Here is a 55,969-nt window from a genome sequence, read left to right on the forward strand (position 1 = left end):
CTCGCACGCCTCGCGCAGCAGCGCGTCCGACGTCGCATAGCTGATCCGCATCGCCGGCGAGAGGCCGAACGCCGCGCCCTGCACCGCCGCGACCTTCGCATCGTCGAGCAGATAGCCGACGAACGCCTCGTCGCTGTCGATCAGCCGACCCTTCGGCGTCGTCTTGCCGATCAGTTCGGCGAACGAGGGATAGACGTAGAACGCGCCTTCGGGACGCGGGCAGTGCATGCCGCCGATCCGATTGAGCATCGACACGACGAGGTCGCGGCGCCCCTGGAATGCGGCGGCGCGCTCCTTCAGGAAATCCTGCGGACCATTGAGCGCGGCGACCGCCGCCGCCTGCGCGATCGAACAGGGATTGCTGGTCGATTGCGACTGCAGCTTGGCCATCGCCTTGATGAGCCACGACGCGCCCGCCGCATAGCCGATGCGCCATCCGGTCATCGCATAGGCCTTGGAACAGCCGTTGACGGTCAGCGTCCGCTCGTACAGCTCCGGGCAGACCTCGGCGATCGTCGCGAAGCGGAAGTCGTCGTAGACGATGTGTTCGTACATATCGTCGGCGAAGACCCAGACGTGCGGATGGCGCGCCAGCACCGCGCCCAGCGCCTTCAGCTCGTCCACCGTATAGGCGGCACCGGTCGGGTTCGAGGGCGAATTGAGGATCACCCATTTGGTACGCGGCGTGATCGCCGCGTCCAGCGCCTCGGGCGACAGCTTGTAATCCTGTTCGGGGCCGGCGACCGCGAACACCGGCGTGCCGCCCGCGAACTGCACGACGTCGGGATAGCTCACCCAGTAAGGCGCGGGGATGACGACCTCGTCGCCCGGGTCCACCGTCGCGACGATCGCGTTGAACAACGTGTGCTTGCCGCCGACGTTCACGCTCACCTGGTCGGTGGTGTAGGCGAGGTGGTTGTCGCGCGCGAACTTGGCGACGATCGCCTGCTTCAGCTCGATCGTGCCGTCGACGTTGGTGTATTTGGTCTTGCCGTCGCGGATCGCCTGGATCGCCGCCTCCTTGACGAAGTCGGGCGTGTCGAAATCCGGTTCGCCCGCGCCCAGCCCGATGACGTCGACACCCGCGCGCTTCAGCTCCAGCACGCGGCTGGTGATGGCGAGCGTCGGGGACGGGCTGATACGGCCGAGGGCGGCGGAGGGCTTCATGGGTCGGGCCTTATCGCGAAGGGAAACGCGGGGGGCCTATAGCGACAGGTCCGGGCGTTTCGCAATCGCAACCACCGCCGGCATCAGCCCTCTGAGTGCATTTCCGACAAAAAATTGCCCCGCAAGGTCTTCCGGCGACAGATTCGCTTCGATCGCCTGCCCCGCATCGATCAATTGCGCCCGCAGCACGCCCGGCAACAGCCCGGCCACCAGCGCCGGCGTGACCAGCGGCGCATCCGGCCCGCGCGCCACGAACAGGGTGGTGAAGCTGCCCTCGGTCAGACGGCCGTCCGGGCGCACGAACACCACCTCGTCGGTTCCCGCCGCGATCCGCGCCGCATCGTAGAATGCGCGGTCGCTCGTCTTGTGGCGCAAGCGGAAATCGTCCGCCTCCACCGGCAGGGGCACGACCGCTACCCGCAGCGGCCGGTCGAACGCCGGCGGCGCGGGCGACACCTCGATCGCCAGCGCGCCGCTCTGCGCCAGCAGCAGGCGCACGCGCGCCGGGCCGCGCAGCCGGAAGGTCGCCGCCTGCAACTCGTTGCGCGCACCATGCCGGTCGAAGCGGAAGCCCAGGGCGGCCGCGCTCGCCCGCATCCGTTCCAGATGCCGGTCGAGCAGCGGCATGCCCTGTTCGGGATCGAACGCCATCGTCTCGATCAGGTCGAGTGGCCGCTGTCCGGCGGTGACGAAGGCGCCCTTGGCGAGCACCTCGGCCCATTCCTCGTCCGCGCGGCTGTCGGCGACGATTCCCGATCCCAGCCCCAGTTGGGCGGTGGCGGCGCCGGCCGCGACGGTCAGCGTCCGGATCGCGACGTTGAACGCCATGTCGCCATTTGCGTCGATCCGCCCGATCGCGCCGGTGTAGACGCCGCGCCCGGTACTCTCCACCGTGCCGATCACCTCCATCGCGCGCTGCTTGGGCGCGCCGGTGATCGAACCGCAGGGGAACAGCGCGCCGACCACGTCGATCGCGTCGCGGTCCGGCGCCAGCGTCGCGGTGACGGTGGAGGTCATCTGGTGCACCGTCGGATAGGTTTCGACGGTGAACAGCGTCGGCACCGCGACGCTGCCCGCCGCCGCCACCCGCGACAGATCGTTGCGCATCAGGTCGACGATCATCAGGTTTTCGGCGCGCTGCTTGGCGTCGCCGGCAAGGTCGGCGATCCGCCGCGCGTCCTCGTCCGGCGTGTCGCCGCGCGTCGCCGTGCCCTTCATCGGCCGGCACGTCAGCGTGCCGCCGTCGAGCGCGACGAACAGCTCGGGCGACAGCGACAGCAGGTGCCGCTCCCCCGTGGCCACCAGCGCGCCGTGCCCCGCCGCCGATCCCCGCCGCAGCTTCGCATAGAGCGCCGCCGGATCGCCCGCGATCGCGACATCCGCGCGCAACGTCAGGTTCGCCTGATAGATGTCGCCCGCACGCACCATCTCCAGCACCCGCTCCAGCGCCGCGTCATAGGCGCGGCGATCGATCCGCGGCTCCGGCACCGCCGCCCAGGCGCCCGCCGGATCGGGCAGCGCGTCCGCCACCTCCGCCGCCGTCAGCGCCCGGTAGCCCGCGAACAGCCCGAACCACAGCAGCGGCCCTTCGACGTCGCGCGACGGCAGCCCGCGCGGCATCAGCGCCGCCCCCGCCTCGTAGGTCAGGTACCCCGCCGCGTGCAGTCCGCGCGCGCGCGCCGCGCGCAGCCGCTCCAGCGCGGGGACGACCGCGTCCAGCCGGTCGGCGGCGACGATCTCGACCGGATCGGCGTAGAGCCGCGCGCCGTCGCCGTCGGGACGGGCGTCGTCGAGCAGGATGAAGGGCGCGGTCAGCATCGCTTACCAAATGCACGGGGGCACCCCGCCCGCGCAAGCGGCGATTGCCGCGTTCCGCCGCCACGCCTATCTGCCGCGGCATGACCGATCGTTCCCGCCCCGCCGCGCCCCTCAACGCCGTGATCGTCCAGGTGACGCCCTTCCAGCAGAATTGCACCCTGATCTGGTGCACCGCGACGATGAAGGCGGCGGTCGTCGATCCGGGCGGCGACCTGCCCCGCATCAAGGCGGCGATCGCGCAGGCGGGCATCACCGTGGAAAAGATCCTGCTCACCCACGGCCATATCGACCATGCCGGCGAGGCGAAGACGCTCGCCACCGATCTCGGCGTGCCGATCGAGGGCCCGCACGAGGCGGACCGGTTCTGGCTCGCGCGGCTCGACGACGACGGCCGCAACTATGGCATGACCGGCGTCGTCTTCGAACCCGATCGCTGGCTGGTCGAGGGGGATACGGTCACCGTCGGGAACCTGACGCTCGACGTCTACGAGACCCCCGGCCACACGCTCGGCCACGTCATCTTCCACCACGCACCCTCGAAGTTCGCGCAGGTCGGCGACGTCCTGTTCCAGGGCTCGGTCGGGCGCAGCGACATGCCGGGCGGCAACCACAAGCAGCTGATCGAGACGATCGTCACCAAGCTGTGGCCGCTGGGCGACGACACCGCCTTCATCCCCGGCCACGGCAACCCCAGCACCTTCGCCCACGAACGCAGCCAAAACATGTTCGTCAGCGACCGCGCGCTGGCGGACTAAGCGGGCCAGCGCGACGGGAAAGGAGGACGCCATGGCGAGACTGACCGGCAAGATCTGCGTCGTCACCGGGGCCGCGCGCGGCATCGGGCGCGCGATTGCGGAGCGGTTCCATGCCGAAGGCGCCGCCGTCGTCGTCACCGACATCGATGCACCCGCGGGAACGGCCACCGCCGCTGCGATCGGCTGCCGGTTCGAACCGCTCGACGTCGGCGAGGAGGCCGACTGGGCACGACTCGCGCGGGTCGTTCCCGTCGCCGACGTCGTCGTCAACAACGCCGGCGTCACCGGGTTCGAGGGGGGCATGACGCCGCACGACCCCGAACACGCCAGCCTTGCGGACTGGCGCGCGGTGCACCGCGTCAATCTGGACGGGACGTTCCTCGGCTGCCGCTATGCGATCGGCGCGATGAAGGCGGCGGGGACGGGATCGATCGTCAACATCTCGTCGCGCTCCGGCCTGGTCGGTATTCCCGGCGCCGCGGCCTATGCCTCGTCGAAGGCGGCGATCCGCAACCACAGCAAGAGCGTCGCGCTCTATTGCGCGCAACAGGGCTGGCGGATCCGCTGCAATTCGATCCATCCCGCCGCGATCCTGACCCCGATCTGGGAACCGATGCTGGGCGACGGGCCCGGCCGCGACGCCCGGATGCAGGCCCTGGTCGCGGACACGCCGCTGAAGCGATTCGGCACGCCGGACGAGGTGGCGGCGATCGCCGTGCTGCTCGCATCGGACGAGGCGACCTACGTGACGGGCACGGAGCTGAGCATCGACGGCGGCCTGCTCGCCGGATCGGCGGCCTCCCCCGGCTGACGGGGCATGCGCCGCGAGTCGGGACCCGCGGTCAGGCGGTCGGGACGGCCTCCACCGGGATCGCGCGCACCGGCGGGGACGATGCGCCGGTCCAGGCAAGCGCCAGTCCCCAGATCGACAGCGCCAGCAGCACCGCCCAGGTCAGCAATGCGCCCCCGGCGCGCCACGGGTTCGCGGTCGGCCGGTCCATGCCGATCGCGTGCACGATCCGGGATACGACGAACAGCCCGCCCGCGCCCCAGAGCCGGTCCGGGTCGCCGCCCGCCGCCTCGATCAGCGCCATCAGGATCAGCACGAACGGCGCATATTCGACGAAGTTCGCCTGCGCCCGCGTCCGCGCGACGAGCGCGGGATCGCCGCCGTCGCCGAGCAGGATCTGGTCCTTCAGCCGGACCCGGACGATGCGATAGGCGAGGATCAGGTTGCCGAGCCCGGCCGCGGCGGCGATGGTCAGCGTGACGGGCAACATCATCGGTCCGGCCCCTCCCTGTCGAGCCCGCGCCGTGATGCGCGCATGCGCCGAAGCTTGCAACCACGCGGGAATTCGCTATAGGCCCGCGCTTCGCGATGCGCCGGGTTGTCGGTGGCGTCCAGCGGCCGGCGCCTCGCCGATCGTCGGAACGTCCTGCCGGGTGCATCGGATTTTCCGTAAGCCGATTCCAGAACAAGGTGCCGAAATGGCCGTCCCCAAGCGAAAGACCTCTCCCTCCAAGCGCGGCATGCGTCGCGGTCACGATTCGCTGACCGTCGCGTCGTTCCAGGAGTGCCCGAACTGTGGCGAGCTGAAGCGTCCGCACAACCTGTGCACCGCATGCGGCCATTACAACGGCCGCGAGATCGTCTCGGTCGAGGGTTAAGTCCCTCCCTTTCATTCGGATAAGCGCTGAACCATGCCCGACAACTCCTGGATCGCCGTCGATGCGATGGGCGGCGACGAAGGGTTGGCGGTCATGCTCGCCGGCGTGGCTGCGGCCCGGCGGCGGTATGAGGGCATGCGCTTCTTCCTCGTGGGTGACGAGGCCGCGGTTCGCGAAGAGCTGAAGACCCACCCCAACCTCAGCCAGCACAGCGAGATCGTCCACGCGCCGGAGACGGTCGGGTCGAGCGACAAGCCGGGCCAGGCGATTCGCCGCGCCAAGACGACGTCGATGGGCATCGCGATCGACCTGGTCAAACAGGGTCGCGCCGGTGCCGCGGTGTCGTCGGGCAATACCGGCGCGCTGATGGCGATGGCGAAGGTCGCGCTGCGCACGCTGCCCGGCATCGACCGGCCGGCGCTCGCCGCGCCGCTGCCGACGCTCGGCGACAACGACGTCGTGATGCTCGACCTCGGCGCCAATACGGAAGTCGACGCGCGCAACCTCGTCCAGTTCGCGGTGATGGGCGCCGCCTATGCGCGCACGATCATGGACCTCGACAGCCCCCGCGTCGCGCTGCTCAACATCGGCAGCGAGGACCAGAAGGGCACCGACGAGATCCGCGACGCCGCGGCGGTGCTGAAGGGTCAGACGCACCTGCCGCTCACCTTCACCGGCTTCGTCGAGGGCAACCAGCTCGCGCGCGGCAACCACGACGTCATCGTCTGCGACGGCTTCGCCGGCAACATCGCGCTCAAGACCGCCGAGGGCACCGCGCGCTTCGTCGCCGACCTGCTCAAGCGCGCGTTCAGCAGTTCGGTACGATCGAAGGTCGGCTTCCTGATCTCGCGCCCCGCGACCGAATTGCTGCGCGACCATCTCGATCCCAACAACCACAACGGCGCGGTCTTCCTCGGCCTCAACGGTATCGTGGTGAAGAGCCACGGCAGCGCCAACGAGCGCGGCGTCGCCACCGCGATCGGCAATGCCGCCAAGATGGTGCGCGCCGACCTGACCCGCCGCATCGCCGACGACCTGGGCAATTTCGAGAAGAGGGCGGCATGATCCGGTCGGTCATCCTCGGCACCGGTTCGGCGCTGCCCGAGCGGCGCGTCGCCAACGCCGAGCTGGAGGAACGGCTCGACACCACCGATGCGTGGATCGTCGAGCGGACCGGCATCCGCTTCCGCCACATCGCCGCACCGCACGAGACGACATCGACGCTGGCCGCCGATGCCTGTCGCAGCGCGCTGGCCGCCGCCGGCATCCCCGCGCAGGACATCGACCTGATCGTCCTCGCCACCGCGACCCCGGACCAGACCTTTCCCGCGACCGCGACCAAGGTGCAGGCGATGCTGGGGATCGACGATTGCGTCGCCTTCGACGTCGCGGCGGTATGTTCGGGCTTCCTCTATGCGGTGCAGGTCGCCGACGCGATGCTGCGCACCGGGCTCCACCGCCGCGCGCTGGTGATCGGCGCGGAGACGTTCACCCGCCTGCTCGACTGGGAGGACCGCACCACCGCGGTGCTGTTCGGCGACGGCGCCGGCGCGATCGTGCTCGAGGCGCAGGACAGCGACGCGGCGACCGGGCGCGGCATCCTCGCCACCAAGCTGCATGCCGACGGCCGGCACAACGACCTGCTCTACGTCGACGGCGGCCCGTCGACCACCGGCACCGTCGGCAAGCTGCGGATGAAGGGGCGCGAGGTCTTCCGCCACGCCGTCGTTAATCTCGCCGCAGTGATGCAGGAAACGCTCGTCATCGCGGGCCTGACGCCGGGCGACGTCGACTGGGTGGTCCCGCACCAGGCCAATGCCCGCATCCTCGACGCCACCAGCCGCAAGCTCGGCCTGTCGCCGGACAAGGTCGTCGTCACCGTCGATCGCCATGCCAACACCTCGGCGGCCTCGGTCCCCCTCGCGCTCGACACCGCCGTGCGCGACGGAAGAATTCATCGCGACCAGATCGTCGTCCTCGAAGCGATGGGCGGCGGCTTTACCTGGGGTGCGGCCGTCGTCCGGTTTTGATACGGTCGGATCCGGGCGAAAGACGCTGCCGGCAAAAAATAGTCACTTTCGGACATGAATTCTCTGGTGTAGCATCGTCCTGTCGTTTGGTGATGAGGTGGGGTGAGCGTGTTGATGACTACTGCTGGCACGTTGACGCGCGCCGATCTTTCGGAAGCGCTGCATCGACAGATCGGGCTTTCCCGCACGGACTCGGCGAAGGTCGTCGAACAGATCCTGACCGAAATGTGCGAAGCCTTGTCGCGTGGCGAAAACGTCAAGATTTCCGGCTTCGGTACCTTCGTGCTGCGTGACAAGGGCGAACGGATCGGCCGCAATCCGAAGACGGGGGTGGAGGTTCCGATCGCGCCGCGCCGCGTGCTGACCTTCCGCGCCAGCCAGATGATGCGCGAACGCATCGTCACCGCCAGCTGACCGGGATGGTGACGGGCACGCCCAAGGCGGTCGGCGCATTCCGCACGATCGGCGAGGTTTCCGAGGAAACCGGCGTCGCCCAGCATATCCTGCGCTATTGGGAAACGCGCTTTCCCCAGCTGCGGCCCGTCACGCGCGCCGGCAACCGCCGCTATTACCGGCCCGACGATATCGCGCTGGTGCGCCGGATCGACGGATTGCTCAACCGGGAGGGCTATACCGTCCGCGGCGTGCAGCAACTCCTCGCCGAACCGACGCGTCGGGCGCGGACGGACGAGGCCGCGGACCTGATGCCGGCGCTCCGCGCGATCCGCGACCGCCTTGCGCATGCATTGGTGCAGGACGAACGGCTCGCCTGACGAGCGCGTCGGTCCGGGCAGCGGATCGCATCGCGGCAGCGGACGACGGCAGCGCTCGGCCCGCGATGGCCCGGCATTCGGTGCCGTCATGTCGCGACGCCGGCGACAGACGCTCCGTCACCCGGATCGGGCCCTCGGGTCGCAGGCCGACGCGCCCCCGGTCCACAGCCCAACCAGCCACCGCCGCCGGATCGGGGCCTCGGGTCGGAGGTCGGCGCCCTGATGGGCTGTCAAGCGGCGCTGTTTTGACCTCGACCCGCTCCCGGGTCCGCCGATCGACGTGCCCCATCCGCCGGGTGCCGTCGCTAAGACCCGTTCGGCCACGCCGCGATGGCGAGGCAACTTGCGCGCGACGGCGCGCAGAAGCGATCGATGCCCCGACGATCGACGGGGTTCCAGTCCCCGCGCGCCGGGGTTGCGGCACTTACGCCACCACGACTGCCGATCGGCGTGAGCCTTCACCCGACGGCGCCGCGTCCGTCTGAATAGGGCGGCGGCACGTATGGACGAGTGCGGCAGCTCGACCGAATCGCCGACCGGGGTTCGGCCGAACGGCGATCCACCCGCCTGTTACGTCGGCGCGCATCGCCTCGCACAGCATCCCAAGGTCGCGCACGGGACGGTGTCGCGTCCGCCCGAATAGGGCAGCACCCCATATAAGCGAGCGCGGCAGAGCGACCGGATCGACGGCCGGGGTTCGGCCGAACGGCGATCCGTCCGCCTGTCACGTCGGCACGCATCGCCTCCACAGCATCCCGAGGTTGCGCACCGGACGGTGTCGCGTCCGTCTGAATATCGCGGCACCACATATGGACGAGCGCAGTAGTTCGACCGAATCGCCAGCCGGGGTCCGGCCGAACGACGATCCGCCAGCCTGTCACGTCGGCACGCATCGCCTCGCACAGCACCCCAGGTCGCGCACGGGACGGTGTCACGTCCGCCCGAATAGGGCGGCACCCCATATAAGCGAGCGCGGCAGAGCGACCGAATCGCCGGCCGGGGTTCGGCCGAACGACGATCCGCCCGCCTGTTACGTCGGCGCGCATCACCCCGCGCAAGCATCCCCAGGCCGCGCCCCCGGTCGGCCCGGCGAAGTGACGGCCCGCTGCGGCCGATCACCGGGTGCCCGATGTGCCCCCTCCGGCGCGCAATCCCTCGCGCAGCAGTCCCGCGGCGATATCCGCAACGTCGTCGACGCCGCGGTCCTCGCTCCAGACGCCATAGCGCAGCCCCAGGAACACGTTCATCCCCATCACCGCCCAGGCGTGGACGTCGGTGACGTCGCCGCGCACCTCGCCGCGCGCCGCCGCCGCCTTCAGCCGCTGCTCGATCCGTTCGGCGGTCGAGGCGTAATGCGCGCGAAAGCTCGCCGCGTCGACGAATTCGGCCTCGTCGATGATGCGATAGATCTCCTTGTGCTCGCGCACAAAGCCGATGAACTGCGCGAGGCCCGCGCGCTCCGCGGCGATGCCGTCCTGCGCCGCGCGCAGCGCCGGCGCGACATGGTCGCGGACCTGTGCGGACAGATCGGTGACCAGCGCCCGGAACACCGCGTCCTTCGAATCGAAATAGGTGTAGAAGCTGCCGAGCGCGACACCGGCGCGTCGCGTGATCGCGCTGATCGACGCCTCGTGGAACCCCCGCTCGCCGAATTCCAGCGCCGCGGCGTCGAGCAGCGCGCGCAGCGTCTTGCGCCCCCGCGCGGTGCGGGGCGTCTTGTCCCCCGCCCCACCGGCTGCGGCTTCCCCAGCGCTCGCCATCTACCGCAGCCCCCCTGTCATTTCCCAAGTTGAATCCTGGTTCAGGTTTCACTATAGGCTTCGTCGACAGCGTACAAGCCGGGACTACCGGACGCGGCGCTGCACAGGAGGGGTTTGTTTATGAAGGCGCGCACGTCCACGTTCCTGATGCTCGGCGCGGCGGCGGCGGCATTGCTCGCCGGTCCGGCCGCGGCGCAGACTGCCACCGGCGCCCAGACCGGCGCGGCGGCGGCGGAAACCACGCCCGACACCAGCGACGCACCCGCGCAGGGCGACGGCGACATCGTCGTCACCGCGCGCCGGCGTGCGGAAACGCTGCTCAGCGTGCCGATCGCGGTGACCGCATTCAGCGCGGACCGGCTCGACAAGGTCGGCGCAGTCGACCTGACCGACATCCAGAACTTCACGCCCAACACCACGCTGAAGACCGCGCGCGGCAGCAATTCGACGCTCGCCGCCTTCATCCGCGGCGTCGGCCAGCAGGATCCCGTGCCGGGGTTCGAGGCCGGCATCGGCATCTACCTCGACGACGTCTATCTCAACCGGCCGCAGGCGGCGGTGCTCGACATCTACGACGTCGACCGGATCGAGGTGCTGCGCGGCCCGCAGGGCACGCTGTACGGCCGCAACACGATCGGCGGCGCGGTGAAATACGTCACCAAGCGCCTGCCCGACACGCCGGAGGTCCGGATCAAGGCCAATTACGGATCCTACGACCAGGCCGACGGTATCGTCGCGCTGTCGGCACCGGTCGGCGACCTCCTCAAGATCGGCGTGGCGGGCGCACGGCTCAGCCGCGGCGGGTTCGGGCGCAACACGAACCTCAATATCGACAATTACAACAAGGACATCTGGGCCGGGCGCGGCACGATCGAATTCGAGAGCCCGGACACGCGGCTGTTCGTCCGGATCACCGGCGATTACACGCACGACAAGAGCAACCCGCGCAACGGCCACCGCCTGATCCCCGGCATCGCGTCGGGCGCGCCGGTGCTCGACGACGTGTTCGACACCCGCGCCGGGCTCAACTTTCCGCGGCAGGACATCAAGGGCGGCGGCCTGTCGATGACCGCCAATGCCAAGCTGACCGACGCCCTGACGTTTCGCAGCATCAGCGCGTGGCGCAAGGACGACAGCTTCACCCCGATCGACTTCGACGCGCTGCCCGCGGTCGACGTCGACGTGCCCGCGATCTATCGCAACGAACAGACCAGCCAGGAATTCCAGCTGCTCTACAGCTCGGACAGGCTGAACGGCCTGATCGGTTACTATTATCTCGGCGCGAAGGCTTCGACCGGGTTCGGGGTGCTGCTGTCGACCACGCTGCCGGGGTTCGATGCCTATACCGCGGGCGACGTGCGGACCGAGACGTCGTCGGTATACGGCGATTTCACCTTCGACTTCACGCCGCAGTTCAGCCTGTCGCTGGGCGGCCGCTATACGTGGGACGAGCGCAAGTCCTACGTCTTCAAGGCCAATTACATCGGCCTGACGCAGGAGTTCGGCGGTACGCCGGTGCCGTTCGGCGCGCCCGCGACCAATTTCCGCGGCACCGCCAATTTCAAGCGCTTCACCCCGCGCGCCTCGCTCAGCTTCAAGCCGGCGCAGGACCACCTGCTCTACGTGTCCTATTCGGAAGGGTTCAAGGGCGGCGGCTTCGATCCGCGCGGGTCGGGCACCTCGGCGCCGGCTGCCATCCCGGGGCGGCCGACAAACCAGGAAATCTACAATTACCTGTCGTTCGATCCCGAAACGGTGACCAGCTACGAAGCGGGCTACAAGGGGTCTGCACTCGACCGGCGGCTGACCTGGGCGCTGGCGGGCTTCTACGCCGATTACAAGGACGTGCAGGTGCCCGGATCGGTCGGCTGCCTCCAGAACGGTGTGCAGAGCTTCTGCGGCATCACCACCAACGCGGCCAAGGCGCGGATCAAGGGCGTCGAGCTGGAGACCAATGCGGTGCTGGCGCGCGATTTCGCCGGCGTCGGATCGTCGGTCGGGATCACCGGCGCGGTCGGCTATATCGATGCGCGCTACCGCAGCTTCATCGGCCCGACCGGGACCGACGTCGCCAACGTCCGCGTGTTCCAGAACACGCCGCACTGGACCGCATCGGGGACGCTGACCGGCAACCTGCCCGTCGGCGAAGGGCTGGTCACCGCCAATTCGACGCTGTCCTATCGCAGCCTGACGCACCAGTTCGAGACGGCGAGCCCGTTCCTCGACCAGCCCGGCTATGCGCTGCTCGACGCCGGCCTCACCTATGCCTTCGGCGAGGGGAAGCGCTATGCGATCGGCGTGTACGGCAAGAACCTGACCGACCGGCACTACAAGACGTCGGGCTATCAATATATCGCCAGCACGATCGCCGGCGTGCCGATCCGAAACGCCGCGGGCGGCTACACGCCGACGCTGGGCAAGGAAGGCATCGCCACCGCCTTCTACGGCAACCCGCGCCAGGTGTTCGCGAGCATTTCCGCGAAGTTCTGATCCGTCGCCCCGCCCTCGTCATGCCGATGACGGGGGCGGGCTTGCGCATCGTTCGGCACCCGACGAAGGAGCGCGCATGACCCCCGCCACCCCCCGCTATCGTGCGCTCGTGTTGGCGATGCTGCTGCTCGTCTACACGTTCAACTTCCTCGACCGGCAGATCCTCGGCATCCTGGTCGCGCCGATCAAGGCCGAGCTTCAGCTCAGCGACACGCAGCTGGGCGCGCTCGGCGGCATCGCCTTCGCCCTGCTCTATTCGACGCTGGCGATCCCGCTCGCGCTGGTCGCGGACCGGACCAGCCGCAGCTGGGTCATCACGATCAGCCTCGGCGTGTGGAGCGCGTTCACCGCCCTGTGCGGGCTCGCCACCGGTTTCTGGCAATTCTTCGTCTTTCGCCTGGGCGTCGGCGTCGGCGAGGCGGGCGGCGTCGCGCCGAGCTATGCGATGATCGCCGACTATTTCCCGCCGCACCAGCGGGCACGGGCGCTGTCGATCTATTCGCTCGGCATTCCGGTCGGGCTTGCCGCCGGCGCGCTGCTCGGCGGCCTGCTGGCGAGCGCGGTCAACTGGCGCTGGGCGTTCGTCGCGGTCGGGCTCGCCGGTATCGTCATCGCGCCGGTCTTTCGCCTGATCGTGAAGGAACCGCCGCGGGGTGCGTTCGACCCGCCCGCAGCGACCCCGGCGGAGCGCGTATCGGTGTGGGCCGTCTTCGCGCTGCTCGCCGCCAAGCCCAGTTTCTGGCTGATGGCGTTCGCCGCCGCGTTCAGCTCGCTGTGCGGCTATGGCCTCGCCTTCTGGGTGCCCTCGGTCCTGATCCGGTCGTTCGGCTTCACGCTGCTGACCGCGTCGCAATATATCGGCTCGCTGCTGCTGATCGGCGGGACGATCGGCGTGTTCGCCGGCGGCTGGCTTGCCGACCGGCTCGGCAAGAGCGACCGCGGCATCTATGCCCGGCTGCCCGCCATCGCCTGGATCGTCACCGTGCCGCTGTTCGCCGCGGGCCTGACCAGCGGATCGCCGACGCTGTCGTGGTTCCTGTTCCTGATCCCCAACGGGCTCAACATCCTGTGGCTGGGGCCGGTGACGACCGCGGTCCAGCATCTGGTGCCGCCGCCGATGCGCGCAACGGCGTCGGCGAGCTTCCTGTTCATCAACAACCTGATCGGGCTGGGGCTGGGATCGCTGGTGATGGGGCGGCTGTCCGACGCGATGACCGCGGTGCATGGCACCGACGCGCTGCGCTACGCGACGCTCTACGCGCTCGGCTTCTACCTGATCGCCGCGGTGCTGATGCTGCTCGCGGTGAGGCCGCTCAGGCGCGACTGGGTGGGGTGAGGGTCTGGCCTCGAAGCGCCTACCGCTCGCGCGCCGCGGCGAGCTTCACCTCGGCGTAACGATCGGTGCCATAGCCAGCCCCCCGTCATTCCCGCGCAGGCGGGAATCCATAACTACCGCGCTGGCGATGGAGCCGACAGGTCGGCCAGTATGGATCCCCGCCTTCGCGGGGATGACGAAGCAGGAAAGGTCCGGCGACCCAGCGCAGCCTGGGACAGGACAGGCGGCGGGACCTTTGCCTTCCTTTTTCTCAGGCTACGATCACCCTCGTCCTACCGCTCGCGCGTCGCGGCGAACCGCACCTTGGCGTAGCGGTCGGCGATATAGCCGACCTCCCACGCGCTCTTGGCGAGGAACACCGGATTGCCGTCGCGGTCCTTGGCCATCGCCGACCGGTTGAGGTCCATGAACTGCTTGAGGTCGGCGGGGTCCACCGCCGACACCCAGCGCGCGGTATCGAACGGCGCCGGTTCCAGCGCGGCGGCGACCTTGTATTCGGCGTCGAGCCGGCTCAGCAACACCTCGAGCTGGAGCTGGCCGACGACGCCGATGATCCAGTTCGAGCCGATCTCCGGATAGAAGACCTGCGTCACGCCCTCCTCGGCCATGTCGTCGAGCGCCTTGCGCAGCTGCTTGGTCTTGGTCGGATCCTTCAGCTGGACGCGACGCAGGATCTCGGGCGCGAAATTGGGCAGGCCGGTGAAACGCACGTCGGCCCGTTCGGACAGGGTGTCGCCGACGCGCAGCGTGCCGTGGTTGGGGATGCCGATGATGTCGCCCGGGAACGCCTCGTCGGCGACCTCGCGCGTCTGGGCGAAGAACAGGATCGGCGAATGCACCGCAATCGGCTTGCCGCTGCCCGACGGGGTCAGCTTCATGCCGCGCTTGAACGTGCCCGAACACAGCCGCATGAACGCGATCCGGTCGCGGTGGTTGGGATCCATGTTCGCCTGCACCTTGAAGACGAAGCCCGTCACCTCGTCCATGTCGGGGGACACCGGCGCGGGCTCGGCCGGTTGCGGACGCGGCGGCGGCGCATAATCGGCGAGCGCGCCGATCAGTTCGGCGACGCCGAAATCCTTCAGCGCGGACCCGAAATAGACCGGGGTCAGATCGCCGTTGCGATAGGCCTCCGCATCGAAGGCGGCGTATCCCGCCTGCGCCAGCTCGATCTCCTCCGACCAGCGATCGGACAGCGCCGGCGCCTCCTCCGTCTTGCCGAGGAAGGCGCGGCTGTCGCCCTCGGGCCGGCTGATGCGATTGGTGACGAGGTCGAGCACGCCCTCGAACTCGCCGCCCATGCCGACCGGCCAGCTCATCGGGCAGACGTCGAGCGCCAGCATGTCGGCAATCTCGTCGAGCAATTCGAAGATCGGGCGCCCTTCGCGATCGACCTTGTTGACGAAGGTGATGATCGGCACCGAGCGCAGCCGGCACACCTCGAACAGCTTGCGCGTCTGCGGCTCGATGCCCTTGGCGGCGTCGATCACCATCACCGCCGAATCGACCGCGGTCAGCGTGCGATAGGTGTCCTCGCTGAAATCCTCGTGCCCCGGCGTGTCGAGCAAGTTGAAGGTGATGCCGTCGCGCTCGAACGTCATCACCGAACTGGTGACGGAGATGCCGCGCTGCTGCTCGATCTTCATCCAGTCCGACCGAGCGCGCCGGTTGGCGCCCCGCGCCTTCACTTCGCCGGCGAGGTGGATCGCGCCGCCGAAATACAGCAGCTTTTCGGTCAGCGTCGTCTTGCCGGCGTCCGGGTGGGAAATGATCGCGAAGGTGCGGCGGGGGGAGGTCACTGGCGCGGGTCTCGGGATGGCGCGCGACTCGGACGAGCGGCGCGGAAGTTGGCGAAGTTAGCGACACGTCGCGGCGAAAAACGCCCTCCGCCCGCGGCTCCGGGACGGAGCGGCGCAAGGCGGGATGTGGCGGTCATGGCGGCGCTTTGCCAGAAGTGGGGCGTGTAGGACAGCGGAGTTTGCACCACCCCTGCAAAGCCGCGCGCCGGCGTCGCCGCAACGCCCGCGCGAGCGGCGCGGTGGGCCGGCCTATCGCTCCAGCGTCACGCGCATGACGATCCGCGTCTCGCCGTGCGCGGGCACCTCGAACACGCCGGGCTTGTCGCGATAGTCGCCCGTATAGCCTTCCGGATCGGCGATGCCGTGCCAGGGCTCGACGCAGACATAGGCCGCGCCGGGCTTGGTCCAGACGCCGAGCATCGGCGTATCGGGAAAGGCGATGCGCAGCCGCGGCCCCGCCTGCGCGCCATAGGTGACCGCGTCGGAGCGGACCCGATCCCACACCAGCGCATCGTCCGCGAACAGATCGTCGCGCAATGCGAGGACGCGTCCGGTCAGCGGCGACGGCTTGCGCGCCGCCGCGATCCTCCCGTCCGCCGCGATCGTGCGCAGCATGTCTGGTTCGTCGGCGGCGAAGACGATGCGGTGCGCGGCCCGGTCCTCGCCATAGGGCAGCGGCCAGGCGAAGGCGGGGTGGAACCCGAAGCTGGCGGGCAGCGGCGCGTCGGCGGGATTGATGATCGCCGCCCCGACCGTCAGCGTGGCGCCGTCGAGCGTATAGGTGAGCTCCAGCCGGAACGCGAAGGGATAGCTTGCGCGCGTCGCCGCCGAATCGGTCAGCGCGAAGGTAACGCTGGCATCGCTCGTCGCCGCAATCGCGAACGTCGATCGCCGCGCGAACCCGTGTTTCTGCATCGGATAGGCGTGGCCGTCGACGTGGATCGTTTCCTCGAACGGCATGCCCACGACGGGGAACAGGATCGGCGCATGGCCGGTCCAGAAGGCCGGATCGGCATCGGTCATCAGTTCGCGCCCGCCGGCGTCGCGGAGATGGGTGAGTTCGGCGCCGATCGGATTGATCGCCGCGGTCAGCGCGTCGGAACGGATGGTGACGAGGTCGGTCATGCGGTCGTCCTGGCAATACGGGGTCTGCGCCGCCCTTTACCCCGCCCCCCGGATTTGGCGAAGGGGGCGCGCGACGGCACCGGGATCAGCGCAGGCCCGTGGCGGGATCGGCGGCGTCGACACCCGCCGCCGCCGCGTCGCGCGCATCCGCCGGCGTCGGCGGCACCCACCCTTCGGCCGCCGAGGCATCGGTGACCAGCACCGGCGTCCCCTTCGCGGTGACCGCGAACAGGCGCCGGGCGAATTCGGTCGGTACGCGGATGCAGCCGTGCGAGGCGGGGAAACCGGGGTTCATGCCGGCATGGATCGCGACGCCATCCCACGTCAGCCGCTGCATGAACGGCATCGGCGCGCTGTCGTAGAGGTTGCTCCTGTGCTTCTCCGACTTCTGCAGGATCGGAAAGACGCCCAGCGGCGTGTCCTTGCCGTCCTTGCCCGTCGATACCGTCGATGCCGCGATCAGCAGGTCCCCGCGATAGACATAGGCCTTCTGGTCGGGGATCGAGATGACGATGCTGACCGGTTCGAGCGTCGCATTGTCGTTCCACAGGAAGCGGTTCGGCGCGAGGGCGGCGACCTCGGGTGCCAGCGCATCGGTCGCGGCATGCGCGCTCGCAGGGGCGATGGCGAGGATCGCGGCGGCGGCCGTGGCGAGCCAGTGATTCATGTCGTATCGTCCTTGTCCGTCCCGTCCCCCTCTCGCCCGAATGAACGCACGACTCCGCCGATCGTGCCGGTCCCGATTCGGGACCGATCGGGCCCGCGCCGCGCCCAACCGTGCAACCGAAACGCCGACCGGGGCACACGGCAGCAGAAAATTAAGTCCAAAGCTGCTATATGCCATGCACGGGGCAACGACCGGGGCTTTTGAAATTTCGATGCAAATTGAGCACGATGGCGCACATGACCGACGCGCGCTGCTGAAGAACGGACTGGTGCTGGCGGCGACGCTGGCGGTGCCGAGCACCGTATCCGCAGCCACCCGTCGTCTGACCCAGCGCGATCTGCGCCCGGTGACCGAGCCGCCATTGCCCGCACCGCGACCGGTGGCGTTCGCGCGCCCGGTCACCTCGCCGCGCGTCGTCCGCCCGGACCTGATGCGCCAGGCGATGGCCGCGCTCGACCAGCACGGCCGCCGCGTGGCGCAGCGCGACCGGATCGCGATCGCCGACATGTCCGCGCCCTCGTCCGAGGCACGCTTCCACCTCGTCAACCTGATCTCGGGCAAGAGCCGGTCGTTCCTGGTCGCGCATGGCAGCGGCTCCGATCCCGCCCACACCGGTTTCCTGAAGCGCTTTTCCAACGAGCCCAATTCCAACGCCTCGTCGCAGGGCACGTTCGTCACCGCCGATTATTACGTCGGCAAGCACGGCCATTCGCAGCGGCTCGTCGGGCTCGACCCGACCAACGACAATGCTCTGTCGCGCGCGATCGTCGTCCATTCCGCCTGGTATGCGAACAAGGACATGCTGCGCACGCACGGCATGCTCGGCCGCAGCCAGGGCTGTTTCGCGGTCGGCGAGGGCGACCTCGACGACGTCTTCGCGCTGCTCGGCCCGGGCCGGATGATCTTTTCCGCGAAGGTCTGACCGCGCGTCGGCGTCGATCGGTCGTCAGGCCGGTCGCCGCATCCGGAACAGCGCGTCGGGACCGATCTCGAAATAATCCGCGGGGCCGCCGCCGCGCAGCACCGGCGCCGCGCGCGCCGTCTGATAGACGCCGTCGTCGAGCATCGCGGTGTCGATATGGATGCCGATCGCCTCACCGATCACCAGATACTGGTCGAGTTCGGTCCCCGCATGATCCTTCAGCCGGACCAGCTGGGTGAGCCGGCATTCGAACGCCGCCGGGCTTCCCGCCACGCGCTCGGGCGCGACCAGCCGCGACGGCAGCGTCGCAAGGCCCGCCAGCGCGAATTCGTCGACCTGCGGCGGTACGGTGGCCGAGGTCGCGTTCATCGCCTCCGCCAGATCGCGCGTCGCGAGGTTCCAGACGAATTCGCCCGTCGCCTCGACATTGGCGACGCTGTCCTTCCGGCCCACGCTGGAAAAGGCGATCAGCGGCGGCGTGTAGTTGATGAGGTTGAAGAAGCTGTAGGGCGCGATGTTGCGCACTCCCGCGGCCGACACGGTGCTGATCCAGCCGATCGGCCGGGGCGCGACGATCGCGTTGACGGGATCGTGCGGCAGGCGGTGGCCGGCGCGCGGTTCGTAGAAATGCCATTCGGTCATGCCGGCATAACTGCTATATCGCCCCGATGGACCCAATCGCGCCCGGTACGTCGATCCTCCGCCACGCGCTGGCGACGCGGCTGTGGCATTGGGTCAACGCGGTCGCGATGTTCGTGCTGCTCGGCAGTGGCCTCGGCATCTCCAATGCGCATCCACGGCTGTACTGGGGTCGCTACGGCGCCAATTTCGACCATGCCTGGGCGCAATTGCCGCGCTTTCCGGCGTGGATCACGATCCCGGCGAGCTACAATCTCGCGATCTCGCGCCGCTGGCACCTGTTCTTCGCACTGGTGCTGGCGTTCGGCCTGCTCGCCTTCATGATCGCCAGCCTCGTCAACCGGCATTTCGCCCGCACGCTGCGGCTGACCCGCGCCGACGTCAGCGCCGCGCACCTGGCGAAGGACGTGCGCGACCACCTCGATTTCCGCTTCCACGATCCCGCCGACCCGGCGGCGTACAACAGCCTGCAGAAATGGAGCTATATCCTCGTCCTGTTCGTCGCGCTGCCGGCGATGATCCTGACCGGCCTCGCGCTGTCGCCGGGGATGGATGCGGCGTGGCCGTGGCTGCTCGACCTGTTCGGCGGGCGCCAGTCGGCGCGCTCGATCCACTTCGTCGCCGCCGCGCTGCTCGGCGGGTTCGTCGTGGTGCACCTGACGCTCGTCATCCTGGCGGGGGCTGGCAACGGCGTCCGGTCGATGCTGACTGGCCGATGGAAGGTCCCCGAGGCATGATCGTCGCGCGCCGCACCCTGATCGCCGGCGCCGGCGGGCTGCTGCTCGCCGGATGCGACCGCGTCGCCGCGAACCCGCAGGCGCGCCGCATCCTGTTCGCGGGCGAGGACATGCACCGCGGCCTGCAACGCGCGCTGTTGGACCGGGGGGCGCTCGCCCCCGAATTCCGCCCCGACCAGATGTCGCCGATCTTCCGCGCCAACGGCACGCGCGATCCGGGCACCCCCGCCTATGCGGCGATGGTCGCCGACGGCTTCGCGGGCTACCGGCTGCGCGTCGGCGGGCTGGTCGACCGGCCACTGTCGCTCAGCCTCGCGCAGCTCGCGTCGATGCCGGCGCGCAGCCAGATCACCCGCCACGATTGCGTCGAGGGATGGAGCGCGATCGGCCAGTGGCAGGGCCCGATGCTGGGCAACGTGCTGAAGGCGGCGGGAATGCGCAGCACCGCACGCTACGTCGTCTTCACCTGCGCCGACCTGTACAACGGTCAGCCCTATTACGAATCGATCGACACGGTCGACGCCTTCCACCCGCAGACGATCCTGGCGCTCAAGATGAACGGTGCGCGCCTCAACGTGGCCCATGGCGCGCCCGTGCGCCTGCGCGTCGAGCGCCAGCTGGGCTACAAGCACGCCAAATACGTGACCGGCATCGACGCGGTCGCCAGCCTCGCCGGGATCGGCAAGGGCAAGGGCGGCTATTGGGAGGACAATGTCGATTACGATTGGTATGCGGGCATATAGGACATTAAGGGCGTCGCATGGCGCTGATCGACATGTTCCTCAGCCGCGCCGTCAAGCGTGGCCAACTGACCCTCCACCGACCCGGCAAGCCGCCCGCCACCTTCGGCATCCCCGATCCCGACTATGGCCACGTCACCATCCGCTTCGCCGACCGCGGCGTCGCCGGCCGCATCATCCGCAATCCCGCGCTCGCCGCGGGTGAGATGTACATGGACGGCCGGCTGACCGTCGACGGCGACGACATCATGGCGCTCGTCCGGCTGATGAAGCGCAACAGCCCGTGGGAACGCGGCCAGAATGCGTTGAAGCCCTCCGCCTTCGTCACCGGGCTCGGCGCGGTGAAGCACCGGCTCGACCGCATCAATATGGAGCGCCGCTCGAAGCAGAACGTCGCGCATCACTACGACCTGTCGGCGCGGCTCTACGACCTGTTCCTCGACGCGGACAAGCAATATAGCTGCGCCTATTACACCAGCCCCGACAACGACCTGGAACGGGCGCAGACCGACAAGCTGGCGCATATCGCCGCCAAGCTGGCGCTGCGGCCGGGGATGCGGGTGCTCGACATCGGCTGCGGCTGGGGCGGCATGGCGCTGTTCCTCAACAGGCATTTCGGGGTCGAGGTACTCGGCGTCACCCTGTCCGAGGAACAGCTGAAGATCGCGCGCGAACGCGCCGCCGCGGCGGGCGTCGCGGACAAGGTGCGGTTCGAGCTGATCGACTATCGCCGCGTCGAGGGCCAGTTCGATCGCATCGTCTCGGTCGGGATGTTCGAACATGTCGGGCCGCCGCAATACCGCACCTTCTTCCGCAAGTGCCGCGACCTCCTGACCCCCGACGGGGTGATGCTGCTGCACACGATCGGCCGGCTCGGGCCGCCCAGCGTCACCGACGACTGGACGACCAAGTACATCTTCCCCGGCGGCTACAATCCCGCGCTGTCGGAGGTGATGCAGGCGTTCGAGGGGCTGAAGCTGTTCCTGACCGACGTCGAGGTGCTGCGGTTGCACTACGCCTATACGCTGCACGAATGGTACGCGCGCACCGTCGCGGCGCGCGACGCGATCGTCGCGCTGTACGACGAGCGCTTCTATCGCATGTGGACCTTCTACCTCGCCGGCGCGGCCAACGCCTTCGAGAACGGCGGGCTGGTCAACTTCCAGATCCAGTTCAGCCGCAGCCGTACCGAGCTGCCGATCACCCGCGACTATATGATCGAGGGCGAACGGCGGCTGCGCGGCTGACCTAGCGTCCTTTGGGCGCCGCCGGACCCGCCACCGCGGCGCGGGCGGCGGCGCGCTCCTCGAGGCTCACCACGCCGTCGTGGTTGGTGTCGTAGCGCGAGGCGAGCGCGCGGAAGAGGCCCTGCATCTCGGCGGGCGTCACCTTGCCGTCGTGGTTGGCGTCGGCGGTCATGAACCAGGCACCGCTGATCTGCTTCGCCTTGCCCGGCGGCATCTTGGTCTTGCCGACGTCCATCCGCGCGACGCGCGCGTCGATCTCCGCCCGGGTCAGCACGCCGTCATGGTTGGCGTCGGTCTTGTCGAACTCCGCCCGGATCTTGGGATCGATCGCCTGCGCGGCGGCCGGTGCGGCGCTGAGCAGCAGCAGGAAGGGCAAGGCGGCGGGCAACGGACGGAACATGACGTCTCCGGGGAAATGGTCTCGACGGTCGACTAGCCGCCGGCCGCTAAACCCCCGGTGAACGCAGACGTTGCGTGGCGGGCGATCGCGGCTTAGGGGCGCGGCCAGTCGCCTTGCGTGAAGGAACCTGCCCGTGACCGATCAGATCAACCGTGTCGTCCTCGCCTATTCGGGCGGACTGGATACGAGCGTGATCCTGAAGTGGCTCCAGCAGACCTACCAGTGCGAGGTGGTGACCTTCACCGCCGACCTCGGCCAGGGCGAGGAGCTGGAACCCGCCCGCCAGAAGGCGCAGATGGCCGGCGTCAAGCCGGAACACATCTTCATCGACGACCTGCGCGAGGAATTCGTGGCGGACTACGTCTTCCCGATGATGCGCTCCAACGCACTCTACGAAGGGCTGTACCTGCTCGGCACGTCGATCGCGCGGCCGCTGATCGCCAAGCGCCAGATCGAGATCGCGCGGATGGTCGGTGCCGACGCGGTCAGCCACGGCGCGACCGGCAAGGGCAACGACCAGGTCCGCTTCGAACTGGGCTATTACGCGCTGGCGCCCGACATCAAGGTGATCGCGCCGTGGCGCGAATGGGACCTGACCAGCCGCACCCGCCTGATCGAATTCGCCGAGCAGCACCAGATCCCGGTCGCCAAGGACAAGCGCGGCGAATCGCCCTTCTCGACCGACGCGAACCTCCTCCACACCTCGTCGGAGGGCAAGGTGCTGGAGGATCCGTGGCAGGAGGTGCCCGATTACGTCTATTCGCGCACGGTGAACCCGGAGGACGCGCCCGACGCGCCGGAATATATCACGATCGACTTCGAACGCGGCGACGGCGTCGCGCTGAACGGCGAGGCGACCTCGCCCGCGACGCTGCTGACCAAGCTGAACGAGCTGGGCCGGCGCCACGGCATCGGCCGCCTCGACCTGGTCGAGAACCGCTTCGTGGGCATGAAGAGCCGCGGCATGTACGAAACCCCGGGCGGCACCATCTATCACCTCGCGCATCGCGGCATCGAGCAGATCACGCTCGACCGCGGCGCCGCGCACCTCAAGGACGAGCTGGCGCCGCGCTATGCCGAGCTGATCTACAACGGCTTCTGGTTCTCGCCCGAGCGCGAGATGCTGCAGGCGGCGATCGACCACAGCCAGGCGAAGGTCAGCGGCACGGTGCGGCTGAAGCTGTACAAGGGCGGCGTCTATATCGTCGGCCGCAAGTCGCCCAATTCGCTCTATTCGGAAAAGGTCGTGACGTTCGAGGACGACCAGGGCGCGTACGACCAGCGCGACGCGGCCGGGTTCATCAAGCTGAACGCGCTGCGCCTGCGCCTGCTGGGCCGCCGCGACGCGTAAGGCTTTCGCCCGTCCTCGTCATCGCCGCGAAGGCGGGGATCCTGACGCGCCACCGTTGCGCTCTATCGCTGACGATGGAGCTTATGGATTCCCGCCGGCGCGGGAATGACGGTGGGCGCGGAGGGCGCCCCTGCCGCTCGCGCCTGGTCACCCGATCCGTCGCCCTGATCGACGCGCGGCTCGCTTCATCGCGCCCGTGCGGGAACTTTGTGCGACAATGCTTGTCGTTGCCACCCCCTAGCCCCTAAGGCGACGCGATGCAGGGGCACAGGCTGCACTGGTGGCAAACGCGGGCGTTCGTCGTGGCGATGGTGATCGCGGCGGTGATCCCGCTGCTGTGGCCCACCATCCCGCCGCTGGTCGACCTGCCCGGCCACATGGGCCGCTATCGCGTCCAGCTCGACGGCGCGTCCTATCCGTGGCTCGCCGAATGGTACGATTTCAAATGGTCGATGATCGGCAACCTCGGCATCGACCTCGCAGTCGAGCCGCTGGCGCCGCTGTTCGGGCTGGAGCTGGCGGTCAAGCTGGTGGTGATGGCGATCCCCGCGCTGACCGTGTCGGGGCTGTTGTGGATCGCGCGCGAGGTGCACGGGCGCATCCCCGCCACCGCGCTGTTCGCGCTGCCGCTCGCCTATGGCTATCCCTTTCAGTTCGGCTTCGTGAACTTCGCGCTGTCGATGGCGCTGGCGCTCAACCTGTTCGCGCTGTGGCTGCGGATGGGGCGGCTGGGCCGGATGCGGCTGCGCGCGGCGCTGTTCGTGCCGCTGTCATGCATCCTGTGGGTCTGCCACACCTTCGGCTGGGGCGTGCTCGGCATCCTCGCCTTTTCCGCGGAGATGATCCGCCAGCACGACCTGCGCAAGGACGGCCATGGCGGCCATTGGCTCGAAAGCTGGGTGCGCGCCGGCATCGGCTGCCTGCCGCTGGCGCTGCCGTTCGCGATGATGGTGCTGTGGCGGTCGGGCGACCACGTCACCGGCAAGACGATGGACTGGTTCAACTGGCGGGCCAAGGTCGGCTGGGTCATCATGGTGCTGCGCGACCGCTGGATGGCGTTCGACCTCGCCTCCGCGACCGTGTTGTTCGTGATCCTGCTGAAGGGCGTGCGTGACGACCGGGTCGAATATTCGCGCAACCTGCTGCTGTCGGCGCTGTTCCTGTCGGCGATCTTCGTCCTGTTGCCGCGCATCGTGTTCGGATCGGCCTATGCCGACATGCGCCTCGCCCCGTTCGCGCTCGCCATCGCGCTGATCGCGCTGCGGCCGAAGCGCGGGCTGTCGTTCCGCGGCGCATCGACGCTCGCCGCGCTCGGCCTCGCCTTCTTCGGGGTACGGCTGGCGGGGACGACGGTCAGCTACTGGCTGTACGATCGCGATTACGACCGGACGCTCGCCGCGCTCGACCACGTGCCGGAGGGCGCGCGGCTGCTGACCATGGTCGGCCGCACGTGCCGTGACGACTGGACCTCCACCCGGCTCGAACATGCCGCCGGGCTCGCGCTGGAGCGGCGCATCGCCTATGCCAACGACCAATGGTCGATGCCCGGCGGCCAGCTGCTGACGGTGCGCTATCTGCCCGCGGGCCGCTTCGCGCACGATCCCTCGCAGCTCGTCACCGACCGGCGCTGTCGCGGCGAATGGTGGCGGCCGCTCAAGGTATCGCTGGCGTTCCTGCCGCGGCAGGCGTTCGACTATGTCTGGCTCATCAATCCGCCCCCGGTCGAGGCGGCATTCCTGTCGGGCCTGACGCCGATCTGGCGCAGCGGTCGCGACGTGCTCTACCGCATCGACGACCGCACGCCCGCGGAGGTGGTGCTCGATCCCGCGCTGCTGCCGCCGCGCCGGCCGATGGTCATGCCGCAGGGCCTGCCTCGCCCTTCCTGAACGGCGCCAGTTCGTCGAGGCAGGCGTGCTCGTGTTCCACCGCCGCGCGCTCGCGGACGAGGAAGTCGGCGATCGCCCGGCGAAAGCCGGCATCCGGAATGTAATGCGCCGACCAGGTCGACACCGGCACATAGCCGCGCGCGAGCTTGTGTTCGCCCTGCGCGCCCGCCTCCACGGTCTTGAGCCCGCGTGCGATCGCCGCGTCGATCGCCTGATAATAGCATAGTTCGAAATGGAGGAACGGCACCTCCTCCGTACAGCCCCAATAGCGGCCGTACAGCGTGTCCGCGCCGATCAGGTTGAGCGCGCCGGCGATCGGCACGCCGTCGCGGAGCGCCAGGATCAGCAGCACGCGATCCCCCAGCGCCGCCCCCAGCATCGGAAAGAACCCACGCTTCAGATAGGGTTGCCCCCATTTGCGGCTGCCGGTGTCCTGATAGAAGGTCCAGAATGCGTCCCAGTGTTCGGGCAGGATCCCGGCGCCGGTCAGATGCCGGATCGTCAGCCCCTCCACCGCCGCGGCGCGCTCCTTGCGGATCGCCTTGCGTTTGCGACTGGCGAGCGCCGACAGGAAATCGTCGAAACAGCCATAGCCGTTGTTGGTCCAGTGGAATTGCGTGCCCTCGCGGATCAGCCACCCCGCCTGCTCGAACAGCGGCAGCTGATCGGGCGCGACGAAGGTCGCGTGCGCCGACGACAGGCCGTGCCGGTCGGTCACCGCCTCCAGCGCGGCGATCAGCGGCGCCGCCGCCTCCGGGTCGCGCAGCAGCAGGCGCGGTCCGGGCACCGGGCTGAACGGCGCGGCGATCTGGAGCTTGGGATAATAGGCACCCCCCGCCCGCTCCCATGCGTCCGCCCAGCCATGGTCGAAGACATATTCGCCCTGGCTGTGGCTCTTGGCATAGGCCGGCGCGATGCCCGCCGGCCGGCCGTCGGCGCCATCGACGACGATCGGGATCGGCTGCCACCCCGAACGCCCGCCGGTGCTGCCCGATTCCTCGAGCGCGGCGAGAAAGGCGTGGCCGACGAAGGGATTGGCGTCGCCGGCGCACGCGTCCCAGTCGGCGGCGGAGATCGCGCGGACGCCATCGACGAGGCGGGCGGCGACCTGGGTCATGCGGCGGGGGTCCGGAGCGTCATCGCCCGCGATATAGGATGCCGGCGGCGGCTTGCGGAGGGGGGCTACGCCTCCTTGCGCAAGCCGTGCGCGCGATCAGTTCAGTTCGATGATCGCATCCACCTCGACCGCGGCGCCGAGCGGCAGTACCGGCACGCCGACCGCGCTGCGCGCGTGCTTGCCCGCGTCGCCGAACAGCGCGACCATCAGCTCCGAGGCGCCGTTGGCGACCTTGGGCTGGTCGGTGAAGTCGCCGTGCGAATTGACGAACACGCCCAGCTTGACGATCCGCTTCACCCGCGACAGGTCGCCGCCGAGATATTTCTTCACCTGCGCGACGATCATCAGGCCGCACAGCTTCGCCGCGTCCTGCCCGTCCTCCAGCGACACGCCGTCGCCGAGCCGGCCGGTGACCAGCGCACCGTCGCGGAACGGCAGCTGCCCCGACAGGTGCAGCATGCCGCCTGCCTCGACGACGGGAACATAGGCGGCGACCGGCGCCGCGGCCTCCGGCAACGTCAGGCCGAGGTCTTCGAGCTTGCGGTCGATATGCGTGGTCATGCGGGGTCCTTCATCGATGGGTTCGTGGCCGTGTAGGGGATCGGCGCGGCGGCGAAAACCGTCTCGTCAGCCGGCGGGCACGCCCGCATCGAAGCGCGCCGCGATCCAGTCCGCCGCCTCGCGCCAGTCATCGATCCGCGCGTGCGCGTGCTCGGCCGGCACGACGCTGGGGGCCAGGGTCGGCTCGGACACCATGTGCAGCCGGTGCACGCCGGGCGCATGCCGCGCGACCGATTCGTGATGCACGGCGAGGTCGTCGACGAACACCGTCACCGGATCGCCGTGCTCCGCGACCAGCCGGGCAACGGGATCGCCCTTGCCGCCCTGGTTGCATTCGACGCGATGCGCGATGCCGAACGCCGCCAGCTGATCGATCCGCGCGCTCCTGCACGCGTCGGTGATGTTGGTGAGGATGACGATGTCGGCGCGTTCGGCGAGCCGCGCCAGCGCTTCGGCGGCGTGCGGCACCAGCGTCTGGCGGTGCATTTCCGCGGGGAAGAACCCGCCCAGCATCGCCCACATCTCCTCGCGCGTCGGGGCCGCACCGGTGTCGCGGCGGCGCATCGAATTGACGAAATCGGCGCCATCGGGCGTAAAATCGATGTCATGCGTCTCGCCCAGCCACACGCCGAAATGCCTGACCATGTGGAGCAGCACTTCGTCGCAATCGGAAATCAGCAGCGGCTTCATCGGGCCTCCAGGGCTTCGTGGGCGGCGACCAGTGCCTGCGGCGGCACATGCAGCGCGGCGGCGCAGGCGATAAGGTCGGGTTCGTGGGATTCGAGATAGCCGATAACGGCGGCGAGCACCGATGGCTCCCCCGCCCGCGCGCGCAGGTCGTCGGGGTCGAGGCCGGTGACGGCGATCAGCCGGCTGGCGCGCTCCGGTTCATCGATCGTCCATATCAAAGCCTGCAATCCCAATACTTCCGCATCGGGGATGTTTGTATCGCGCGCGCGCATTGCCTATCTTCCCGGTTTGCAAAGGGTGATGAAGCACGTGGCGAAACGGGTGCTCGTTGTCGAGGACAACGAACTCAATCTGAAACTGTTCTGCGACCTGCTCCGCGCGCACGATTTCGTCGCCGAACCGGTCCGCGACGGACGCGAGGCGGTGGCGCGGGCGCGCGCCTTCGCCCCCGACCTGATCGTCATGGACATCCAGATGCCGCACGTCACCGGCTATGAACTGATCCTCGAGCTGATGGCGGACGAACAGCTGCGCGCGATTCCGGTGATGGCGGTGACCGCCTATGCCGGGCGCGACGACGAGGAGCGGATCCGGGCCGCCGGTGCGCGATCCTATGTGTCGAAACCGATCAGCCTCGCGCGGTTCATGGATGCGGTGAACGCCCTGGTCTGACTCCCGCGCGGGCGGGGCCTAATCCTCCAGCATCGCGGTCGCCCGCTCGGTCGCCGCGCGCGTGTCGCCCGCCAGCTTCTTGACCTCCGCGGCGACCACCGCGAACCCCGCGCCGCTCTCGCCCGCGCGGGCCGCCTCGATCGCGGCGTTGAGTGCGAGCAGATTGGTCTGTTGCGCGATCTGGCGGATCGACGCGACGATCGCGCCGAGCTCGGTCATCGTCCCCTCCAGCGTCCCCGTCCGCTCCTCCAGCGCCTCCTGGTAGCGGCGGCTGTCGTCGAGCAGCGCCTGCGCCTCGCGTTCCAGCTGGACCTGGCGCGTGATGTCGCTCGCCACCTTAAGCACGCGCTGCGGCACGCCCGCCGCGTCGAAGATCGGGTTGTACGTCGCCTGCCACCAGATCGGCTGCCCCTGCTTGTCGCAGCGCCGGTGTTCGCCGCCGACGAAATCGCCGGCGCGCAGCGTCGCCCAGAAGCGGTCGTAGGCGGGCGAGCGGGCGACATCGTCGGGGCAAAACAGCCGGTGGTGCCGTCCGATCACCTCGTCCAGCCGATAGCCGACGCGTGCCAGGAACAGCGCGTTCGCCCAGGTGAGGTGACCGCGCATGTCGAACTCCGCGATCGCCTCCGACCGGCAGACCGCGGCCCAGGCCGCCATGCAATAGCCTGCGCTGGGGGTCTTGGGGTCCGCGGGGCCGGATCCGGCGGAGGCGGCGGGGTGGTCGAATGTCACGCTGGATCGCCCGTGGTGCCGGCCCGTGGCGCGGCGATGACAGAGGGAGGGTGCGGCGGCGTCGCGCGATTCGCCCCGGAAAACCAAGGGCGGCACCCTCGCGAAGAGAATGCCGCCCTTGACCCGTAGTGACGCGATACAGGGCAGCCGAAGGATCCGGCCGCCAACCGCCGCTATGGCGGATGAAGATGAACGCAATGTGTCCGGCGCGCCGCCGTCGCCGTAGCGGAATGCGCCACGGGCGGACACGCCGAGAGCCGCCGGAACGCGCAGCGCGCCGGCGGCTCTCGGGGACGATCGTCAGGGCACCGGCGGCCGGGCAGCCGCCCGCGCGCTTACTTGATCTTGGTTTCCTTGAACTCGACATGCTTGCGCACGACCGGATCGTACTTGCTGAAGCTCAGCTTCTCGGTCTTCGTGCGCGGGTTCTTCTTGGTGACATAGAAGAAGCCGGTGTCGGCGGTGCTGACGAGCTTGATCTTGACGGTAGTCGGCTTGGCCATGAGCCCTAATCCTGAAAACAAGGAGAGCGGCAGCACCAACGCCGCCGCTCGATCAGCCGCGGCGCATGGCTGAAGCGGCCGCCGATGTCAACCGCACGCGCCCGGACGGACGGCCTGCCTTAACCGGCCCCTTACCATTACCGGCGCATGATGCGCCCCTGAAAACAGGCCGATACGGATAGCGGGAGCGGGACGATGGGGCAGGCGATGGATCGGGATGGCGGGACGCTGGACGCGGTGCGCGCCGACCTTGCGGCACGAATCGCCGCGATCGACGTCAAGGCACCCTATACCTGCGCCCGCGACCTCAAACCCGACATCAACCAGATCCGGCTCATCGCGCACCGCAACGGGTTGAACCCCGCCGTCACCGTCGCCCATTTCGTCGATTCGGCGCTCTCGCGCGGCGAGCATGGCGCATTGGTCCATGGCTGGCTCGGCATGCTGGGCGACGCGATCGCATGCGAGCGGCAGGATCTTACCGCCTGCGACGCCTTCGCCGCCGCCTGTTCGGTACGACTGGCGGGCTGATGGATGCCGTGATGGCGGCGCTCGTGGCGGCGGCGCTGGCGCATGTCGGCGACCGGCCGGCATGGCGCGCCGCGATCCTGGCCGATCGCCAGCGCCGGCCGGGCGTCGTGATCGCGATGGCCGCGCTCGCACTGCTCCTGGCGGCGGCGATCGCCGCGCTGGCGGGGGCGTGGCTCACGCCGCGGCTGACGCCGGAGGCGAAGCGGCTGTTCCTCGCGCTCGCGCTGGCACTCCAGGGTGGCGGCGCGCTGTGGCCGGTGCGCGCGCCCGCGCGGCTCGATCGCTGGCGGAGCGGCGCCTGGGCCACCGCCTTTGCCGGAACGCTGCTGCTGGTCTGGTCCGACGGGATGCAACTGATCGTCGCGGCGCTGGCCGCGCGCAGCGACCTGCCATGGCTCGCGGCGGTCGGCGCGACGCTCGGCGCGCTCGCGGTGATCGTGCCGGCCGCGCTGCTCGGAGAGCGGGACTGGCTCGCCCTGCCGCTTGCCGCCGCGCGGCGGATCACCGGCGCGGCCTTCCTGCTCGTCGCGGCGTGGCTCGCGCTGGGGGCGCTGGGACTGATCTAGACGCAAGACCGCGCAGATACGCAAAACGGACGTGACGCCGGGAGCGTTTCGGGTATCGGATCGTTGCCGCAACGACCCGTTTCCTTCAGGAGCTTGCCATGGCCGACGTCAATCCGGCACTCGACGTGCCCACCGATCTTCGCAACACGCGCAGCGTCGCCGACGCGCTCAACGCCTCGCTCGCCGATTGCTACGCGCTCTACCTCAAGACCAAGAACTTCCACTGGCACGTATCCGGTCCGCATTTCCGCGACTATCACCTGCTGCTCGACGATCAGGCGGCGCAGATCCTCGGCGTCACCGACGCGATCGCCGAGCGCGTGCGCAAGACCGGCAACACGACGCTGCGCTCGATCGGCGATATCGGCCGCCGCCAGACGATCGCGGACAACGACCAGGATTTCGTCGATGCCGCGGCGATGCTCGCCGAGCTGCGCGACGACAATCTGCGGCTGGTCGAAAGCTTCCGCGTCGTGAAGGACGCGGCCGAGGAGGCCAGGGACAACGCCACCAGCGGCATCGTCGACGAATGGACCGACCAGGCCGAAGAGCGCGCCTGGTTCCTGTTCGAGGCCAGCCGCAAGGGGTGATACGGCGAGCGCGGCGGGGCGCGTGTCGTATCACTGTACGATCATAGCGTCCCGCCGCCGAAGTCTATCGTGACCGCGGGCCCAGAGTGACGAGCCACCAGTCTGGCGGTGCGCGAAAGCGCAAAGGCACGACGCTGCAACCAAGTCCTGCACTCACGATTACGCGCAGCGGTCCTTCGCGAATGACTCCGCACCGGTAGCGCGCGCCGTATCGGGAAACGTCGACCGGCGGGCCGACGAACGGCAAGTTGAGCTGACCGCAATGCGTATGGCCGGCAAGCATCACGCTTGCACGGCCGTCGATTTTGGGAGCGCTGTCTGGCGAATGGCCGAGGACGATCCGCGCCCCGTCAAGCTGCGACAATTGTGTCAGCGTCTGTGGCAACTTGTCGTGACGCGTCGGCTCGTCGTCCACCCCGCCGATGGCCAGCGGTCCGCGAGCGATCGCGGCGTTGCGCAACACGGTCACATGCGCGGCGGTCAACGCCGCATCGACCGCCGCGACGTCGGTCCAATGGTCGTGGTTCCCCGGTACCGCCACGACACCAAGCGGCGCGCGCAGTCCCTTCAGCGCGCGTAGCCCCGGTGCGGCCCGCGCGTCGCGCCGCTCGTGACCGGCAACGAAATCACCCGCCAGCAGCACCAGATCGGGATGGCGCGCATTCACCTGCGCGACGATCCGGGCCAGCCGGGTTTCGTCCATCGCGGCATTGCCGATGTGGATGTCGCTCAACAGCGCGACGGTCACCGGCGCCGCGCCGAAGGGCCAGTCGGGCAGCGCGACCCGTGCCGTCCGCACCAGCGGGTCGGCGACCGCCTCGCGATAGCCGAACGCGAGCAGCGCCGCGATTGCGATCGCGCCCGCAAGCGCCACGATTCCGATTCCGCTCCGCCGTCGCATCATCGCGCTGTCCTAATGGGAGCGGATCGGCTGCGCCACGCGTTCCGACACCCATGCACGCTTTCGCCGCGCTTCTCGGTTCGCTCATCTACACGCGCGGCCGCAACGCGAAGCTGAAGCTGATCGTCGACTATCTGCACGCGACGCCCGATCCCGACCGCGGCTGGGCGATGGCGGCGCTGACCGGGGACCTCGACCTGCCCGGGGTCAAGCCGGCGCAGATCCGCGCGCTGATCGAGGCGCGGGTCGATCCCGTGCTGTTCCGGATGAGCCGCGACTATGTCGGCGATACCGCGGAGACGGTCGCGCTGCTGTGGCCGGCACCGGTGCCGGCGCCCGGCGGCGCGCCGCTGTCGATCGCCGCCGCGGTCGACGCGCTGCGCGACCTGTCGCGCGCCGACGCGCCGGCGGCACTCGCCGCGATGCTCGACCGGCTCGACGCCGAGGAACGGTTCGCGCTGCTCAAGATGGCCACCGGGGGCTTGCGCATCGGCGTGTCCGCGCGGCTCGCCAAGACCGCGCTGGCACAGGCGTTCGGGCTGGACGTGGATGCGGTGGAGGAGGTCTGGCACGGCCTCGCGCCACCCTATGCGACCTTGTTCGCCTGGGCACAGGGCAGCGGGCCGCAGCCGACCCCCGCGGACGTGCCGGTGTTCCGCCCGTTCATGCTCGCGCACGGGCTGGAGGACGCGCGCGTCGACCTCGCCGACTATGCCGCCGAATGGAAATGGGACGGCATCCGCGTCCAGATCGTCCATGTCGCCGGCCAGACCCGCCTCTACAGCCGCACCGGCGACGACGTCACGGCGAGCTTCCCCGACGTCGCGGCAGCCTTCGCCGTGTCCGGTACCGTCGACGGCGAACTGCTGGTGAAGGGCGAGGTGCAGGGTGGCACGCTGGACGAGGGGGGCGGCGCGGCGAGCTTCAACGCGCTCCAGCAGCGGCTCGGCCGCAAGACGGTGTCGGCGAAGATGCTGGCCGCCTATCCCGCCTTCGTCCGCCTGTACGACCTGTTGATCGACGGCGACGAGGATCTGCGCGCCTTGCCCTGGACGCAGCGGCGCGCCCGGCTGGAGGCGTTCGTCCCCCGCCTCGATCCCGATCGTTTCGACCTCAGCCAGGTCATCGATGCGGCGGACTTTACCGCGCTGGAGGCGATCCGCGCCGGGGCCCGCGATGCGGCGATCGAGGGCGTGATGCTCAAGCGTCGCGATTCGCCCTATGTCGGCGGTCGTCGCGCCGGCCTGTGGTACAAGTGGAAACGCGACCCGCTCACCGCCGATTGCGTGATGATGTACGCGCAGCGCGGCAGCGGCCGGCGATCGTCCTATTACAGCGACTATACGTTCGGCTGCTGGACCGAGGACGGCGAATTGCTGCCCGTCGGCAAGGCCTATTCGGGGATCACCGACGAGGAATTGCGCATGCTCGACGGCTTCGTCCGGCGCAACACGCTCAATCGCTTCGGTCCGGTGCGCGAGGTCGACAAGACGATGGTGCTGGAGATCGCGTTCGATTCGATCCACGCCTCCACCCGCCACAAATCGGGGATCGCGATGCGCTTCCCCCGCATCGCCCGGATCAGGACCGACAAGCCCGCCGCGGAAGCCGACCGCGTCGATACGCTGAAGCGGCTGGTGACCTGATCGGCCTCGGCGTCCCGCAAGCCGCCTGTGGCTTGGACGACGATCCGCATGGTCGGGCCCACATGCCATCCCTCACCCGATGAGGGCCGGGCGCCGGCGGAGGTAACGCTACACCGCCGTCGTTGGATAGGGGCTTTGGCTCGGACCGATCACACCCCAGGCGCGCATCGGGCGCAGCGTCGCGGGCGCCGGGCGGCGGCCGTCAGCGCGCGCGGCCGACCTCCTCGCCGATCCTGATCTCGAACAGCGTCGGCCAGTATTTTCCCGTCACGAACAGTCGGTCGCCCGCGGCGTCATAGGCGATGCCGTTCGCCACCGCGTCGGGATCGGCGTTGCCGACCTCGGCGACGATCGGGCGCAGGTCGACGATGCCGTCGACCTTGCCGGTCGCGGGATCGATGCGCGCGATGAAGCCGGTCATCCAGACGTTGGCGAGGATGCGCCCACGAACATATTCCAGCTCGTTCAGCTGCTTGAGCGGCTTGCCGTTCATCGTCACCGCGATCCGGCCGCGCTCCGCGAACGTCGCCGGGTCCATCCGTCGCAACGTCGCGGTGCCGTCGGACAGGATCAGCGCGCGTCCGTCGCCGGTCATCCCCCAGCCCTCGCCCGCGTAGCGAAGCGGCGCGCCGGTGCGTTTCAGCGCCGGCAGCGTCCAGCGGAAACCGATCCCGGTCTTCCACGTCACGCTCAGCAACCCCTTGTTCCAGCAGCCGATCCCTTCGCCGAACAGCGCCGGGTCGAGTCGCGCGCGTGCGGCGACCTTGCCCGTGGCGAGGTCGACGCGGCGGATATCCGATGCGCCCTCCTTGCCGGTGCTCTCGTACAGCGCGCCGTCACAGAACAGCAGCCCTTCGGTAAAGGCGGACGGATCGTGGGGCATACGGGCGACGACGGTCGCCGCATAGACCGGCACCCCCGCCAGGACCGGGGCGGGGTCCGTCACCGGGGCCGCTGCGGGCAGCGCGGGTGCCTGCGCCACCGGCGCGCGGGTCGGCGTCGCCTGCCACGCGGACACCGCCGCCACGCCGGCGATTCCCAGCACCAATGCCACCTTCACCACGCGCATCCTCTCCACTCCGCCGCCATGCGGCCCCGTCAAAACGCAAAAGGCCCGGCGCCGCTGGATGCGGGGCCGGGCCTTTCGTTAGCGAATCGGGACCGTTACGACGCGGCCGACAGGTTCACCGCGGCATATTTGCCGCGACGATCGACCTCGATCTCGAACTCCAGCTTGTCGCCCTCGTTCAGGGTCGACATGCCGGCGCGCTCGACGGCCGAGATGTGGACGAAGGCATCGGGCTGTCCATCGTCGCGCTGAATGAAGCCGAAGCCCTTCATCGCGTTGAAGAACTTGACGGTGCCCGTCGCCTTCTCGCCGGTCAGCTGGCGCTGCGGCGCGCCGCCGGCGCCACCGGGACGCGGGCCACGGTCGCCGAAGCCGCCTTCGCGCGGCTCGCGGGGCGCACGCTCGGTCACCGCCATCGGCTCGCCGTCGATCTTCAGCTCGGTCGCCGAGATCCGGCCACCGCGGTCGACGAGGGTGAAGCCGAGCGGCTGACCCTCGGCGAGCGAGCTCATGCCGGCCTGTTCGACCGCGGAGATGTGAACGAACACGTCCTCACCGCCGTCATCGCGAACGACGAAGCCGAAGCCCTTCTGCGCGTTGAAGAACTTGACCACGCCGGTGCCCTCGCCGACGACCTGGGGGGGCATGCCGCGACCACCGCCGCTGAACCCGCCGCCACCGCCGCCGCCGAAACCACCGCCGCCGCCACCGCCACGGAAGCCGCCGCCACCGCCGCCGCCGAAGCCGCCGCGATCGCCGCCACCGAAGCTGTTGCCGCCGCCGAAGCCGCCACGATCACCGCCGCCGAAGCCGCCGCCACCGAAACCACCGCCGCCGAAGCTGCTGCCGCCGCCGCCGAAGTCGCTGCTGCCGCCGCCGAAATCATCGCGCTTGTCGCGACCACGTCCGCCACGATTGCCGCGGCCACCTTTGTCGTAACCCATAACCCTGTTCGTCTTCCCGGTTCGCCCGCATCCAATCCGTGACAAGAACCCGTGCGCCGGACGACGAACGCGAGCCCTCGGGCGCCAAACCTATTGCGCCTTGGGACTCGTCATAGCCTAGAAACCAAGTCGCCGCGAATAAATTCGTCGCGTCCGGCGAACAGTTGGTGCGGATACTTGTCGCACCGTGTCGTCGACGGCACGAATCATGGTCGCCGCTCTTCCAAGGGAGGGAGCCGCCGCATGCTAGGCCATTGAGCGCGGCGGCGTTGCGGCGTAGGGCCGCGGGATGACAGTTCACTTCCACGAGGAAGACCTCCCCGCCGACGTCTTCGCCCCCGGCGCGTCGATCGCGGTCGACACCGAGACGATGGGCCTCGTCACGCCGCGCGACCGCCTGTGCGTCGTGCAGGTGTCCGACGGCGGGCCCGACGAGCATCTCGTCCGCTTCGGTCCGGGCAGCGATTATGCCGCGCCCAACCTGAAGGCGGTGCTCGCCGATCCGGCGCGGGTGAAGCTGTATCACTACGGGCGGTTCGACATTGCCGCGCTCCAGCATTATCTGGGGATCGTCGCCGCGCCGGCCTATGACACCAAGATCGCCTCGCGGCTGATCCGCACCTATACCGATCGCCATGGCCTGAAGGAGTTGGTGCGCGAGCTGCTGGGACAGGAGCTGAGCAAGCAGCAGCAGTCGTCCGACTGGGGCTCGCCGGACCTGTCCGACGCGCAGAAGGACTATGCGGCGAGCGACGTGCGCTACCTGCACCGGTTGCAGGCCGAGCTCGACCGCCGGCTGGCGCGCGAGGGGCGCACCGCGATGGCGCAGGCGTGTTTCGACTTCCTGCCGGCGCGCGCCGCGCTCGACCTCGCCGGCTGGCCGGACATCGACATCTTCGCGCATGCCTGACGCGGTCGCCCCGGATGCGTCGGCCGGGGTGCGCTCGGTCCGCCAGCGCTGGGCCGCGCCCGGCGGCCGCCACGACCGCTTCGTCGGGCTGCTCAACACCGCGCTGCCGGTCGGGATCGGCGTCCTCGCCGCGTTCCTGGTGATGGCGCCGCTGACCGCCAGCAACGAAGTGTCGTTCGTGCTCGACAAGAACAAGGTCGAGGTCGCCAAGGAGCGGATGAAGCTCCAGGCGGCGACCTATCGCGGCCAGGACGACAAGGGCCAGGCGTTCGCGCTCAACGCCGGGTCGGCGGTGCAGCAGAGCAGCAGCGTGCCGGTCGTCCAGATCAACGGGATGACCGCCGACCTCGCCCTCGACGACGGGCCGGCGACGCTCCGCGCGAATCAGGGCCGCTACGACCTCAACACCGAACGGATGGCGGTCGACGGGCCGATCGCGTTCCGCGGCCCCAACAACTATCGCCTCGACACCAGCGACGCGACGATCGACCTCAAGTCCAAGTCGATGAACAGCCAGGGCAAGGTGACCGGCACCGTGCCGCAGGGCAATTTCAGTGCCGACACGCTCAGCGCCGACCTCGAGGGCCGCGTCGTGCGGCTCAGCGGCAATGCCCGCTTGCGGATCGTGCCGCGAGCGACGAAATAGCCGGTCATGCGCGCTTCCCTATTCGCCGGCCTCTCCCTCGGCCTCCTCGCCGCCCCGCTCGCGGCGCAGACGGCGCACAATTCGAACGCACCGATCGATTTCGGCGCGGACAACATCGAATTGCAGGACAAGGCGAACCGCGCGGTGCTCGCCGGCCACGTCTCGGTCAAGCAGGCGGAGATGACCCTGGCGGCGGCGCGGATGACGGTGACCTATACGGGACAGGTCGTCGGCGGCAATCCGCAGGTGTCGCGGCTCGACGCCAGCGGCGGCGTCACCGTCCGCCGGCCGGACCAGACCGCCAAAAGCCAATATGCGATCTACGATCTCAACCGCCGCGTCATCACGATGCTGGGGGCGGTCACGCTGACGCAGGGCGGCAACACCGTCAACGGCGGCCGGCTGACGATCAACCTCGACACCGGCCGCGCGGTGATCGACGGATCGTCGGTACGCGGCAGCAGCGGCGCGACCGGCGGCACGACCTCCGCCGCGCCGGGCGGGCGCGTCACCGGCACCTTCTCGGTCCCCAACCGCAACTGACGCACCGGATCGCCGGCCGCGGCCGGCCGTCCGGCGCGCGCCGTTCGTCGGAAGGGGCTTCCATCGAACCGCAGGGCGGGCCATGACGCACCGCACATGCACGAACCCTGCCAGCCGCGCGCGATAGGGGTTCGGTAACCCAAAGCTGCGAGGCATCACGCCCATGGACGCCGCCCTTTCCGATCTCCAGACCGCCGAGGCGATCCACGAAGCACCGGTCGGCCGCGGGTTGCAGGCGATCTCCATCGCCAAGTCCTACGACAAGCGCGTGGTACTCACCGACGTGTCGGTTTCGGTCGACCGCGGCGAGGTGGTCGGGCTGCTCGGCCCCAACGGCGCCGGCAAGACGACCTGCTTCTATTCGGTGATGGGGCTGGTGAAGCCCGATTCGGGCCGGATCATGCTCGACGGCGAAGACATCACCAAGCTGCCGATGTACCGCCGCGCGATCCTCGGCCTCGGCTATCTGCCGCAGGAAACCAGCATCTTCCGCGGCCTGTCGATCGAAAAGAACATCGGCGCGGTGCTGGAACTGTCCGAACCCGATGCCGCCGCGCGGCCCGCCAAGCTCGACAAGCTGCTCGACGAATTCGGGCTGACCCGGTTGCGCGCGTCGCCCGCGATGGCGCTGTCGGGCGGCGAGCGTCGCCGGGCGGAGATCGCCCGCGCGCTCGCCGCCGAACCGTCGATCATGCTGCTCGACGAACCGTTCGCCGGCATCGACCCGATCTCGATCGCCGACATCCGCGATCTGGTGAAGGACCTGAAGCGCCGCGACATCGGCGTGCTCATCACCGACCACAACGTCCGCGAGACGCTCGACATCGTCGACCGCGCCTACATCATCTACGATGGCCGCGTGCTGTTCGCGGGCAGCCCCGAGGAACTGGTCGCCGACGCCAACGTCCGCCGCCTGTACCTCGGCGAGGGCTTTTCGCTGTAGGGATATGGCAAGGCTGTCGCCCAAATGAGCCTCGCCCCGCGCCTCGACCTGCGGCAGTCGCAATCGCTGGTGATGACGCCGCAATTGCAGCAGGCGATCAAGCTGCTCGCGCTGTCGAACCTGGAGATCGAGGGGTTCATCGCCGAGGAGGTGGAAAAGAACCCGTTGCTCGAGGCGCAGCAGACCGACGAGGTCGTCCGCCCCGAACGCGTCGAGCGCGACGAACCCGCCGGCGCCGACGAACTGGTCAGCGGCGCCGCCGCCGCGGATCCGATCGACGTCGACTATGCCACCGAGAGCCACCAGCAGGACAGCATCGCCGACGGCGGCGGTGGCTTCGACGGCGCGCTGTCGATGACCGGCGGCAGCACCGGCGGCGGCGGCGGCGAGGACGGGCTCGATTTCGATTCGCTCGCCGCCGGTGCGGGGAGCCTCGCCGATCATTTGCTCGCGCAGGCGGGCGCGGTGGTGGACGGACCCGACTGGTTCATCGCGCAGCACCTGATCGACCAGATCGACGAGGCGGGTTACCTCACCGTGCCGCTGCTCGACATCGCCAACCGGCTCGGCACCGCGCTGGCGCGCGTCGAACACGTCCTCGCCCGCATCCAGACGCTCGATCCGACCGGTGTCGGCGCGCGCGACCTCGCCGAATGCATCGCGCTCCAGGCGAAGGAGGCGGACCGCTACGACCCGTGCATGGCGCGGCTCATCGACAACCTCGACCTGCTCGCGCGCGGCGACCTTGCCCGGCTGAAGCGGATGTGCGGCGTCGACGACGAGGACATGGCGGACATGATCCGCGAGCTGCGCAGCTACGATCCCAAGCCCGGCTGCCGCTACGGCGGCGAACCCGCGCTCGCGGTCACCCCCGACCTGTTCATCGCGAAAACCAAGACGGGATGGGGAATCGAACTCAACGCCGCGACGCTGCCGCGCGTGCTGGTCAACCGCCGCTATTATCACGAACTCAGCCACGGCCCGCAGGACAAGGCGAGCAAGGCGTGGCTGTCCGAGGCGCTGGCCAGCGCGAACTGGCTCATCAAGGCGCTCGACCAGCGCCAGCGCACGATCATCAAGGTCGCGACGGAGATCGTGAAGCAGCAGGAGGCGTTTTTCCTGAAGGGCGTCGCGCATCTCAGGCCGATGACGCTCGCCAAGGTCGCCGACGCGATCGAGATGCACGAATCGACCGTCAGCCGGGTGACGAGCAACAAATATCTCAGCTGCGCGCGCGGTGTCTTCGAGCTGAAATACTTCTTCACCAGTGCGATCCAGGCCGCCGACGGCGGCGACGCGGTTTCGGCGGAAGCGGTCCGGAGCGCGATCCGCGGCCTGATCGCCAATGAGGGAGCCAAGATCCTGTCCGACGACACGCTGGTCGAACTGTTGCAGGCCAAGGGCTTCGACATCGCCCGCCGCACGGTCGCGAAATATCGCGAAGCGATGGGCATCGGCAGCAGCGTGCAACGCCGCCGCGCCCGGACGCTGGAGGGCGCATGATCTCGCGCCGCGCGACGCTCGCCGCGCTCGCCCTGTTCGCCTCGACCGGCGCGGGCCGCCCCGCGCCGACGCTGACCGTCATGACGTTCAACGTCCGGCTGCCCGATCCGGACGATGGCGCCAACGTGTGGGCGAACCGCCGCGCGCTCTTCGCACGGACGGTGGCCGCCGCCGACCCGGACGCGTTCGGCACGCAGGAGCTGTTCCAGCGCCAGGGCGACGACATCGTCCGCGCGCTGCCGCACTATCGCTGGTTCGGCCGCGACCGCCGCGGCGGCCATGGCGACGAACATATGGGCATCTTCTACCGCCCCGACCGGCTGACGCTGCTCGACCACGGCGACTTCTGGCTCAGCGATACGCCCGACGTGCCGGGCAGCATCACCTGGGGCCACCCGCTGCCGCGCATGGTGAACTGGGGTCGCTTCCGGACGCGCGATGGGCGCCGCTTCGTCCTGCTCGACACGCATCTTCCCTATCGCGCGGAGGACGAACCGGCACGCGAGAAGGCGGCCCGCCTGATCGTCGCGCGGCTGCCCGCCATCGCGCAGGGCGACCCCGTTGTCCTGCTCGGCGATTTCAACACGACGCCCGCGACGCGCACGCACGCGGTTCTCACCGCCGCCATCGAGGACGCCCGCGACCAGGCCGCTCGCCCGCGCGGCCCAGCCGACACCTTCCACGATTTCACCGGCCAGCCCGACCGCCGCATCGACTGGATCCTGACGCGCGGCTTCACGCCGCTCACCGTCGAAACCGTGACCCGTCACGACGGCGCGCTCTATCCCTCGGATCACTTCCCGGTGGTGGCGAAGCTCCGCTTCGATTGAATTCACGCGGAGGCGCGGAGGCCGCAGAGGGGTTCCGGCTGCCGCGATAACAGCCTGCCTGTCCCAGCCGGAGGCACGGTAATACACTGTCGCGCGCGATGCATCTCCGCGCCCTCCGCGCCTCTGCGCGAAAACCAGTTCTCTTCGCGTCCTTGCGCGCGCCTCAGTCGTCCTCGTCCTCGAACCCCACCAGCGCCAGCGCGCGCGCCTTCATCTGGCGCTGCTCGCACCAATGGACCAGCGCCTCCTCGCGGCCGTGCGTCACCCACACCTCGCGGGGCGCGATCTCGGACAGCGTATCGGTCAGTTCGTCCCAGTCGGCATGATCGGACAGGATCAGCGGCAGCTCGACGTTCTTCTGTACCGCACGCTGGCGCACGCGCATCCACCCGCTCGCCATCGCGGTGATCGGGTCGGGCAGCCGCCGCGACCAGCGGTCGTTGAGCGCGCCCGGGGGGCACATCACGACGTGCCCCGCCATGTCGGCCTTCTTCGCCTCCGCCACCGGCAGCAATTCGCCGAGCCGCACGCCATGGTCCGCATAGAGGTCGCAGAGGCGTTGCAACGCGCCGTGGATATAGATCGGCGCTTCATGCCCCCGCGCGCGCAGTTCGGCGATCACCCGTTGCGCCTTGCCCAGCGCATAGGCGCCGACGAGGACGCAGCGATCGGGATTGGCGTGCAGCCGCGCGATCAGCTTGTCGATCTCGTCGCCCGTATCGGGATGGCGAAACACCGGCAGGGCGAAGGTCGCTTCGGTCACGAACACGTCGCAGCGCACCGGCTCGAACGGCGCGCAGGTCGGGTCGGGGCGCCGCTTGTAGTCGCCCGATACGACGACGCGCTCGCCGCGATGGTCGAGCACGATCTGCGCGGATCCCAGAACGTGGCCCGCGGGCACGAACCCGACCTCGACCGCGCCCATCCGGATCGTCTCGCCATAGGCGACCGGATGCCCCGCCTGCTCGCCGTAGCGTGCGTCCATGATCGCCAGCGTTTCGGGCGTTGCCCACACGGCGGCATGGCCGCCGCGGGCGTGATCGGCATGGCCGTGCGTCACCAGCGCCCGGGCCACCGGTTCGGAGGGATCGATCCACGCATCGGCCGGCTTGACGTAAATCCCGTGGGGATGCGGTTCCAGCCAGTCGCCCAATCGTGCCATGCTACCTATATGGTTGGGATGCCGGTCGGTTCCCATCTGCCCTCACCCCATCGCGCCTCCGGCGCTCGTCCCCTCGCCCGCCGGCAGGGGGGCAAGGCGGCATCGTCGCCGCGGGGCGAGGGCAGCGCCCGATGACCGACGGATCGCTCCCGAAACCCCTCGCCGACTGGTTCTCGTCTCGCGGCTGGTGCCCGCGCCGCCACCAGCTCGACATGCTCCACGAAGCGCGCGCGGGTCGCCACGCCCTGCTCGTCGCGACCACGGGCGCCGGCAAGACGCTCGCCGGCTTCCTGCCGACGCTGACCGAGCTGATCGAGGCGCCCGGCGAGGGCCTGCACACGCTCTACGTGTCGCCGCTCAAGGCGCTGGCGGTCGACATCCAGCGCAACCTCGTCGCCCCGGTCGAGGAGATGGGGCTCGACATCCGCGTCGAGACGCGCACCGGCGACACCCCCAGCGACCGCAAGGCGCGCCAGCGGGTGAAGCCGCCGCAGATCCTGCTGACGACCCCCGAATCGCTGTCGCTGCTGCTCAGCTATCCCGACAGCATGACGATGTTCGAGGGGTTGCGGACGATCGTCGTCGACGAGGTCCACGCCTTCGCCACCGGCAAGCGCGGCGACCTGCTGTCGCTGTGCATGGCGCGGTTGCAGCGGATCAGCCCCGGCCTGCGCCGCGTCGCGCTGTCGGCCACCGTCGCCGATGCCGACGGCTATCGCGCCTGGCTGGCGCCCGACGGCGACATCGACCAGGTCGCGCACGTCGTGGGCGAACCCGGCGCCGATCCCGACATCGCGATCCTGCTGCCCGAGGGTCGCGTCCCCTGGTCGGGCCATTCGGGCCGCTATGCCGCCGAACAGGTGATGGCGGAGATCGAGACGCACAGGACGTCGATCATCTTCTGCAACACGCGCAGCCTCGCCGAGCTGATCTTCCAGGACCTGTGGAAGGTGAACACGCTGTCGCTGCCGATCGGCGTCCACCACGGCAGCCTCGCGCTGGAGGCACGCCGCAAGGTCGAAGGCGCGATGGCGTCGGGACGGCTGCGCGCGCTGGTCGCGACCGCCAGCCTCGACCTTGGCGTCGACTGGGGCGACGTCGATTGCGTCATCCAGATGGGCGCGCCCAAGGGCTCGTCGCGGCTGCTCCAGCGCATCGGCCGTGCTAACCACCGGCTCGACGAGGCGTCGGAGGCGATCCTGGTCCCCGGCAACCGCTTCGAATATCTCGAGGCGCGCGCCGCGCTCGATGCGGTCGAGGCGGGCGAACTCGATCCCGACATCTTCCGCCCCGGCGCGCTCGACGTGCTGGCGCAGCACGTCATGGGGATCGCCTGCGCCGCACCGTTCGACCAGGCGGCGCTGCTCGACGAGGTGCGCTCGGCGCTGCCCTATTCGGCGCTCGATGCGGACACGTTCGACCGCGTGCTCGGCTTCATCCGCGACGGCGGCTACAGCCTGGCGGCGTACGACCGGTTCAAGCGGCTGACGCAGGATCCCGACGGCCTGTGGCGGGTCAGCCATCCCCGCTTCGTGGCCCAGCACCGCCTCAACGCCGGGATCATCGTCGAATCGACGATGCTCACCGTCCGCTTCCGCAACGGCCGCCAGCTCGGCAAGGTCGAGGAGGGGTTCGCCGCGCAGCTGTCGCCCGGCGATACCTTCTTCTTCGCCGGCCTCAGCTGCGAGGTGCAGTCGATCGATACCGAGGACCTGATCGTGCGCGCCTCATCGAAGCCGGCGCGCATCCCGACCTATGGCGGCAGCCGCATGCCGCTGTCGACCAACCTCGCGACCCGGGTGCGCGGCTTCCTCGCTAGCCCCGGGCAATGGTCGCGCTTTCCCGACGACGTGCGCGAATGGCTGGAATTCCAGGCGAAGCGCTCCGCCTTGCCGCGCCCCGGCCAGCTGCTCGTCGAGACGTTCCCGCGCGAGGGGCGGCATTACATGGTCGCCTACAGCTTCGAAGGGTGGAACGCGCACCAGTCGCTCGGCATGCTCGTCACCCGGCGGATGGAGGCGGAGGGGCTGAAGCCGCTCGGCTTCGTGTCGAACGACTATGCGCTGGCGGTGTACGGGATGGAAAAGATCACTGATCCCGCCGCTCTGTTCAGCCCCGATATCCTCGAACACGAATTCGTCGACTGGGTGCAGCAATCGCACCTGCTGAAACGCGCGTTCCGCGAGGTGGCGGTGATCGGCGGCCTCGTCGAACGGCAGCATCCCGGCAAGCGCAAGACCGGGCGGCAGGTGACCTTTTCCACCGACCTCATCTACGACGTGCTGCGCAAGTACGAGCCGTCGCACCTGCTGCTCCAGGCGGCGTGGGACGATGCGCGGGCGCGGATGACCGACGTCGGGCGGCTCGCCGGCCTGCTCGACCGCGCCGCCGAGACGATGCTGCACGTCGACCTCGATCGCGTGACCCCGCTCGCGGTGCCGGTGCTGACGCTGATCGGGCGGGAAAAGGTGTCGACCGGCTCCGCCGACGATGCGTTGCTGGTCGAGGCGGAGGCGCTGGCGGCGGAGGCGATGCGGATCGACTGACGCCCGCCCGCGTCACACCGTGACCTGTTCGCCCAGTTCCAGCACCTTGCCCGGCGGGATCTTGAGGAATTCGGTGGGATCGGCGGCGTTGCGCTGCATGAACATGAAGATCCGGTCCTGCCACAGCGGCATGCCGACGTCGGCCTCGGGCTTCAGCGTGCTGCGGCCGATGAAGAAGCTGGTCTTCATCGCGTCGAGGCCGCGCATCTCGGTCCGGCCGCCGACGCCGAGGTCGGCGGGGACGTCGGGCGATTCCATGAAGCCGTAGTTCAGCACGACGACCTCGAAATTGGCATCGAGCCGCTCCACCGTCGACCGGTGCGCGGCATCGACCACCGGCCGGTCGGTGGTGCGGATGCTGACGACGAGGTTGCGCTCGTGCAGCACCTTGTTGTGCTTGAGGTTGTGGAGCAGCGCGCCGGGGGCCGAGCGCGGATTGGCGGTCAGGAACACCGCGGTGCCCGCCACGCGCTCGGGCGGGCGCTTGGCGAGCGCGGCGGCGAGGTCGGCGAGCGGGATGCTCTGGCGCGCCTCGAACGCGCGGACGATGCCCTTGCCGCGCACCCAGGTGTAGATCAGCAGGCCGATCGCCGCCGCGATCACCAGCGGCACCCAACCGCCCTCGATCACGCGCAGGATGTTGGCGCCGAAGAAGATGAGGTCGAGGCACAGGAACGGCAGGATCGCCGCCAGCGTCCAACCCCGCTTCCAGTGCCAGACGTGCCGCGCGACGAGATAGCCGAGCAGCGTCGTCACCACCATCGTGCCGGTCACCGCGATGCCATAGGCCGCCGCCATCGCCGACGAGGTCTTGAACTGGATGATGAGCACCAGCACGCCGGCGAGCAGCAGCCAGTTGATCGCGGGCAGGTAGATCTGGCCCGCGAACGCCGCCGAGGTCTGGCGCAGCTTCATCCGCGGCAGCAGGCCCAGCTGCACCGCCTGCTGCGTCAGCGAAAAGGCACCGGTGATGACCGCCTGGCTGGCGATGACGGTGGCGAAGCCCGCCAGCACGATCAGCGGCCCGCGCACCGATTCGGGCGCCATCAGGAAGAACCAGTCCTGGTTCCGGAAGGTCGTGCCCGCCGCGGTCGCGGCCTCCAGATGCGACAGCGCGAACGCACCCTGCCCCAGATAGTTGAGCATCAGCGCGGGGAAGACGAGGATCAGCCAGGCGATGCGGATCGGCTTCTTGCCGAAATGGCCCATGTCCGCGGTCAGCGCCTCCGCGCCCGTGACGGTCAGGAACACCGCGCCGAGCACGAACAGCCCGACGGTGCCGTGCGTCGCGAGGAAGTGGATGCCATATTGCGGCAACAGGACGCGAAAGATCGAAAGCTCGTCGGCGATGTGCCAGACGCCCAGCCCGCCGATCACCAGGAACCAGAGGATGCACACCGGCCCGAACAGCTTTGCGACCATCGCGGTGCCGCGCCGCTGGATCAGGAACAGCCCGATCAGGATGCCGATCGTCAGCGCGCGGATCGTGCCTTCGTCGAACAGTCTGGCGGCGCTGGGGATGGTGCGCAGCCCCTCCATCGCCGACAGGACCGACAGCGACGGGGTGATGATCGCATCGCCGTAGAACAGCGCCGCACCCGCCGCGCCGAGCACCAGCGCGACGCGGCTGCGCATCCCGATCGAGCGCCGGGCGAGCGCCGCGAGCGCCAGCACGCCGCCCTCGCCGTGATTGTCGGCGCGCATCAGGAACAGCACGTATTTGATCGTGACGATCAGCGTCAGCGTCCACAGCGCGAGGCTGAGCACACCCAGGATCTCGCTCGCGTCGATGCCGTCGGCGGCCGATTGCGCCAGCGCCTCGCGAAACGCATAGAGCGGGCTGGTGCCGATATCGCCGAACACGACGCCGATCGCGCCGATGGTCAGGCCGATCAGGGCGGGATGCGACGGCTGGTCGGAAACGGGTGCGTCGACGGCGGGCGTCATGGCGCGCAACTACCCCCTGAAGGTCCCCTTCCGGGCGGAAGGACGGCGCGCTTTACGCCTATTGCCGGCCCGATCAAGCGGATTTGCGTCGCACCGCACAACCGCTTGCCCGACCGGGTCTTTCAGGGCAAGGCGACGGTATGGTTCCCTTTTCGTTCGGCGGCCACGCGCTCTGTGCCCTTGCCGAGGGGGCGTTGCTGTGGCCGGCGCGCCGCGCGCTGTTCGTCGCCGATCTCCATTTCGAAAAGGCGAGCTGGTTCGCGGCGCGGGGGCAGATGCTGCCGCCCTATGATTCGCTCGCGACACTCGCCGATATCGCCACGCTGGTGGCGAAGACCGGGGCCGAGGAACTGTGGTGCCTGGGCGACAGCTTCCACGACAGCGCCGGCTGCGACCGGCTGCCCGCCGAGGCGCAGATCCGCCTGCGCGCGCTGACCGGCGGGCTGCGCTGGACCTGGATCACCGGCAACCACGATCCCGTCATCACCGATCGCTGCGGCGGCGCCGTCGCGGCGGAGGCGCTGGTCGACGGGCTGGTGCTGCGCCACGAGGCCGATCCGGCGGAAACGCGACCCGAACTGTCGGGCCATTTCCACCCCAAGCTGCGCGTGCAGGTGCGCGGCAAGCAGGTCGCGCGACGCTGTTTCGTCGCGACGGCGCGTAAGATCGTGCTGCCCGCGTTCGGCGCGCTGACCGGGGGGCTCGACGTCGACCACCCCGCGCTGACCCGCGCGATCGGCAAGGGCGCGGAGGCGCTGGTCCCGGTCGACCGGCGGCTGCTGCGGTTCCCGATCGCCGCCTGACATCTGGCGGGACGGTCCACCGGCGAGACCACGTCACCCCGGACGTTTTACGGGTGACGAGGACGGACGATCGCCGACAGCGCTAATCCTCGTCGGGGCCTAGGCTCGCGTCGAGATCGCGCGGGCGGACGTAGCGGGTCAGCGTCGCGCCGCCGGCCCCCGCTTCGTCCCAGCCCGCGATGTCCAGCGTCATTTCCGCCAGCGTCGCGGTCGGGTATTTCTGTTCGACGAGGCCGCGCAGGCCTTCGCCGCCGCCCGCCGCCGGCACCAGCATCAGCACCAGATCCTCCAGCCCCGGATTGTGCCCGACCATCAGCACCCGCGCGGCATCGCCGGGCAGGTCGTGGACGACATCGAGCAGCGTCGCGGCCGAAGCGAGATAGATGCGCCGTTCCCAGACCGGCGTCAGGGCGCGGCCGTAGCCCGCGCCGACCGCGTCCAGCGTCTCGCCGACGCGGATCGCGGGGGATGCGACGACATGGTCGAATTCCAGCCCCAGATCGCGCAGATGCCGCCCGACGGTCTGCGCCGCGCGCTTGCCCTTGCCGTTGAGCGGCCGGTCGAAATCGCGGGTCACGGGGTCGTCCCAGCCGGACTTTGCATGGCGCAGCAGCGTCAGCGTCTTCAACCGGCGTCTCCGTGATCGATCGCGAGGCGCGCGTCTTGCCCGATGTCGCCGTCCATGGAAAGCGGCGATGGCGCCAGCCGCGCCCGCACCCGCGCCACCGCCTCGTCCAGCGTCACCCGCGCGATGCCGACGCCGGGCGGAAAGGCGGTGAGGAGGCGCGACGGCATCGCCGCCGACAGCATGACGAAGGCGCCGCGATCGTCGGCGCGGCGGATCAGCCGGCCGAACGCCTGTGCCAGCCGCGCGCGGACGATGCGGTCGTCGTACGCGCCGCCGCCGCCCGCCAGCCGCCGCGCGGCGTGCAGCACGCTGGGCTTGGGCCAGGGCACGCCCTCCATCACCACCAGCCGCAGCGACCGTCCCGGCACGTCGACGCCGTCGCGCAGCGCGTCGGTGCCGAGCAGCGAGGCGGCGGGATCGTCGCGGAAGATGTCGACCAGCGTGCCGGTATCGATCGGGTCGACGTGCTGCGCGTGCAGCGGCAACCCCTCGCGCGCCAGCCGGTCGGCGATGCGGCCGTGGACGCCGCGCAGCCGCCGGATCGCGGTGAACAGCCCCAGCGTCCCCCCGCCGGCCGCGACGATCAGCCGCGCATAGGCGTTGGCGAGCGCGGGCAGGTCGCCGCGCTTGACGTCGGTGACGATCAGCACGTCGGACTGGCCGGGATAGTCGAACGGACTCTTCGCCTCGAACCGGGACGGCGCCCGCGCCAGATGCGGCGCGCCGACCCGCGCCTCCGCGCTGTCCCAGTCGCCGCCGCCGGTCAGCGTCGCCGAGGTGACGAGCGCGCCGTGCGCGGGTTTCAGCACCACCTCGGCAAAGGGGCGCGTCGGGTCGAGCCAGTGGCGGTGCAGGCCGATGTCGTATTCGCGCCCCTCGATCCGGTCGACCGCGAGCCAGTCGACGTGCGCCGGATCGACCGGCCCGCCGACGCGGGCGAGCAGCGACAGCCATGCCGCGACCGTCTCCGCCCGCCAGCCGATCGAGGCGATCGCCCCCTCGACACGGGCGCGGGCGGGCGCGTCCATCCAGTCCGGCGCCTCGGCCAGCACCGCCTCCAGCCGCCGGCCGAGCGTCACCAGCGGCCGCACCAGCGCATCGAGCGCGGCGGCGGCGGGCGCGGCGGCCTCGATCAGCTCAGGCGTCGGCTGGGCGAGTTCGGTTTCCAGTCCATAGCCGGCATCGCCCGGCTGTTCGGCGCGGGCGTAGGTGAGGCCGCGCACCGCGGCGAGCAGATGTTCGATCGGGCCGAACGGCGCGCCCTCGCCGATCCGCCCGAGCCAGCCGTCGCCGGCGAGGTGGCGCGCCGCCTCGACCGCGTCCTGGATCGCGACGCCGCCCTGCTCGTCGTAGCTCGCGACGTCGGACAGCCGCGCCTGCAACCCGCGCCGGCGCCCGCGACCGCCGCTTTCGGGCCCCAGGATCCAGCGCCGCAGCTCGATCGTCTCCTGTCCGGTCAACGCGGTGGCGAACATCGAATCGGCCGCCTCGAACAGGTGATGGCCCTCGTCGAAGACGTAGCGGGTCGGGCGCGTCGCGGTTTCGCGCCCGCGCGCGGCATTGACCATCACCAGCGCATGGTTGGCGATCACCACGTCCGCCTCCGCCGAGGCGCGGGCGGCGCGCTCGATGAAGCATTTCCGGTAATGCGGGCAGCCGGCATAGACGCATTCGCCGCGCCGGTCGGTCAGTGCAGTCGGGCCGTTGCGGCGGAACAGCGTCGGCAGCCAGCCCGGCAGGTCGCCGCCGACCATGTCGCCGTCGGCGCTGTACGCCGCCCAGCGCGCGACCAGTTGCGCCAGGATCGCGGCACGCCCGGCGAACCCGCCCTGCAACGCATCCTCGAGGTTGAGCAGGCACAGATAGTTCTCGCGGCCCTTGCGCGTGACCACCTTGTGCCGGCGCACCGCGGGATCGGGAAACAGCCGCTCCGTCTCCTTGGCGAGCTGGCGTTGCAGCGCCTTGGTATAGGTGCTGATCCACACCGCGCCGCCCGCCCGCTCCGCCCACAGCGAGGCGGGGGCGAGATAGCCCAGCGTCTTGCCGATGCCCGTCCCCGCCTCGGCAAGGACCAGGTTGGGCGCATCGCGCATCGCCCGCGGCGCGAACGCGTCGGTGGCGGCGACCGCGAAGGCGCGCTGGCCCAGCCGCTCCTCCGCGCCATGGCCGGTGAGGTCGGCGAGCCGCGCCTCGGCGTCGGCGGGCGGGATGACTGCGGTCAGCGGCGCGGGTCGCGGCGCCTGCTCCTCCCATTCCGGCAGGGTCGCGAACAGCCAGCGCTCGTTGACCTTTGGCCGGGCGAGCAGCGGCCCGATCGCGGGCGCCCACGGCCAGCGCAGCCGGCCGAGCGACTGCGCCGCGGTCCACGCCCCCTCGCGCTCCGGCCAGTCGCCCTCCGGCACCGCGAGCAGCGCCGCCGCCGCCTCGCGCAGGAAAGCGGCGACGTCCTCGTCCCGGTCCGGCGGCGACAGGTCGACCGCGCGCGCCAGCCCCTGCGGCGTCGGCACCGCAAAGCGCGCCGGATGCAGGAAGGCGAACAGTTCGAGCAGGTCCAGCCCCGACACCTCGGGATAGCCGAGCCGCTGGCCGACGAGCGGCGCGTTGAGCAGGATCACCGGCGTGTCCGCGGCGATACGGATCGCCTCGCCCCGTCCGATCGGCCGCGTACCCTCCGCCGTGGCGATCCAGATGCCGCCGTGGCTGGCGTGGAGGGCGGGATAGGGGATCACGCCGCACGCCTTAGCGTGGAACGAACCGAAAACGCCAGTGCCGGTTCAGAGGATTCCGGCGCCGTCGATGGCAAGCTCGGGCAGGGTGACGCTCGTCAACCGACCGGCGAGCGGCAGCGTATGGGATCGCGCGAACTCGCCGTCGGCCGCGTTCCAGAACTGGTGCACGACGCCCTCGGTCACATCGACCACCCAATATTCCGCGATGCCACCCGCGGCGTACAACCTCTGCTTGTCTCCGAGGTCGTAGCGGATGCTGCTGTCGGCGACCTCGACGACGAGCGCGACCGACGACGCCGGCATATAGCCCTCGCCCCTCGGTGCGTCCGTCACCACGATGTCGGGCTCCGGCGCATTGTGCGGTGGCAGCGCCAGCGTCACTTCGCTTTGCGCCGTGAAGCGCGAACCCATCGCCTCCAGCGCCATGCGCAGGCGATGGGTCAGTTCGTTCTTGGCGAAGGAGTGGGGGCGCTGTTGCGGGCTCATGTCCGTCACCGTCCCCTCGATCAGTTCGGCATGATGATAGCCCGCAAGCGCGCCCGCGGCGTGGAGCAGGGCAAAGTCGTCCACGGTCAGCTTGACCGGCCGGGGACCGTCGAAGGCGGACCGTTGGTTCATAGGACGTGTATAGCATTTGCGCTTCGCCGCGCGAAGCGGCAGATGCGCGCACATCATGACCGATACCGACCTGCGCTCCGCCGCCCTCGATTCCAAGGCCTGGCCCTATGAGGAGGCGCGCAAGCTGCTCAAGCGCTATCCCGACGGCAAGCCGGCGGTGGACGGGGCGCCCGCGCCGATCCTGTTCGAGACCGGCTATGGCCCGTCGGGCCTGCCGCACATCGGCACGTTCAACGAGGTGCTGCGCACGACGATGGTGCGCAACGCCTTCCACGCGCTGTCCGACCAGCCGACCCGGCTGATCGCGTTCAGCGACGACATGGACGGTCTGCGCAAGGTGCCCGACAACGTCCCCAACGGCGCCATGCTGCGCGAGCATCTCGGCAAGCCGCTGACGCGGATTCCCGATCCGTTCGGCAAGTTCGACAGCTTCGCCGCGCACAACAACGCGATGCTGCGGCAATTCCTGGACCGGTTCGGCTTCGACTACGACTTCGCCTCCTCCACCGATTATTACGAGGGCGGCCGGTTCGACGATGCGATCAGGAACGTGCTGCGCCACCATCAGGACATCCTCGACGTCATGCTGCCGACGCTGCGGGCCGAGCGGCGCGAAACCTATTCGCCGGTGCTGCCGGTCAGCCCCACCAGCGGCGTCGTGCTGCAGGTTCCGGTCGAGGTGGTCGACCCGCAAGCCGGCACGATCGCCTTCGTCGACGAGAGCGGCGAGCGCATCGTCCAGTCCGCGCTCGGCGGCCGCGCCAAGCTGCAATGGAAGGTCGACTGGGCGATGCGCTGGGTCGCGCTCGGCGTCGATTACGAGATGGCAGGCAAGGACCTGATCGATTCGGTCACGCAGAGTTCGCGGATCGCGCGCGTCCTCGGCGGGCGCCCGCCGGAAGGGTTCAATTACGAGATGTTCCTCGACGAGAAGGGCGAGAAGATCTCCAAGTCCAAGGGCAACGGCCTCAGCCTCGACCAATGGCTGACCTATGGGCCGGAGGAAAGCCTCGCCTTCTTCGCCTATCGCGAGCCCAGGAAGGCGAAGTCGCTGCACTTCGGCGTCATCCCGCGCGCAGTCGACGATTACTGGCAGTTCCGCGGCAACTACCCCGCGCAGGACGTCAAGCAACAGCTCGGCAATCCGGTGCACCATATCCACGACGGTGCGGTGCCGGCCGCGACGCTGCCGGTGACGTTCGGGCTGCTGCTCAACCTCGTCGGGGTTATGGGCGAGGCGACCAAGGCGCAGGTCTGGGGTTACCTGCGCAATTACGTGCCGGATGCGACGCCGGAGCGCGATCCCGAGCTCGACCGGCTGATCGGCTATGCGCTCGCCTATGCCCGCGATTTCGTCGCGCCGACGCTGAACCGCCGCGCGCCGCAGGGTGTCGAGGTCGCGGCGCTGCGCCGGCTCGACGCCGACCTCGCCGCATTGCCCGAGGGGGCGGGCGCGGAGGATATCCAGAACGTCGTCTACGAGATCGGCAAGACCGCCGGCTTCGACAGCCTGCGCGACTGGTTCAAGGCGCTGTACGAAACGCTGCTGGGGTCCGAACAGGGGCCGCGCATGGGCAGCTTCATCGCGCTGTATGGCATCGCCAACAGCCGTCGCCTGATCGCCGAGGCGCTCGCGAAGATCTAGCGCCGGGGCGCCCGGTCGCGCGCGAGCGTGCCCGGGGGTGACGGGATTGCGTTCCCGACACCCCCGGGCCGTCACTATCCGCGCAAGGTCGCGCCCTGTTTCGCTGCCGCGGCGACGACGCGGTCGGCGATGGCCTTCAGCGCGTCGTCGGTGAAGCTCTTCTCGCTCGGCTGGAGCGTCACCTCGACCGCGACCGACTTGCGGCCGTCCTCGACGCCGGCCCCGGTGAACACGTCGAACACGCGTGCGCCGGTGATCGCCGCCTTGTCGGCACTGCGCACGGCGCGCACCAGCGCATCGGCGCTGACGTCGGCGGGGACGAGGAAGGCGAAGTCGCGGCGGACCGACTGGAGTGCGGGCGGCGCGAAGGCGGGGCGCATGAAGCCGCCGCCCTTCGCCTCGCGCCGCATCGGCAGCGCATCCAGGTACAATTCGACCGCAGCGACCGCACCGTCGAGATCGAACGCCTTCAGCAGTGACGGATGCAACATGCCGAACCGCGCGAGCACGACCTTGGGCCCCAGCCGCAGCGTCCCGCTCTGGCCCGGATGCCAGGCATCGCCCGCATCGCCCATCACCTGAAGGTTGTCGACGGGCGCGCCGGCCGCGGCGAGCAGCGCCAATGCCTCCGCCTTGGCGTCGAACGCATCGAACGTCGCGCCCTTGCCCTCGCGCCAGCCGCGCTCGCGCCGGGTGCCGGCGAGCACCAGCCCCAGCGTCGCATGCTCGGCATCGGCGAGGTAGCGGCGGCCGATCTCGAACAGCCGCACCGCCGCGACGCCGCGCTTCAGGTTGCGCGCCGTCGCGGACAGCAGGCCCGGCAGCAACGACGGCCGCATCACCTTCAGGTCCTCGCTGATCGGATTGGCGAGGCTCCACGCCCCGCCGCCGAACGGCGCCGCCTGTGCCTCGGACAGGAAGCTCCACGTCACCGCCTCGTCGAGGCCGCGCGCGGCGGCGGCGCGGCGGACGCGGCGCTCGAGCTTCTGTTCGGGGGTCGCGGTCGGCCGGGCGACGCCGGGGGCGCGCGGCAGCGGCACCGGCGCGACCTTGTCGATCCCCTCGATCCGGATCACCTCCTCGACCAGGTCGGCGGCGCCGTCGACGTCGCGGCGCCAGCTCGGCACGGTGACGGTCCAGCCGTCATCGACGGCGAAGCCGAGCGATTCGAGGATCGCGCGCTGGCGATCGGCGGGAACGGACAGGCCGCCCAGCGTCTCCGCCCTCGCCGGATCGTAGGCGACGGTCCGCGGCGTCAGCGGCGGTTCCCCTGCGCGCGTGACCGGCGACGCGGTGCCGCCGCACAGGTCGAGCACCAGCCGTGTCGCGATCGCCAGCCCGTCGTCGAGGAACGCGGGATCGACGCCGCGTTCGAACCGCTGGCGCGCGTCGCTGGTCAGCATCAGCGCCTGCCCGGTGCGGGCGATGTGGTCGGGATCGAAGAAGGCGCATTTGATCAGCACGTCGGTGGTCGCCGCCGACACGCCCGAATGCTCGCCGCCCATGATGCCGCCGATGTCGTGTACCTGGCGCGCATCGGCGATGACGGTCATCGTCGGATCGAGCGTATAGGTCTTGCCGTTGAGCGCCAGCACCTGCTCGCCGGCCACCGCCTTGCGCGCGACCAGCGGTCCCTCGACATGCGCGCGATCGTAGACGTGCAGCGGCCGGCCGAGGTCGATCGAGACGTAGTTGGTGATGTCGACCAGCGCGCTGATCGGCTTCTGCCCGATCGCGGTCAGGCGGCGGCGCATCCATTCCGGCGCCTCGCCGTTGCGCACGCCGCCGACCGCCTGCGCGAAGAAGGCGGGGCAGCCGGCAGTATCGTCGGTGCGCGCGTCGGGCGCCGCGCCAGTGCCCGCGACGGGGGCGACCGCCAGCGGCTTGAGCGTGCCGAGACCGGCGGCGGCGAGATCGCGCGCGATTCCGCGCACGCCCATGCAATCCTGGCGATTGGGGGTGATGCTGACGTCGATCACCGCATCGTCGAGTCCGGCATAGTCGGGATAGGCGGTGCCCACCGGCGCGTCCGCGGGCAGTTCGATGATCCCGTCATGGTCCTCGCCAAGCTCCAGTTCGCGGGTCGAACACATCATGCCGTTCGATTCGACGCCGCGGATCGCCGCGACCTTCAGCGTCACGTCGAGCCCGGGGACATAGGCACCCGGCGGACCGAACACGCCGACCATGCCGGCGCGCGCGTTGGGCGCGCCGCAGACCACCTGCAACGGCCCGTCGCCGGCATCGACCGACAGGACCTGCAGCTTGTCCGCCTGCGGGTGGCGCTCGGCGGTCAGCACGCGCGCGACGCGGAACGCGCGCAGCGCGTCGCCGGGATTGTGGACGCCCTCCACCTCCAGCCCGATACGGGTCAGCGCATCGACGATGGCGTCGGGCGCGGCAGCGGTGGCGAGATGCTCGGCGAGCCAGGACAGGGTGAACTTCATGCGCCGACTCCTCCGGACAGCGTGGGGACATCGAGCGCCGAGAAGCCGTAATGCTTGAGCCAGCGGATATCGCCGTCGAAGAACGGCCGCAGGTCGTCCATGCCGTATTTCAGCATCGCCAGCCGGTCGATGCCGCAGCCGAAGGCAAAGCCCTGCCATTCCTCGGGATCGAGCCCGCAGGCGGCGATGACCTTGGGATGGACCATGCCGGAGCCGAGCACCTCCATCCAGCCGCCG

General features: G+C 69.6%; 54 protein-coding genes (1 of these 54 cut by a window edge). 29 read left to right on the top strand and 25 right to left on the bottom strand.

Going from position 1 to position 55,969, the window contains the following annotated elements:
• Both LPN01_RS12245 and pabB read right to left on the bottom strand, forming a co-directional pair.
• Window positions 1–1,167: pyridoxal phosphate-dependent aminotransferase (locus tag LPN01_RS12245; RefSeq protein ID WP_262828707.1), on the bottom strand; the 1,167-nt coding region annotated here is incomplete at its 3' end.
• A gap of 36 nt (window positions 1,168–1,203) precedes the next feature.
• On the bottom strand, window positions 1,204–2,985 hold the full coding sequence (gene pabB, locus LPN01_RS12250) for an aminodeoxychorismate synthase component I (protein WP_262828708.1): 1,782 nt from the start codon (window positions 2,983–2,985) through the stop codon (window positions 1,204–1,206).
• An 80-nt stretch (window positions 2,986–3,065) separates the two neighbouring features.
• Here pabB and LPN01_RS12255 point away from each other — a divergent pair, with 80 nt between their 5' ends.
• Window positions 3,066–3,740: an MBL fold metallo-hydrolase gene (locus LPN01_RS12255; RefSeq protein ID WP_262828709.1), complete on the top strand. Its 675-nt coding sequence runs from the start codon at window positions 3,066–3,068 to the stop codon at window positions 3,738–3,740.
• 31 nt (window positions 3,741–3,771) lie between these two features.
• Entirely contained in the window at window positions 3,772–4,551 is a 780-nt protein-coding gene (locus tag LPN01_RS12260; RefSeq protein WP_262828710.1) for an SDR family oxidoreductase, read from the top strand.
• A 31-nt stretch (window positions 4,552–4,582) separates the two neighbouring features.
• Here LPN01_RS12260 and LPN01_RS12265 read toward each other — a convergent pair whose 3' ends face one another.
• Window positions 4,583–5,023, bottom strand: coding sequence for an MAPEG family protein (locus LPN01_RS12265; protein ID WP_262828711.1), 441 nt, complete (start codon window positions 5,021–5,023; stop codon window positions 4,583–4,585).
• A gap of 205 nt (window positions 5,024–5,228) precedes the next feature.
• On the opposite strand from LPN01_RS12265, the gene rpmF reads away from it, so the two are divergent.
• The 5 genes from rpmF (at window position 5,229) to LPN01_RS12290 (ending at window position 8,211) form a co-directional block, all read left to right on the top strand.
• Window positions 5,229–5,408 carry a 50S ribosomal protein L32 gene (rpmF, locus tag LPN01_RS12270; RefSeq protein WP_254289098.1) on the top strand — a complete coding sequence of 60 codons (180 nt, stop codon included), beginning with the start codon at window positions 5,229–5,231 and terminating at the stop codon, window positions 5,406–5,408.
• Between the two features lie 33 nt (window positions 5,409–5,441).
• Window positions 5,442–6,473, top strand: coding sequence for a phosphate acyltransferase PlsX (gene plsX, locus LPN01_RS12275; RefSeq protein ID WP_262828712.1), 1,032 nt, complete (start codon window positions 5,442–5,444; stop codon window positions 6,471–6,473).
• Window positions 6,470–7,438 (top strand): beta-ketoacyl-ACP synthase III, encoded by a 969-nt coding sequence (locus tag LPN01_RS12280; protein WP_262828713.1) that lies wholly within the window; start codon window positions 6,470–6,472, stop codon window positions 7,436–7,438. The genes plsX and LPN01_RS12280 overlap by 4 nt, the downstream gene beginning before the upstream one ends.
• A 114-nt stretch (window positions 7,439–7,552) precedes the next feature.
• Window positions 7,553–7,852, top strand: a complete 300-nt coding sequence (locus LPN01_RS12285; RefSeq protein ID WP_262828784.1) for an integration host factor subunit alpha — start codon at window positions 7,553–7,555, stop codon at window positions 7,850–7,852.
• A gap of 5 nt (window positions 7,853–7,857) precedes the next feature.
• On the top strand, window positions 7,858–8,211 hold the full coding sequence (locus LPN01_RS12290; RefSeq protein ID WP_262828714.1) for a MerR family transcriptional regulator: 354 nt from the start codon (window positions 7,858–7,860) through the stop codon (window positions 8,209–8,211).
• Between the two features lie 1,115 nt (window positions 8,212–9,326).
• On the opposite strand, the gene LPN01_RS12295 is transcribed toward LPN01_RS12290, so the two are convergent.
• Window positions 9,327–9,971, bottom strand: coding sequence for a TetR/AcrR family transcriptional regulator (locus tag LPN01_RS12295; RefSeq protein ID WP_262828715.1), 645 nt, complete (start codon window positions 9,969–9,971; stop codon window positions 9,327–9,329).
• A gap of 120 nt (window positions 9,972–10,091) precedes the next feature.
• On the opposite strand from LPN01_RS12295, the gene LPN01_RS12300 reads away from it, so the two are divergent.
• Both LPN01_RS12300 and LPN01_RS12305 read left to right on the top strand, forming a co-directional pair.
• Window positions 10,092–12,461, top strand: a complete 2,370-nt coding sequence (locus tag LPN01_RS12300) for a TonB-dependent receptor (protein WP_262828716.1) — start codon at window positions 10,092–10,094, stop codon at window positions 12,459–12,461.
• A gap of 76 nt (window positions 12,462–12,537) precedes the next feature.
• Entirely contained in the window at window positions 12,538–13,797 is a 1,260-nt protein-coding gene (locus LPN01_RS12305) for a spinster family MFS transporter (protein WP_262828717.1), read from the top strand.
• Between the two features lie 272 nt (window positions 13,798–14,069).
• Here the strand turns inward: LPN01_RS12305 and LPN01_RS12310 are convergent, their stop codons facing one another.
• The 3 genes from LPN01_RS12310 to LPN01_RS12320 all read right to left on the bottom strand — a co-directional run bounded on the left by LPN01_RS12310 (window position 14,070) and on the right by LPN01_RS12320 (window position 17,388).
• A complete protein-coding gene (locus tag LPN01_RS12310; RefSeq protein WP_262828718.1) occupies window positions 14,070–15,596 on the bottom strand; it encodes a peptide chain release factor 3 in 1,527 nt (508 codons plus the stop codon).
• A 249-nt stretch (window positions 15,597–15,845) separates the two neighbouring features.
• Window positions 15,846–16,721, bottom strand: a complete 876-nt coding sequence (locus LPN01_RS12315; protein WP_262828719.1) for an aldose 1-epimerase family protein — start codon at window positions 16,719–16,721, stop codon at window positions 15,846–15,848.
• Window positions 16,722–16,806: 85 nt separating this feature from the next.
• The gene (locus LPN01_RS12320) at window positions 16,807–17,388 is read right to left on the bottom strand and encodes a L,D-transpeptidase family protein (protein WP_262828720.1); all 582 of its coding nucleotides are present in this window, start codon (window positions 17,386–17,388) and stop codon (window positions 16,807–16,809) included.
• 211 nt (window positions 17,389–17,599) lie between these two features.
• Between LPN01_RS12320 and LPN01_RS12325 the strand changes: the two genes are divergently transcribed.
• On the top strand, window positions 17,600–18,310 hold the full coding sequence (locus LPN01_RS12325; protein WP_262828721.1) for a murein L,D-transpeptidase catalytic domain family protein: 711 nt from the start codon (window positions 17,600–17,602) through the stop codon (window positions 18,308–18,310).
• A 24-nt stretch (window positions 18,311–18,334) separates the two neighbouring features.
• Here LPN01_RS12325 and LPN01_RS12330 read toward each other — a convergent pair whose 3' ends face one another.
• Window positions 18,335–18,952 (bottom strand): flavin reductase family protein, encoded by a 618-nt coding sequence (locus LPN01_RS12330; RefSeq protein ID WP_262828722.1) that lies wholly within the window; start codon window positions 18,950–18,952, stop codon window positions 18,335–18,337.
• Between the two features lie 26 nt (window positions 18,953–18,978).
• Here LPN01_RS12330 and LPN01_RS12335 point away from each other — a divergent pair, with 26 nt between their 5' ends.
• The 3 genes from LPN01_RS12335 to LPN01_RS12345 are packed head-to-tail and all read left to right on the top strand — an operon-like array spanning window position 18,979 to window position 21,673.
• Complete coding sequence (locus LPN01_RS12335) at window positions 18,979–19,686, top strand: cytochrome b/b6 domain-containing protein (protein ID WP_262828723.1); 708 nt, start codon at window positions 18,979–18,981, stop codon at window positions 19,684–19,686.
• Window positions 19,683–20,429, top strand: a complete 747-nt coding sequence (locus tag LPN01_RS12340; RefSeq protein ID WP_262828724.1) for a molybdopterin-dependent oxidoreductase — start codon at window positions 19,683–19,685, stop codon at window positions 20,427–20,429. Before LPN01_RS12335 ends, LPN01_RS12340 begins: the two co-directional genes overlap by 4 nt.
• A 17-nt stretch (window positions 20,430–20,446) precedes the next feature.
• Window positions 20,447–21,673, top strand: coding sequence for an SAM-dependent methyltransferase (locus LPN01_RS12345; protein WP_262828725.1), 1,227 nt, complete (start codon window positions 20,447–20,449; stop codon window positions 21,671–21,673).
• A gap of 1 nt (window position 21,674) precedes the next feature.
• Here LPN01_RS12345 and LPN01_RS12350 read toward each other — a convergent pair whose 3' ends face one another.
• Window positions 21,675–22,073, bottom strand: a complete 399-nt coding sequence (locus LPN01_RS12350) for an EF-hand domain-containing protein (protein ID WP_262828726.1) — start codon at window positions 22,071–22,073, stop codon at window positions 21,675–21,677.
• Between the two features lie 133 nt (window positions 22,074–22,206).
• Between LPN01_RS12350 and LPN01_RS12355 the strand changes: the two genes are divergently transcribed.
• Together LPN01_RS12355 and LPN01_RS12360 are read left to right on the top strand one after the other, a co-directional pair.
• Window positions 22,207–23,424 carry an argininosuccinate synthase gene (locus tag LPN01_RS12355; protein WP_262828727.1) on the top strand — a complete coding sequence of 406 codons (1,218 nt, stop codon included), beginning with the start codon at window positions 22,207–22,209 and terminating at the stop codon, window positions 23,422–23,424.
• A gap of 257 nt (window positions 23,425–23,681) precedes the next feature.
• The gene (locus tag LPN01_RS12360) at window positions 23,682–25,310 is read left to right on the top strand and encodes a hypothetical protein (protein ID WP_262828728.1); all 1,629 of its coding nucleotides are present in this window, start codon (window positions 23,682–23,684) and stop codon (window positions 25,308–25,310) included.
• On the opposite strand, the gene LPN01_RS12365 is transcribed toward LPN01_RS12360, so the two are convergent.
• From LPN01_RS12365 to LPN01_RS12380, 4 genes are all read right to left on the bottom strand, one after another.
• Entirely contained in the window at window positions 25,279–26,427 is a 1,149-nt protein-coding gene (locus LPN01_RS12365; protein WP_262828729.1) for a GNAT family N-acetyltransferase, read from the bottom strand. The two genes, LPN01_RS12360 and LPN01_RS12365, sit on opposite strands and share 32 nt — an antisense overlap.
• 96 nt (window positions 26,428–26,523) lie before the next feature.
• Window positions 26,524–26,988 carry a RidA family protein gene (locus tag LPN01_RS12370; protein WP_262828730.1) on the bottom strand — a complete coding sequence of 155 codons (465 nt, stop codon included), beginning with the start codon at window positions 26,986–26,988 and terminating at the stop codon, window positions 26,524–26,526.
• Between the two features lie 66 nt (window positions 26,989–27,054).
• A complete protein-coding gene (locus LPN01_RS12375) occupies window positions 27,055–27,678 on the bottom strand; it encodes an HAD family hydrolase (protein ID WP_262828731.1) in 624 nt (207 codons plus the stop codon).
• Window positions 27,675–27,950 (bottom strand): DUF3572 domain-containing protein, encoded by a 276-nt coding sequence (locus LPN01_RS12380; protein ID WP_262828732.1) that lies wholly within the window; start codon window positions 27,948–27,950, stop codon window positions 27,675–27,677. Before LPN01_RS12380 ends, LPN01_RS12375 begins: the two co-directional genes overlap by 4 nt.
• Before the next feature lie 37 nt (window positions 27,951–27,987).
• On the opposite strand from LPN01_RS12380, the gene LPN01_RS12385 reads away from it, so the two are divergent.
• A complete protein-coding gene (locus tag LPN01_RS12385) occupies window positions 27,988–28,350 on the top strand; it encodes a response regulator (protein WP_262828785.1) in 363 nt (120 codons plus the stop codon).
• Window positions 28,351–28,368: 18 nt separating this feature from the next.
• On the opposite strand, the gene LPN01_RS19090 is transcribed toward LPN01_RS12385, so the two are convergent.
• Window positions 28,369–29,007, bottom strand: coding sequence for a methyl-accepting chemotaxis protein (locus LPN01_RS19090; RefSeq protein ID WP_316748000.1), 639 nt, complete (start codon window positions 29,005–29,007; stop codon window positions 28,369–28,371).
• 410 nt (window positions 29,008–29,417) lie between these two features.
• The gene (gene rpmG / locus LPN01_RS12400) at window positions 29,418–29,585 is read right to left on the bottom strand and encodes a 50S ribosomal protein L33 (RefSeq protein ID WP_254289072.1); all 168 of its coding nucleotides are present in this window, start codon (window positions 29,583–29,585) and stop codon (window positions 29,418–29,420) included.
• A gap of 195 nt (window positions 29,586–29,780) precedes the next feature.
• Here rpmG and LPN01_RS12405 point away from each other — a divergent pair, with 195 nt between their 5' ends.
• The 3 genes from LPN01_RS12405 (at window position 29,781) to LPN01_RS12415 (ending at window position 31,272) form a co-directional block, all read left to right on the top strand.
• A complete protein-coding gene (locus LPN01_RS12405) occupies window positions 29,781–30,116 on the top strand; it encodes a hypothetical protein (protein WP_262828733.1) in 336 nt (111 codons plus the stop codon).
• Between the two features lie 11 nt (window positions 30,117–30,127).
• Window positions 30,128–30,682: a TMEM165/GDT1 family protein gene (locus LPN01_RS12410; RefSeq protein WP_262828734.1), complete on the top strand. Its 555-nt coding sequence runs from the start codon at window positions 30,128–30,130 to the stop codon at window positions 30,680–30,682.
• Window positions 30,683–30,780: 98 nt separating this feature from the next.
• On the top strand, window positions 30,781–31,272 hold the full coding sequence (locus LPN01_RS12415) for a Dps family protein (protein WP_262828735.1): 492 nt from the start codon (window positions 30,781–30,783) through the stop codon (window positions 31,270–31,272).
• A 64-nt stretch (window positions 31,273–31,336) separates the two neighbouring features.
• Here LPN01_RS12415 and LPN01_RS12420 read toward each other — a convergent pair whose 3' ends face one another.
• Window positions 31,337–32,176 (bottom strand): metallophosphoesterase, encoded by an 840-nt coding sequence (locus LPN01_RS12420; protein ID WP_262828736.1) that lies wholly within the window; start codon window positions 32,174–32,176, stop codon window positions 31,337–31,339.
• Window positions 32,177–32,226: 50 nt separating this feature from the next.
• Between LPN01_RS12420 and LPN01_RS12425 the strand changes: the two genes are divergently transcribed.
• Window positions 32,227–33,819 (top strand): cisplatin damage response ATP-dependent DNA ligase, encoded by a 1,593-nt coding sequence (locus LPN01_RS12425; RefSeq protein WP_262828737.1) that lies wholly within the window; start codon window positions 32,227–32,229, stop codon window positions 33,817–33,819.
• A gap of 202 nt (window positions 33,820–34,021) precedes the next feature.
• Here LPN01_RS12425 and LPN01_RS12430 read toward each other — a convergent pair whose 3' ends face one another.
• Both LPN01_RS12430 and LPN01_RS19095 read right to left on the bottom strand, forming a co-directional pair.
• Complete coding sequence (locus tag LPN01_RS12430; protein WP_410482828.1) at window positions 34,022–34,879, bottom strand: glutaminyl-peptide cyclotransferase; 858 nt, start codon at window positions 34,877–34,879, stop codon at window positions 34,022–34,024.
• 104 nt (window positions 34,880–34,983) lie between these two features.
• On the bottom strand, window positions 34,984–35,832 hold the full coding sequence (locus tag LPN01_RS19095) for a cold-shock protein (RefSeq protein WP_316747940.1): 849 nt from the start codon (window positions 35,830–35,832) through the stop codon (window positions 34,984–34,986).
• 289 nt (window positions 35,833–36,121) lie between these two features.
• Here LPN01_RS19095 and LPN01_RS12450 point away from each other — a divergent pair, with 289 nt between their 5' ends.
• The 6 genes from LPN01_RS12450 (at window position 36,122) to LPN01_RS12475 (ending at window position 41,207) form a co-directional block, all read left to right on the top strand.
• Window positions 36,122–36,742, top strand: coding sequence for a ribonuclease D (locus tag LPN01_RS12450; protein ID WP_262828738.1), 621 nt, complete (start codon window positions 36,122–36,124; stop codon window positions 36,740–36,742).
• The gene (gene lptC, locus LPN01_RS12455; protein WP_262828739.1) at window positions 36,735–37,388 is read left to right on the top strand and encodes an LPS export ABC transporter periplasmic protein LptC; all 654 of its coding nucleotides are present in this window, start codon (window positions 36,735–36,737) and stop codon (window positions 37,386–37,388) included. The genes LPN01_RS12450 and lptC overlap by 8 nt, the downstream gene beginning before the upstream one ends.
• Before the next feature lie 6 nt (window positions 37,389–37,394).
• Window positions 37,395–37,931, top strand: coding sequence for an LptA/OstA family protein (locus LPN01_RS12460; RefSeq protein WP_262828740.1), 537 nt, complete (start codon window positions 37,395–37,397; stop codon window positions 37,929–37,931).
• Window positions 37,932–38,094: 163 nt separating this feature from the next.
• Entirely contained in the window at window positions 38,095–38,874 is a 780-nt protein-coding gene (gene lptB / locus LPN01_RS12465) for an LPS export ABC transporter ATP-binding protein (RefSeq protein ID WP_262828741.1), read from the top strand.
• 24 nt (window positions 38,875–38,898) lie between these two features.
• Complete coding sequence (rpoN, locus tag LPN01_RS12470; RefSeq protein ID WP_262828742.1) at window positions 38,899–40,377, top strand: RNA polymerase factor sigma-54; 1,479 nt, start codon at window positions 38,899–38,901, stop codon at window positions 40,375–40,377.
• The gene (locus LPN01_RS12475) at window positions 40,374–41,207 is read left to right on the top strand and encodes an endonuclease/exonuclease/phosphatase family protein (protein ID WP_262828743.1); all 834 of its coding nucleotides are present in this window, start codon (window positions 40,374–40,376) and stop codon (window positions 41,205–41,207) included. Before rpoN ends, LPN01_RS12475 begins: the two co-directional genes overlap by 4 nt.
• A gap of 163 nt (window positions 41,208–41,370) precedes the next feature.
• On the opposite strand, the gene LPN01_RS12480 is transcribed toward LPN01_RS12475, so the two are convergent.
• Window positions 41,371–42,369 (bottom strand): ligase-associated DNA damage response exonuclease, encoded by a 999-nt coding sequence (locus tag LPN01_RS12480; RefSeq protein WP_262828744.1) that lies wholly within the window; start codon window positions 42,367–42,369, stop codon window positions 41,371–41,373.
• A 131-nt stretch (window positions 42,370–42,500) separates the two neighbouring features.
• Here LPN01_RS12480 and LPN01_RS12485 point away from each other — a divergent pair, with 131 nt between their 5' ends.
• Window positions 42,501–44,915 carry a ligase-associated DNA damage response DEXH box helicase gene (locus LPN01_RS12485; protein ID WP_262828745.1) on the top strand — a complete coding sequence of 805 codons (2,415 nt, stop codon included), beginning with the start codon at window positions 42,501–42,503 and terminating at the stop codon, window positions 44,913–44,915.
• 12 nt (window positions 44,916–44,927) lie between these two features.
• On the opposite strand, the gene LPN01_RS12490 is transcribed toward LPN01_RS12485, so the two are convergent.
• Window positions 44,928–46,862: a potassium transporter Kup gene (locus tag LPN01_RS12490; protein ID WP_262828746.1), complete on the bottom strand. Its 1,935-nt coding sequence runs from the start codon at window positions 46,860–46,862 to the stop codon at window positions 44,928–44,930.
• Window positions 46,863–47,002: 140 nt separating this feature from the next.
• Between LPN01_RS12490 and pdeM the strand changes: the two genes are divergently transcribed.
• Window positions 47,003–47,665 (top strand): ligase-associated DNA damage response endonuclease PdeM, encoded by a 663-nt coding sequence (pdeM, locus tag LPN01_RS12495; protein WP_262828747.1) that lies wholly within the window; start codon window positions 47,003–47,005, stop codon window positions 47,663–47,665.
• 82 nt (window positions 47,666–47,747) lie between these two features.
• On the opposite strand, the gene LPN01_RS12500 is transcribed toward pdeM, so the two are convergent.
• The 3 genes from LPN01_RS12500 to LPN01_RS12510 are packed head-to-tail and all read right to left on the bottom strand — an operon-like array spanning window position 47,748 to window position 51,640.
• Window positions 47,748–48,293: a SixA phosphatase family protein gene (locus LPN01_RS12500; RefSeq protein ID WP_262828748.1), complete on the bottom strand. Its 546-nt coding sequence runs from the start codon at window positions 48,291–48,293 to the stop codon at window positions 47,748–47,750.
• Window positions 48,290–51,022 carry an ATP-dependent DNA helicase gene (locus LPN01_RS12505; RefSeq protein ID WP_262828749.1) on the bottom strand — a complete coding sequence of 911 codons (2,733 nt, stop codon included), beginning with the start codon at window positions 51,020–51,022 and terminating at the stop codon, window positions 48,290–48,292. The genes LPN01_RS12500 and LPN01_RS12505 overlap by 4 nt, the downstream gene beginning before the upstream one ends.
• 45 nt (window positions 51,023–51,067) lie before the next feature.
• Window positions 51,068–51,640 (bottom strand): Uma2 family endonuclease, encoded by a 573-nt coding sequence (locus LPN01_RS12510; protein ID WP_262828750.1) that lies wholly within the window; start codon window positions 51,638–51,640, stop codon window positions 51,068–51,070.
• Window positions 51,641–51,695: 55 nt separating this feature from the next.
• Between LPN01_RS12510 and LPN01_RS12515 the strand changes: the two genes are divergently transcribed.
• The gene (locus LPN01_RS12515; protein WP_262828751.1) at window positions 51,696–53,285 is read left to right on the top strand and encodes a lysine--tRNA ligase; all 1,590 of its coding nucleotides are present in this window, start codon (window positions 51,696–51,698) and stop codon (window positions 53,283–53,285) included.
• A 74-nt stretch (window positions 53,286–53,359) separates the two neighbouring features.
• Here the strand turns inward: LPN01_RS12515 and pheT are convergent, their stop codons facing one another.
• Complete coding sequence (gene pheT / locus LPN01_RS12520; protein WP_262828752.1) at window positions 53,360–55,732, bottom strand: phenylalanine--tRNA ligase subunit beta; 2,373 nt, start codon at window positions 55,730–55,732, stop codon at window positions 53,360–53,362.
• Window positions 55,729–55,969, bottom strand: partial view of a phenylalanine--tRNA ligase subunit alpha gene (gene pheS, locus LPN01_RS12525; RefSeq protein ID WP_262828789.1) — the end only. The gene runs 854 nt beyond the window's last position; the window shows 241 of its 1,095 coding nt (coding positions 855–1,095); its start codon lies off the right edge, out of view — the gene reads right to left on this strand; its stop codon occupies window positions 55,729–55,731. Before pheS ends, pheT begins: the two co-directional genes overlap by 4 nt.

The sequence above is a fragment of the Sphingomonas sp. A2-49 genome (assembly GCF_025548555.1).
Taxonomy (GTDB): Bacteria; Pseudomonadota; Alphaproteobacteria; order Sphingomonadales; family Sphingomonadaceae; genus Sphingomonas.

Coding starts and splice junctions, on each gene's coding strand:
- LPN01_RS12515 (WP_262828751.1), top strand. CDS start 51,696: ATGACCGATACCGACCTGCGCTCCGCCGCCCTCGATTCCAAGGCCTGG.
- LPN01_RS12375 (WP_262828731.1), bottom strand. CDS start 27,678: ATGAAGCCGCTGCTGATTTCCGATTGCGACGAAGTGCTGCTCCACATG.
- LPN01_RS12325 (WP_262828721.1), top strand. CDS start 17,600: ATGCAAATTGAGCACGATGGCGCACATGACCGACGCGCGCTGCTGAAG.
- LPN01_RS12365 (WP_262828729.1), bottom strand. CDS start 26,427: ATGACCCAGGTCGCCGCCCGCCTCGTCGATGGCGTCCGCGCGATCTCC.
- LPN01_RS12450 (WP_262828738.1), top strand. CDS start 36,122: ATGACAGTTCACTTCCACGAGGAAGACCTCCCCGCCGACGTCTTCGCC.
- LPN01_RS12425 (WP_262828737.1), top strand. CDS start 32,227: ATGCACGCTTTCGCCGCGCTTCTCGGTTCGCTCATCTACACGCGCGGC.
- LPN01_RS12415 (WP_262828735.1), top strand. CDS start 30,781: ATGGCCGACGTCAATCCGGCACTCGACGTGCCCACCGATCTTCGCAAC.
- LPN01_RS12490 (WP_262828746.1), bottom strand. CDS start 46,862: ATGACGCCCGCCGTCGACGCACCCGTTTCCGACCAGCCGTCGCATCCC.
- LPN01_RS12295 (WP_262828715.1), bottom strand. CDS start 9,971: ATGGCGAGCGCTGGGGAAGCCGCAGCCGGTGGGGCGGGGGACAAGACG.
- LPN01_RS12320 (WP_262828720.1), bottom strand. CDS start 17,388: ATGAATCACTGGCTCGCCACGGCCGCCGCCGCGATCCTCGCCATCGCC.
- LPN01_RS12410 (WP_262828734.1), top strand. CDS start 30,128: ATGGCGGCGCTCGTGGCGGCGGCGCTGGCGCATGTCGGCGACCGGCCG.
- LPN01_RS12260 (WP_262828710.1), top strand. CDS start 3,772: ATGGCGAGACTGACCGGCAAGATCTGCGTCGTCACCGGGGCCGCGCGC.
- LPN01_RS12480 (WP_262828744.1), bottom strand. CDS start 42,369: ATGGCACGATTGGGCGACTGGCTGGAACCGCATCCCCACGGGATTTAC.
- pheT (WP_262828752.1), bottom strand. CDS start 55,732: ATGAAGTTCACCCTGTCCTGGCTCGCCGAGCATCTCGCCACCGCTGCC.
- LPN01_RS12265 (WP_262828711.1), bottom strand. CDS start 5,023: ATGATGTTGCCCGTCACGCTGACCATCGCCGCCGCGGCCGGGCTCGGC.
- LPN01_RS12405 (WP_262828733.1), top strand. CDS start 29,781: ATGGGGCAGGCGATGGATCGGGATGGCGGGACGCTGGACGCGGTGCGC.
- rpmG (WP_254289072.1), bottom strand. CDS start 29,585: ATGGCCAAGCCGACTACCGTCAAGATCAAGCTCGTCAGCACCGCCGAC.
- pabB (WP_262828708.1), bottom strand. CDS start 2,985: ATGCTGACCGCGCCCTTCATCCTGCTCGACGACGCCCGTCCCGACGGC.
- LPN01_RS19090 (WP_316748000.1), bottom strand. CDS start 29,007: ATGGCGGCCTGGGCCGCGGTCTGCCGGTCGGAGGCGATCGCGGAGTTC.
- LPN01_RS12510 (WP_262828750.1), bottom strand. CDS start 51,640: ATGAACCAACGGTCCGCCTTCGACGGTCCCCGGCCGGTCAAGCTGACC.
- LPN01_RS12330 (WP_262828722.1), bottom strand. CDS start 18,952: ATGACCGAATGGCATTTCTACGAACCGCGCGCCGGCCACCGCCTGCCG.
- LPN01_RS19095 (WP_316747940.1), bottom strand. CDS start 35,832: ATGGGTTACGACAAAGGTGGCCGCGGCAATCGTGGCGGACGTGGTCGC.
- LPN01_RS12340 (WP_262828724.1), top strand. CDS start 19,683: ATGATCGTCGCGCGCCGCACCCTGATCGCCGGCGCCGGCGGGCTGCTG.
- LPN01_RS12305 (WP_262828717.1), top strand. CDS start 12,538: ATGACCCCCGCCACCCCCCGCTATCGTGCGCTCGTGTTGGCGATGCTG.
- lptB (WP_262828741.1), top strand. CDS start 38,095: ATGGACGCCGCCCTTTCCGATCTCCAGACCGCCGAGGCGATCCACGAA.
- LPN01_RS12380 (WP_262828732.1), bottom strand. CDS start 27,950: ATGCGCGCGCGCGATACAAACATCCCCGATGCGGAAGTATTGGGATTG.
- LPN01_RS12420 (WP_262828736.1), bottom strand. CDS start 32,176: ATGATGCGACGGCGGAGCGGAATCGGAATCGTGGCGCTTGCGGGCGCG.
- LPN01_RS12485 (WP_262828745.1), top strand. CDS start 42,501: ATGACCGACGGATCGCTCCCGAAACCCCTCGCCGACTGGTTCTCGTCT.
- plsX (WP_262828712.1), top strand. CDS start 5,442: ATGCCCGACAACTCCTGGATCGCCGTCGATGCGATGGGCGGCGACGAA.
- LPN01_RS12460 (WP_262828740.1), top strand. CDS start 37,395: ATGCGCGCTTCCCTATTCGCCGGCCTCTCCCTCGGCCTCCTCGCCGCC.
- LPN01_RS12315 (WP_262828719.1), bottom strand. CDS start 16,721: ATGACCGACCTCGTCACCATCCGTTCCGACGCGCTGACCGCGGCGATC.
- LPN01_RS12345 (WP_262828725.1), top strand. CDS start 20,447: ATGGCGCTGATCGACATGTTCCTCAGCCGCGCCGTCAAGCGTGGCCAA.
- LPN01_RS12350 (WP_262828726.1), bottom strand. CDS start 22,073: ATGTTCCGTCCGTTGCCCGCCGCCTTGCCCTTCCTGCTGCTGCTCAGC.
- LPN01_RS12360 (WP_262828728.1), top strand. CDS start 23,682: ATGCAGGGGCACAGGCTGCACTGGTGGCAAACGCGGGCGTTCGTCGTG.
- lptC (WP_262828739.1), top strand. CDS start 36,735: ATGCCTGACGCGGTCGCCCCGGATGCGTCGGCCGGGGTGCGCTCGGTC.
- LPN01_RS12475 (WP_262828743.1), top strand. CDS start 40,374: ATGATCTCGCGCCGCGCGACGCTCGCCGCGCTCGCCCTGTTCGCCTCG.
- LPN01_RS12335 (WP_262828723.1), top strand. CDS start 18,979: ATGGACCCAATCGCGCCCGGTACGTCGATCCTCCGCCACGCGCTGGCG.
- LPN01_RS12370 (WP_262828730.1), bottom strand. CDS start 26,988: ATGACCACGCATATCGACCGCAAGCTCGAAGACCTCGGCCTGACGTTG.
- LPN01_RS12290 (WP_262828714.1), top strand. CDS start 7,858: ATGGTGACGGGCACGCCCAAGGCGGTCGGCGCATTCCGCACGATCGGC.
- rpmF (WP_254289098.1), top strand. CDS start 5,229: ATGGCCGTCCCCAAGCGAAAGACCTCTCCCTCCAAGCGCGGCATGCGT.
- LPN01_RS12255 (WP_262828709.1), top strand. CDS start 3,066: ATGACCGATCGTTCCCGCCCCGCCGCGCCCCTCAACGCCGTGATCGTC.
- rpoN (WP_262828742.1), top strand. CDS start 38,899: ATGAGCCTCGCCCCGCGCCTCGACCTGCGGCAGTCGCAATCGCTGGTG.
- LPN01_RS12285 (WP_262828784.1), top strand. CDS start 7,553: ATGACTACTGCTGGCACGTTGACGCGCGCCGATCTTTCGGAAGCGCTG.
- LPN01_RS12300 (WP_262828716.1), top strand. CDS start 10,092: ATGAAGGCGCGCACGTCCACGTTCCTGATGCTCGGCGCGGCGGCGGCG.
- pdeM (WP_262828747.1), top strand. CDS start 47,003: ATGGTTCCCTTTTCGTTCGGCGGCCACGCGCTCTGTGCCCTTGCCGAG.
- LPN01_RS12280 (WP_262828713.1), top strand. CDS start 6,470: ATGATCCGGTCGGTCATCCTCGGCACCGGTTCGGCGCTGCCCGAGCGG.